Raw genomic sequence first — 57671 nt, 5'->3', positions numbered from 1 at the left:
TATCGCGGTATCTATAGCCTGCAACAAGCAGTCAATGGTTTTGGTAGCAATGGCTTTGGGCACGTGGTCGATATCAAACACGAGCGCGCCATCACGCTGGGTGGTAAAGCGAATGTCAATCGCGACCTGCGGCGTTTGGGTTAATCCACGCTCTAAACGCATTGGCGTATCTGCTGTAAGAACTGGCCAAGACAAACCATTGGTAATCACGATAGGCAACACAGGTGCGGCATTGAATTTTTCAAAGAGCAATCGCGCCAAATCTACTCCTGAAAATGACAAATGCTGCAAGCCTTCGAGCACATCGACTTGCAAACTTGAGGCTTGCTGAATGAAGTTTTCTGTACCAACTGTCCACTCAACCGCTATAAACGTGGAGTTATTGACTAGCGTCCCTGTGTATAAGGGTAAAACAGGCACCGCAACCACGATGGATTGCTGTACCTGCAATTGTGTCTGCACTTGTGAGAGCAGCTCTAGGATGAGTGCCATAATCACAGAGTTTTTAAACAGCCCTTGTTTTGCCCCAATTTTTTCCAATTGCCGAAACGTATCTGCTGGTACGACCAAACTTCGGCGCACAAAATGGGCAGCGCCCAGCTCATTTAGTGGTCTGATCCATGGCAATGCAGGCACATTGGTAACGGTAGACAGCTTTTGCACCCAATAAGCCATATCCACTGCACGAGACGCCGCTTTAGATTCAGCTTTAGCAGGCGTGTCTGTTGTCACAGTGGGTATCGTCATATATGTGGTTGTGGCAGACGGCGCTGCAAACAGCTCAAGCATTAAAGACGCGATCGCACGGCCATCAAGAATGAGTGCATCAAAACGTATAAAGAGGCGCAAAAAGCCACCTGTTAAATGAAAAGCCGTGATGTTCCAAGGCGCGCCCTGCAAATCAAACATTTGGTGCGTATACGTCTCTCGATAAGACTGTAGATAGGTAGTGGCTTCTTTGGCTGAGAGGTGGTGCAGATCAATCTCTTGTAGATTGATACAGAGATCATTACACACATACTGAGTCAATGTGGTCACATTGATATGAGTGCGTAGACTCTGATGCCGCTTAACAATATCCGTCAAGCGCTGCTTGAGCACAGCCATATCCATACGACCATAGTATTCACGGAACTCCTGCATGGCAACGCCGCCAAGCGGTAGCTGCGTCGTACGACCAAGTAGATAGGCTTCTTGTATCGCGGACAATGGCTGCTCGTCAGTCATTATGGTTTTGTGATCGGCTGGCTGCTCAGGTTGATAAATAATGCCTTTGGGCAGTTGATTAAACATCATATCCAGAACAGCAGGATTTTGACCGACTTCTCTCAATAAGCCGATAAATGAGTGAAACAGCGCAGTGACCCATGCCAGTGGTAATGTGTCTAGACGTATGTCCCAATTCACCAGTACGCCATTCTCCACACGTACCACCTGAGCATCCAAGGCAACCTGCGGACCTTGAGATGTTGTCCATGTCATTTCACCAAAAGCTTGTTTGACACTTTCAGAAAACAGCACCCCTTGTGGTAAATCCAAAGCGGCAGTAAACACCACAGGCGTCTGCTGGGCAGCACCATGATAGCGAGATAAATCTCTCATGATATTGACACCCGCATAATGGGTATGGTCTAGCAGCTCAATCATTTGATCAGCCACATCTTGACAAAGCGTACCCAAGGTTTTGGCTGCCGCTGTGTCTATATTGACAATGACAAAATTAGAAAAATCGCCAATACACTGGTCAATATTCTCTACCACAGGCGCGCGCCAAAAGGTTGGAACATTGAGCCTAAAGAAAGTATCTTGGGTGGCCTGACACAAGGCAAAAGCAAACAAACCAAGCATCATGCTAGAAAAAGTGATTTTTCGCTGACGTGCCAGCTGCCGTAACGCTTGGTATTCTACGCTTGTCAGCTGCTCACTGAGACAATGACTCTGCGCCGTTTTTGCTGCGTTATTACTCACTGGCAATGAGGGCATTGGGGCGATATCTGGAAGACGCGCCCGCCACCATGCTTTGTCTCTATGATGGCGCTGCTTGATGCTTGCATCTGCTTGCATGGCTTCATGCCAATCAAAAAAGCAGACAACAGGCGTAGCAGTGGTGACTATGCCTTGATAACACGCCGCCAACTCCTCTATCAACTGACAAAAGCTGGAGGGATCGACCGCGATCATATCTGTGTCAATATGCAAACGAAAGTTTGATTGATTGAGCAGACTGATGGAGTACCTTGCCGTTTGACCACTGGTCAGATCCAGCTGCTGGTGCGTCCATTGCTCACGTTTATCTTGCAAATACTGTATTTGTTTTTGGGGAGTTAGCACGCTTAAATCATCAATTTCAAGCAGGGTTTTTGGTGCAGATGCAGCAATAGTAGGAATGCCATCTGAGCTGAGGCGCATTCTCAAGATGGGATGCCTCAAATGCATATACTGTAAGGCCGACTCTAGCTTTTGTAAATCAATTGATTGCCCATCAAATTCAACATAAAGATGGGCAGCCACCCCACCTAAAAACTCAGATTCGCTGATACGACCAAACCAGCAGGCTGCTTGCATGGGAGTTAATTCACTCATGATGTGCTTACTCAGTTGACAAAATAATATATATGAGGCACTGTATCACAAATGATAATCATTAGCATTAACATTTACAAACAATAATTGATGATTGTTGTTTTATTGCCCTGATATTTTTTTCACTATGACGTAGCACCGTTTCGCTAAGGTTTTGACAATATGATTAAACCGCTTATTAAATTTTATCCTTGGCCAAAAAACAGAGCGCAGCACTATATAACCCAAGGCTATTGGATCAATGAACCACTGACACATATCCTGTCTCAGCGCTGTGCCAGCGACCCTAAAGCGACGGCGCTGATCTGCGGTGATCGTCAGCTCAGCTATCAAGCGTTAGATGACTTATCTACCCATCTAGCCCATCGCATCAGCGCTCAAGGTATTGGCAAAGGAGACACCGCCTTGGTGCAGCTGCCCAACACGGCTGAATTTTATATTGTTTTTTTTGCGCTATTAAAAATAGGTGTCGTTCCCTTAAATGCGCTTTATTCCCATCGGCAGCATGAGCTACGTAGCTTTTGTCAGCAAATTAAACCACAGTTACTTATCGTGTCAGCGACTCACGAGGTGTTTAAAGACGATGACTTTATTAATGAGCTTCATGCTACTGATCTGAGCCCGCAGCTTGTCTTAACCCTGAATGACGCTGCAAATACGGCAAGTAAATACAGACTGGAGACATGGATAGCAGCCAGCGATATGGTGGATGCTGACGATGCGCATCCTGTGCTCTACTCGCCTACCCCCGCCGATGAGGTGGCTTTTTTTCAGTTGTCCGGCGGTAGTACGGGCACGCCCAAGCTAATCCCGCGTACACACAACGACTATTACTATAGTGTCAGAGCGAGTGCTGATATTTGCAGACTGGATACTGATACGCGGCTGCTTTGCGCGCTACCGGCACCGCACAATTTTATGATGAGCTCTCCTGGCGCGCTTGGCGTGCTGTATGCAGGAGGCACAGTCGTTATGGCACCTGATCCTGAGCCCTTAAAATGCTTTTCAATCATTGCGCGTTATGGTGTCACTATGGCGTCACTAGTACCAAGTGCGGTCGTGGCGTGGATAGAGCAAGCGCCCAAACATGCAGCACAGCTGAAAACCTTGCAGCTGATACAGGTCGGCGGGGCAAATTTCTCTGAGACGCTCGCACGAAAAGTGCCTATAGTATTTGGCTGTGCTTTACAGCAGGTTTTTGGTATGGCTGAGGGACTGGTGAATTACACTCGCTTGGATGATGCTGATGAGCAAATATTCACTAGCCAAGGGCGACCGATAAGTCCAGATGATGAGGTGATGATTGTTGATGAGCAAGGCAATCCTGTCCCAGAGGGTGAGGTGGGCATGCTGACCACCCGCGGGCCTTACACTTTTTGCGGATATTACCAAAGCCCTGAGCACAATGCCAACGCATTTGATAAGAATGGCTACTATGCCTCTGGCGATTTGGTACAGCGCACCCCTGAGGGCAATTTGCGCGTTGTGGGGCGCGTCAAAGACCAGATCAATCGTGGCGGGGAAAAGATCGCTTCTGAGGAAATTGAAAACCTCATTCTTGCGCATCCTGATGTGTTAAACGCCGCGCTCATCGCCATCACCGACCCGCGACTTGGTGAAAAAAGCTGCCTCTACATCATCTCTCGTGACCCTAATATCAAAGCATCAACGCTACGGCGTTATTTACTAAACACAGGTATTGCTCAGTACAAAATCCCTGATCGTTTCAAGTTTATTGAGTCTATGCCCTTAACCTCCGTGGGCAAAACCGACAAAAAAGCCCTGCGTACTCTTCAATTACTTTAATGATTTTATGACCATCCCAATACTTTCAAATTCAATAGCGAGCCTTGTATGACCATCAAAACCCTCTCCGACTACCCCATGCCGCAGCCTGAAAGCTACCCCGCCAATAAAGTAAATTGGCAACTCGATGCCAAACGAGCCGTACTTCTAATCCATGATATGCAGCGTTATTTTATCAATTTTTATGAGACGGACAGTACACTTATCAATACCTTGATCCATCATTTGACCCGCCTGCGCCAATGGGCTTATGACAATGACGTCCCTGTGGTATATACCGCCCAGCCTTATGAGCAGCCAGAGGAGGACCGCGCCCTACTCAATACCATGTGGGGCGCAGGCTTGCCAGCATCGACAGCCGATCAGCAATCTATCGTCGATCCGCTCACGCCAGCTGACACAGATACCGTCTTGACCAAGTGGCGCTACAGCGCGTTTGCCCGCTCAGACTTGCAGGCGCGTATGCAAGGCTGGAACCGTGACCAGCTGATTGTAGGCGGGGTTTATGCCCATATTGGCTGTATGGTGACCGCTATAGATGCGTTTATGAGTGACATTCAATGCTTCTTAGTCGGCGATGCGGTTGCTGACTTCTCAGAAGCGGAGCATCGCATGGCACTACAGTATGTGTCTTCGCGTTGTGGTCACGTGCTAAATACCGAGGCGATCGTCGGGGCAAAAACAGATAAGATTACCAAACAGTGGCTTCATACCCGAGTTGAGCAGCTCATTGAGGAAGAAGAAGAGATAGACCCTGAGGAGAATTTAATTGTCTACGGGTTAGACTCGCTTAGAATCATGCAGCTTGCCGCCGAGTTTAAAGGGTATGGCGTTGATATTGGTTTTGAAGAGATTGCACGCAATCCAACCTTGTCTAATTGGTGGGATTTGATACAACAGCAGCAAAAGTCAGCCTAAATAGTCCTCCTAGGTAAAAGGATATGAAGAACGTGAGTGATGATCATCTAGAGGGTATTTATACGCCCAACTATACTCCCAATCAAGACGCTGCATTTGCAAACGTCGTATTGCATGACTATCTTGATGCGATTAGGACCAATGTATTGGTCACACCGCCAGAGAAGACCGCGCTTATTTTTGCCGACCAATCGATCAGCTATCATGAGGTGGGGCATCATGTTGCAGTAATAATGGCAATGTTTAGGCAGCAAGGCATTCGTGCTGGGTCTGTTGTAGCCATTTGCTTGCACAAAAGCCCTGAACATATCTATACCACGATTGCATGTGCTTTAATGGGTATCGTTTGGCTGCCTGTTGATATACAAGCACCGCGTTCAAGGATTGACTACTTACTGACCAACAGTCGTGCCGACTTTGCCGTCAGTCAGGGGGCATTATCGCCGCTGTCTGGTATTCAAATAACGACCATTGATATTGATGCCGCGCGCGGTCATAACGACCCGATAGATCTACTTGACTGCTCTTGCACCTATGATTTAAGCCGTCGCCCTGCTTACTATCTCTATACTTCAGGTAGCACAGGAAAGCCAAAATGTGTGGTCTTAAACAATCAGGCAACTGCCAATGTCTTGCAACAAACCATAGCATACTGGGATATCACTCATAACGATGTCTTTATGGCTATCACGCCTTTTCATCATGACATGTCTGTATTCGATATTTTTGCGCCCCTATCAGTGGCAGCAACGCTGGTCATCCCAACTACCGAGCAGCAAAAAGATGCAGCAGCATGGGCAACATTGATCGCCAAACATCACATCACACTGTGGTGTAGCGTGCCTGCCATTGTTGATATGTTACTGACGGTGAGTGGTCATGATCAAATCAAGACCCTACGCTTCATTGCCCAAGGTGGTGACTATATCAAGCCATCTATGGTTGCCCTGCTCAAACAGACCTTGCCTCAAGCGCGGCTGTTTTCTTTAGGCGGGCCGACAGAAACCACCATTTGGAGTATTTGGCATGAAATCCTTGACAACGATCAACACATCATTCCATATGGGAAGGCCTTAGCACACAACCAGTATCACATTCTAAATGAGCAGCACGCGCCTTGTGAGGTTGGTACTATCGGCACCATGTATATGTCTGGCATCAATTTATCAAATGGCTACTTATTGGATGGAGAGACACATCACAATGACTTTGTGCGCATTGAAACGATAAATGGCGGTGTGGTCATGGCCTTTAAGATGAGTGATTTGGGTTATTATCGAGATGATGGTGCAATCATATTTTCAGGACGCAAGGCAGGCTATCTCAAGGTCAAAGGCGTACGCATTGCAGCATCTGAAGTCGAAAATGCATTATCTAGCCATCCTGCCATTCATCATGCCGTAGTGATCAGTTGCACAAACCCTACCACCGATATCAATGAGCTGGTGGCGCTTTACACCGACAATACGCATTACATAAGCAATACCAACCGCGTGTCCAAGCAACAGCTGAGCGCTGTTGATCTAAGAGTCTATCTAAAAGATCAGCTACCAAGCTCGCACATTCCCTCTAAGTTTTTATTAATAGACGACATACCCCTGACAGCGAACAGCAAAATCGATCGCAACAAACTACTAAGCCTAGCGCAGGAACAATTATCTATAGCGCCAACGCCTGTTATAGCGAGCATACCCACTGATCCTAGCCTGTCAGCAGAAGTGATTGATACCATCTTGACCTTATTTAAAAGCCATCTATCCGAGCATCAAACACAAACACAAATACAAATACAAATACAAATGCTGGGGGGCGATACGCAACTGTTTGCTTTAAACATAAAACCCAAACAGCTGATGACCATTGCCACACAGCTGTCACAGCAGTTGAATATCTCGCTTGATTTTTATTCACTGGTGGCCTGTAAAACACTGGGTGAGTTAATGACAAAAGCACAGCTTGCTTTAGACCGTCCATAAAGCTGCGCTACACAAAAAGGATCTAAAAAGGGTTTACCGCAGTAAGCCCTTTTTTTGTATCTTTATCTTTTTTATGTCCTTTTTAAGTGCTCATACCACCGTGCTAGCACCCTAACGTCGCACCACCATCCACCACCAGATCCTGCATGGTGATGTGTGACGATTGATCGCTTATAAAAAACATGATCGCGTTGGTGATGTCTTTAACCTGCGCTATTTTTTGTAGCGGTATGCCAAGTTTATACTGTTGAAGATTGCCTGTAATGGTGGTTTGCTCGCCATTGTCATCTGTCCATAGCTGCGTTTGCATCGCCGTCCCCGTGGATCCTGGTGACACCACATTGGCTCTGACACCATATTCAGCCAGCTCTAATGCCACTGTCTTTGTGAAGTAAGTCAGCGCCGCTTTTGATGCTCCGTAGGCGGACATATTGATACGCGGCATTGCGGCGGCATTGGATGACACCACAACGATACTGCCACTGCGTTTTTCTTTAAAATAAGGCGTCAACTTTTGGCAGAAGTGAAAGCAAGAAAACACATTTACCGCAAAGGTATCCAGCCAATCTGTCGAGGACATATCATTGTGCTGTCCCAAATGCAGGACACCTGCAATATGAATAAAATAGTCAGGGGGACTGACCCTTAATAGTGTCTCGCATAAATGTACAATCTGCTGTTCATCTCGAATGTCACAAATGTGTACCTGCTGTTGTAGCGCTGCGGGCAGTTTGTCTTTGGTCTTATCGATACCGATAACCTCAACATCCTCATCTAACAGGCGCTGCATCACATCTGCGCCAATGCCTTGATTGACGCCCACCAGCCACGCGGTTTTTTTTATCACAGTGTGGTTTGTCATTATACTGATCCTTAAGTGGGTTTGAGTGGGTTACGCGCTGGTGTCACAGAGGCGTAGTATGGTTTTCATTTTGTCTTCTGTCTCACGCCACTCCGACTCTGGGTCAGACCCTTCGACGATACCAGCACCCGCATACAACCGTAATTTTTTATCATTGAGTAGCCCGCAACGAATTGTGACGACCCACTCGCCATTGCCTTCTGCATCCATCCAGCCCACCAAGCCTGTGTAATAACCGCGCTCATACCCTTCATGCTGCAATATAAAATCTTTGGCCAATTGCGTTGGTGTACCACACACTGCAGGGGTTGGGTGTAGCTTTAATGCCAAGCTCAAAGCATTGGGCGCGGCTTTTTTTAGTGTGCCTTGTAATGTTGAGGACAAATGAAACATGGTCGAGGTTTCGAGCACTTCTGGAAACTCAGACATACTCAGCGTCACACAGTCTGCCACCAGATTACGCGATATGTTTTCGACAACGATTTTATGCTCGTGCTGATCTTTGATTGACTCATGCAAGGCTCGTTGGTTTCTTTGATTGTGCTCTAAGCTATCACGCTTGGGTCTAGAACCCGCTAGAGGATTGCTCTTAACGAGTAGATCATTTTTAGACAATAGTAGCTCTGGGCTCGCCCCTAGTAGGTATTGCTGATTGTCTACGGGTATCACAAAGTTATAAGCGGTTGGGTTCTTATCCAGCAAGGCGTCTAAGTAAAAGGCGAGGTTCTGCGACTCATCAAAACGGACATCAACCGCTTGTGACAGCACTATTTTTGTTAGCTCTGTGTTTTTGAAAGTCTCTAACGCATAATTGACGGTTTTTTCAAACTTATCTTGATTCACCAGCAATGTCTTGTTCTTGATGTGCGTCTCATTTTTTATCAGATCAGCTTTTTTGGTTTTTTTGTCCGACTTATCGTAGTCACTATAAAAATTTAATACCGCGTCATTTTTGATATCAAAAGGAATAGCAGCAATTAAGATTGGATTTTTATCGCCATTATTTTTCATCTCTTTAAAACGATCAGCGATACGCTGATTAAAATGTACCGTATCTGCTGCAGGTGTCGTTAGCGTCTGCGAAAAACGCTTGCCGATCAGGTGATACTCTTTTGTAGAAAAGCAGGCAAAATGTGCTTCATGATTCGACGGTGTTTCTACATAATGTTGTAAAGACATAACTGATATCTCACTGTGGTTATTGATGCATCGATCGTTATTGTGACTTATATTATTAAATTTAAATGATAATTATAGTAATACTGATAATCATTATCACTTGAAAATTACAGATGGTACTTGTAATAAGTTTTTGATTCTTACGGACGGTGCTCTACAGGGTTGCCAAAACGCTGTTGCCAAGACGCTATGCTACCTACTATGGATATATAGCTACTGTAATAAGTGAAAGGTAAGTGACTCATAAATAGCCGCCTGTCATGGCATAAGCGCTTTGTAGTACAATTCTTGTCACTGCTTCATATAATCAGCGCCATCGTAAGACAGCTCGCTCAGCACATCTTATTCATTTTTTGATATCTCTATGATATAGAACAGATGGTGATAATATGCTGCCCTGTCATCCCCCACTGCACCTGCATCACTGTTTGGGTCAGTCCGTTTTCTTGTGCCTTTTGCGTGCCATCAATGATGGTAAACGTCATAACGTCACCAGACACACCTATATACTCAAACGCTAAAAAACTCAGTAATACATTATATTTGGCATATATCGCCTTAATGAGGCTCTCTTTAGCAGAAAATATCATTAAATAGATATAATGATTTGGATGTGTGCCACACAAATATTCTACCAGTGTCATAGTTTCTTGATGATTTAAAAAAGCATGATGATTTAAAGGAGCATAGTGCTGAGACTCATCACGATCAAAGCAAACATTATGCTCAAAACAGACATTGTTTATTTTGGCCTCAATATCCACCCCTATAGCACGGCAATCCTGCATAGATGGTTGCCGATAAGCGCAGCAGATCGCCGTACACGATGTTTTGCCACCTGTGTGGCTAATGCTCCCCGTCATGCCATCTGGCCATAGCGGCTCGCCATGCATCCCTTTTAAGACGGTAAAATGAGCCAAGCCGAACGCCCGTAAGGCAAGCTTTGCCGCTAAGCGTCCCGTCAAAAAATCCAGCTTTCGCTTTGTGGATACGCGGGTCAATGCTTTTGGTAAGTTAATATCAAAACAATCATACGCCGCCTCTACTGCAAAATTGGCGGTCAATATACTCACAGACAGCTGATGTATCTGGTGATGCGCGAGCACTATGGTGTGATACGTCAGCCGAATATGCTGGCGTATCACACTCAGCGCCCGCGCATCTTGTGCCAATAAAGCACTGCTGTCCGATACCTCACGCTTTATGGTGTGGTAACGCATACAGCAAACCCTCCTCTATTTTTTTTAGCATTTGCGCACGCGATGACGGGTTTAAAAAATAAAAATGATCACCTGCCAGTGCATGACACCCCAAAAAAACCTCAGAATGTGCCTGCCACGCTTGCATCATCGCCTCGTCTTTGATATCTGGATCATCGACACCATAAAATACAATTAAAGGCGCGGTTAAGGGCGCAGGTGTCTTGATTGTCTGCTGACAGATAAGCTGGTCACTGATAAAAAAATCATTACGAATAATGGTCAAGAAATAGTTGAGCGCTGCTGTATTTTGTAAAATCTCAGGTGGAAAATTATTGTAATGCGCCAGTTTTTCGATAATCTCATCATCCGTTAAGTGCTGCCTGCCACAGATATGTTGCAAATATTGCGGCTCTGGGCGACTGCTGACCACCACCAATGCCAGCAATTCAAGCGCATCCTGTGCGCGCAGATGATCGATCACTGTCCACAACAAAGCGCCACCGACACTATGTCCAAATAAAATATAAGGCATGTCTTTATAGGACATAATCGTCTGAGCAATGCCTGCCGCCAATACATTTGGATTATTAACCAAAGGTTGCCCGGATCTGCTGCCATGCCCCGGATACTCTATCGGTATCACTTTTATATGGCGACGTTTACAGGTCTCGGCCACTACTGGCTCCCATGCGCGATAGATCGCAGAGCTACTGCCGGCTGGTGGCAGACAAAACAGGTGATAACAGTTATTCATTGACGTCATATTTACTCAGCTTTATATCTCTATGTTTCATCATCTATAGTGTCTGTCTTCAAATACAGGAGCGAACCGCACAAAAGAAAAATAACTTTCAATCAGGCGGTTTTATAGCAGCGTATCTTTTTACTTAGATTCGACTATATCAGCCCTATAAAGCGATAGATTGTGTCGGCTGCCAGATCGTCGCATCACGATGGGTCACAAAAACCACCGTAGCAGCCAAGGCGCGAATGCTATCGGCAATGACCTTTTCGATCTCGTCCTCCAAAGCCGATGTCGCTTCATCTAATACCAAAATGGGCGCTTTTTTGAGTAATGCGCGTGCCAGTGCGACGCGTTGACGCTCTCCTCCTGATAACGCCGCGCCTTGCTGACCCACGGACTGATGTATCCCCTCAGGGGTACGATCAATCACAGACTCCAGCCTCATTTTTCGGGCAATGCTATCAACCTCAACGTCTGATGCTTGCGGATTGCCAATACGGATATTTTCAGCCAGAGTGCCTGTAAATACGATGGGATCTTGAGGAACATAGGCGATATGCGCCGCCAGATCTTCGTATACCATGTCATTGATCTTTACGCCGCCGAGCAAAATATGACCGTGTTCAGGGTCATCAAAGCGCATCAATAACTCAAGCAAGGTACTCTTACCGCTGCCGCTCACACCCGTAACCCACACTCGACTGCCTTCTGGGATATCAATATTAATGTCTTTTAAGACAGGTGCATGACTTACCTGACGTATACTGAGCTGGTAGTCAGCAGGAGCAGATTTGAAAAGGGCAGGCTCAGGCAGCGTTGGTGTATTGATCGCCTGCTGATAATTCTGTAAAGAGGCCTTTAAATCATTGATACCCAAACCTGCCACAGCCAGTTCATCAAGTGGGGCGGCTGCACGACCGACCAAAACCAGTACTGCCAAGATCATTACCGCACTACTGCCACCTGTGATAATGAGGTAAGCGGCCATACCAGCTATAGGTAACACGGTAGCTAGGTTTGAGACAAACACAGCCATGGCGGCAGCGTGGTTGGTGCTTTTTAAGGTCTCTTCTTGAATACGCCAGCGCTGCTCAATACGGGCGATGGCGCGTTTGGGCCCTGCCGCTGTTCTTAATAACTCAATATGATCTACCAATTCAAGCGTGGCTTCTGCGGTGCTGGCTTCTGCCTTATGCCGATTGTTATCAGCACGACTTAGCGCCCGCTGTGATAAAAATTGGACGATCAGAGACAATATCAATAGCGCCGCTGCCACCAATGCCAGCGTCAACCCTGCAACCACGCCGATCCCAACGACCAAAAATAAGGGAATACAGGGCGCATGTAAGAACTTTTGCAGCTGATGCGCGGGGATACTCATAAACCCTGGTATACCTTGACCAGCAATGGTCGCAACCTGAGCACGATGCTCATTGGTAAACCAAGACAGTTTGGTGCGCGAGAGTGCTTGACCCAGCGCCGCGTACAAGTCACCCGCCAGTCGCACACCAGTTAAGTAGCCTGAACGATTGACCAATACGGTAGCAAAAATGGCGGCACAAGCGGTGATTAAGACCCATTTGGGCGACCATTGATTGACAATACCTAGTGCCAGCGCGGTATAAGCAATGGCTTCTAAGAAAGCAACCGCTATCCAGCCTACCCCTACTGTCATCAATCGTCTACGCGCAATCGCTGGCAATGACGGTGTCGGCTTTTTGTGTGGTGTGTCTACGGTAATACTCATGACAAGCGCTCCAGATCAGTATTGGGTATCAGCTCTAGTCGAGCATCTGTTTGATCGGCCAATGCCTTATCATGCGTCACCATAATGATGGTCTTTTCTTTATTGTGTGCTTCATCTAGCAAGGCTGTTAGCACTTCTGTAACCATCGCGTGATCCAAAGCGCTGGTGGGTTCATCAAGCAAGATGATAGGTGCTGATGATAAAAACACGCTGGCAAGACCGATACGCTGACGTTCGCCGCCTGAGAGCAACTGAGCATCGGCGCTCAGATCCACGCTTAGCTGAGCGCACTCTAGTGCCGCATGAAGCGCGTGATCTGTGGCATGCGGGGCAAATAATAGTAGGTTGTCTTTAACGGTTGCAGGCAGTACATCACCCCCTTGCGGTACGAACAATACGGCATTATGTCTGGTGTGTTCATCCAGCTTGGCTATATCCGTATTTGCCAGCTGCACCTGTCCGGCGTGCAATGGCTCAAAGCCTGCCAGCATACGCAGCAGCGTCGTTTTACCCACGCCGCTAGGCCCTGTGATGGCAGTGACGGCATTTGTCTTAAATGTATGCGTCAGTCCGTCAATAATCTGGACATTATCGATCACCATCTTAGCGTCTGTAATGTTCAGCGTGAACGGTGCTGATAGTTGCGTTATGTGACCTTTGGGTAATATGGGTTGTTGTAATAATGCAATCAGCCGACTTGCCGCCGCTTTACCAGCCCCAACATAATCCAGTCCATGCCCTAAACGTAACGCGGGACTGACAACGGCGAGACTGAAAAACAAGATCGTGGCCATCACAGGAGTGTCGTAGTCATAAGCAATCAGATAAGCAATCGCAAATGTCGCTACTGCTTGTAACAGTGCCACGGCCATACCTGCGAGCGTCGCCACTTTACTCACCCACATGACCAAGCTGTCTGTAAAGCGCTTGGTGGCATCATGATAAGCAGCCAGTGCCCCTGACTGTTGACCATAGATACGATTGACGCGGATACCACGTGCATAGTCATCTACAGCGGAGATGACCTCGCCTACCACCTGCATGCGCGCAGCACCATCACGCGCCGTCACGCGCGGCACAATGACTAGATAATATAAAGACGCGATCACACCTGGCAGTAAAACCCACAGCGCCACAGGGCCTGCCACACTCACCAATATAACAATAGATACCAGCGGTAAAATCGCAAAGCTTGTCACCTCTGAGGGCAGATGCGCCACCATATGATGTAGCGTCGTAATATCTTCTGACACCAAGCGCCGCAAGGACTGATCCCCTTGTTTGGATAATGTGCTGGCAGGCAATCGGGTCGCGTGATTGGCCACTTGCCGCCGCAATCTTGCAGAAAACGCCGCTTCTGCATCATGAGCCAGCGCCGAGGCGGCGGCGGCAAACAAAGCGCCTAGCAACCACAGCCCCACAGCCGCAATCACCCACGGTAATGCGATATCATCGATTAATTTGACCAAGCACCACAGCGCCCCAAGCATGACCAGACCAGATAATGACGAGGACAGCACGCCAATAGAGAGCTTGGGGAGTGCAGGACGTAAAGCAGGCATGATTACAGGGTCAGCCATCAAGCTGCGCAATGTTAACTTGCTCATTGATTTCTCCGATGACTGTGGTTGGTTTGTTCCATAAATTAAATCCAGCGCGCTTATTTACCAATATGATTGGTTGTCAGCATGATTAGAAAAAGGTAGCGGCCAATAGGTTTGATCGCTTTGCATTCAAGGTTAGGTAGAGCAGTGATACTAAGATTAAGTGGTACTCAGATTAAGTAATACTAAGACCGCATTAGCTGAGCTGTAAACGCTCTTGTAAGCTTGCAACCACATCTTTAATCAAAGCATCAATCTTATGACTGTCTTTATGATGCGCGGTCGCAATCAGATGGGCATGATCCTCAGAGACAGCAAGGCCATGCTTTTTCCACACTTCCTCAGCGGGGCACGGAAACACCACAGTAATAGAGTTGGGGTTGCGCCATGCATCAATCCCCGCTGCTTGGAATTGATCAACCGCGTATTGAGCCATGTTCAGACAGCGTTGAATACGTTGCTGCCACTGCTGTGGTGAACGATTATGAATAGCCGCCCACATAAATAGTACGGAGTGACCATTTCGAGAGCCACTAATGGTTTGATCGCGTGCGCAGATATAGTCGATATCTACGGCGATAAGATCAACGTTTTTACGCTTTGCCACTACAATACCGCATGGCACAGGCGAGCCAATCATTTTATGTCCAGACACACTGATAGAGTCGATACCATCGCCAAATGAAAATGGCTGCGGACAGTCCACAAAAGGCAAAATCATACCGCTGAGCGCCGCATCTGCATGCAAATAGTAGTCCTGACGACGGATGCCAACGTGCTCTAATTGCTGTTGAATGATTTTTATGTTGTCTACCGCCCCTGACATGGTCGTACCAATATTAGCGAAGATGATAGGGTTTTTGTCCCCATTGCGCTGTACCTGATGAATCAAATCATCGTAATCCATTTCACCATTTTCTAAAGACGCAATAACACACGACTTCATACGCAGCAATTTGGCAATTTTTAAGACTGAATAATGTGTCTCTTTGGAGTAGTAAAGCGTGGCATGGGGAAACAGCTCTCTTGCTAAATAGCAGCAGAACATGTTCCCTTCTGTCCCACCATTAGTGACATAGCCCCAGCTGTCCTTAAAAGGTATCTGAAACAAATCGGCATAGTAATTCATCACCTCTTTTTCAAATGAAAATGAGTTCAGCGCATAGTTACTGGGTGCGTCCCAGTCACCGCAATTGTTGAGGGAAAAATTAAAAAATCGATACAAAGCAGAATAGTCGAAGTCTGCCGATTCAGGATAGCCAACATTAAAATACTGATTTTTTAGGCAATAATGCCAAAAATCATTAAGACGTTCTTGACAAGTAACAGATAACATCACATTCATTCCCACCACAGATTGAGTTACATATGGTTGTTTTTTATAACTAAAAAGTAAACTAAAGTAAGTTTTATTCTATTAGATACGTACTTACAGACCATTAGTCACCGCTACATTTTTTTGTCAATCAATTATGAGTAAAGGCTTTGGAGCCTTGTCATGAATAGGCTATTTGGGTATGGCTGAATTCACACTCTTGACAAGAGTTCTGATTATAATGATAATGATAATGATAATCAACATCATTTAAGAATTAAGATTCTGATTGACTTATCAGCACTTAGTCCGCTGGTATATTTTGGTAAGTTTTATTTGTGCATACCCTCTTTACATATATACCTCTTAACACAAATGAGGTTTTTATTAATTTTTATTCAATAGGACAGATCATGTTGGCACAGAATTCTACAGCACACGTACAGCCGCCTATGCCAGTCAGCGACTACGAAGAACATATTTGGATGCTACAATTACAACAACCTGAACAGGTTATTCGACATAGTGAGGCTTGGCGGTTGAGTAGTGATATCGATGAGGGAGTATTACGCCAAGCGATTAAAGACACTATCGAAGAGATACCTGATTTAAATGTCAGATATCGTTTTAGTGATGATGGAGACTTGTATAAATACCAATATGAACAATCTGAGTGCTGCTTACAGACGGCTAGCGTGGCTACTACCGATATCCCTACCTATATCTCCAAGCTCAAGGATATGCCATGGAATGCGGCGCTTAACCCACCTTTTGATTCATTTATTGTACATACTGAGTGCGATACTGTTCTTATATTGGCGCTGCATCCCATACTTGATGAGACTCATCAACTGGCAAATATTACTGGTATCATACAAAACCGCTATCATCAGCGGATGCCGCAGGATGCTACTCTGAGCTGGACAGCCATTGAAGCGCCAGTATCAACTCCCAACACACAAAAAAGCGCCTCAGAGCAGGCGCAAAATCAAGAAGTGCGTACTGCCATTATCCTTGGCGAATTTCGCGCTGCGCTGGCAGAGCCTGAGATGACGGCAGCAGATGATTTCTTTGATTATGGCGGTCACTCCTTATTGGCCACCCGTATTATTGGCAAGCTTGCCCAGTCTCATGGTATTGACATTGGTTTTAACGATTTTTTTAAATCACCCTCAGCTGCCGCTCTTGCCAAGCATGTGAGCGTCAATACAACGGATCACACGACCGAAACACCAACAGCAGCGACTGACGCTACCGTCTTTCAAGAACAAGCACCGCTGACATTGGCGCAGCAGTTTTTGTGGCATGCTTATACGGCCTATGAGTTTAGTCCGATATACAATCTACCCTTTGCTGTCGCTTTTTCTGAGGCGGTCGATGAAAAGATTCTCTATCAAGCTTTTAGCGACATCATCAAACGTCATGCCAGTTTGCGTACGACCTTTCACACACAGAACGATGTAACGATACAGCGCATTGTGCCTGTCTCAGAGCTGGATCAATATCAATGGTTTTGGTTTAGTGAAGACAGTAAAGGCGTCACCCTAACTGATGAAGCCGATTATCAATTTGACCTCGCCTCTGAGTTGCCATTAAGAATTCGCTTTTTGCAAAGCCCAGCATCTAAATCACAAGTATTGTCCTTACTGATACATCATATGGTTATTGATGAGTGGTCATTAAATACCATCATGGCAGACCTCTCTCAGGCTTATCTGTCTCGATCGCTGCATCAAGAGCCGCAGTGGGATACAAGCGCAGGCAATATCAATGATTTTTCCCTATTGCAACAGCTGCAAGGTATAAACCAACAACATGTCAATTATTGGACAGATAAGTTACGTGACGCTCCTAAGGGCTTTGCGCCGCCTGACCCAAGTGCCACTATCACGTCAAGTGAAGCATCAACCAACGCGCAATGCATAGAGCTGGATCTGGGTACAGCAGCCTATCAGACAATATCCACCTTTGCTCGGCAACATGGTTCGTCCTTATTTGGGGTGATATATACAGCTATCGCCCTGTCTTTGCACAAACAAAGTGGGTTAGATGATATCGTTATTGGTACGTCCGCCTCTGGCAGAACCGATGCCGAATTCTTCGATACGGTTGGTTATTTTACAACGATGGTCGCACATCGCATCCAATTCGATACTGAGCAATCAATTGAATCGCTACTCAACGATATTACGTTTACCATTAATGACTCTATGCGCTATGCAGACATTCCGATTGATATTATTCAAAAATCACTGGGAATGTCCCCTACCGATGGCTTACTCTTTGATGTCTATATACACATTCATTCAAATAATGCCTTAAATGGCGTGTTAACTGCTCCTAATAATAAAGCGCTAAACTATCAACAAATACCACCGAAAAAAGACATCTCGATGTTTGGGCTGCATTTTGAGATTATGGATGACGTATTTGAAGAAGATCAGCATGCTTTGCGCATAGTGACCACCTATCAACAAGACCGCTATTCTACGGCGCTGGTAGAGAGTATTTGTGATAAGGTCAGTCAGATATTAGAGATACTAAATACGACCAACGGCAGTGATTGTAAGCTCGGTCAAGTGCTACTCTGATGCGATTTAAGAGCGCAAATTTACACGCGATTTTTGATATATTGGTATATGCAAACTTCGTCATAATGGTGCTGTGTTTTTCAATGCGATTGGCGATAAATCATACCAATCGCCCAGCTAAGGTCATTTGATTCTTTCTCATTCATTAAAGACGCAATACTCACTGTCCTTACAAGATCACCCCAAAATTTCTGAATTTAGAAGAACAGTGGCTAATATCGTAGAAGGCAAAGATTCTCGCTTGTTTGTGATATATGGCCTCTGCTCTATTCATCACTGTGATGCGGCCATTGAGTATACACAGCGCCTAAAATAGCTATCTGATAAAGTAAAACAAAAAATACTCATAGTCATGAGAAGCTACTTTGAAAAGCCGTGTACGATTTTTGGCTGGTTCATGAACTAATCTGCAATATACCTGTGCTATTCTTTTATTTTAATATGCTTCCTCGTGAACCTCATTTCAGGTAGCCATAAGTTAAATAGACAGCACCCAATGACAAGTTCATGAGATTATAATTATAATGTATCGATTGAAACCGGTATCGATAAAAGCGCCTCTCATACAAATATAAGGCGATGATTTTTCAAACCATGAATAGAGAATGTTTAGCATGCCCTATTCTTTCTATCTACTAATGCGCCAACCTCTGAATTTGGCAAAGAAACCTTTCAATCTTTCAGAAAAATTAAAAGCCTCTGACTCCGGTACTTCTTCGACATGATGGCGAGCCGCCAGTATTGGCTGCTGCACCAATCTCTCGTGATGATCAAAAGCACGATCAAGACTGATACTCATGATAGATAAATTAGTCGGACGTGGTAGACAGCGATACACCTGACCCTTGTTAATTAAATCAATGACCATATGAGCGTCTTTGAACTCAGTCAGCATCAGAACCATTAGATCTGGCTGGATGTTTTTTAAGGCATAAACAATAGGTGTAATATTTTCTTTATTGAGCGTCGAATCCGTAATCGTGACGCCAAAGCGTTTTTTTTGTAATAACTTTGCGGCCTGTTCAAGGTTGCTGGCCCAGCTCACGGTATAAGCACTCTTAAAGTGACTTTTTATTTGCTGATAGACGCTCTCATCGTCATCTAATACCAATATATTGCGATTGCTACCAGTGCCACCACTAGCTTTTTGAGTATCATTACCTTGCATAGTGTTTTGGGTGATTTCTTGAGTTTGCTGAGCAATTTCTGTGGCTTTATTAACGATTTTTTTAAGTTCATCATTTTGCCATGGCTTAGTGATATAGCGATAAATTTCGCCCTCATTCACAGAATCCATCACGGCATTTAGATCCGCATAACCGGTTAGCAAGATACGAATAGTATTTGGCGAAGCCGCTCTGATGTCACTCAATACTTCCGTACCTTGCTTATCTGGCATGCGTTGGTCGCTGATGACCACTTGCACTTCATTCTGGCTGACATATTCCATCAGCTCAGTAGCATCGGTAGTAATAAATACGTCATGTGACTGGCGAAAATGCATTTTTAAGCTGCGCAAGATACGTGGCTCGTCATCAATAAAAGCGATTTTTGGTTTTTGCATGACGCTCTCTTTAAATAAGTGGCTGGAAGTCTCTTAACTTTCAAATAAGGCTTGCGAAGGTTTCTTTTCATGAGCGATAGACTGTATCGGTAGCATGAGGGTAAACGTCGTGCCCTCCCCAACTATTGAGCTAACCTCAATGCGTCCATCATGTTGCTCCATAATTTGTGCCGTAATGGCCAATCCTAACCCTGTGCCATCGCCTGCTTTTTTGGTGGTAAAAAACGGCTCAAAGATATGATTTAAAACATCCTCTTTGATACCAGATCCATTGTCTATAATGCGTACCACAACATGTTGCTGCGCCTTATCCACAGACGAGCTGACTTGTAATGTCCCTTTATGATCACTCGGTATGGCTTGGGCGGCATTATTGAATAGGTTTAATAGTACTTGGTTGATTTGTGAAGGATTACATTGAATCAGCGGCAGCTCGGCTAAGTTGGTTTTGACGTCTAGAGTTTTTAAGTTATTGCGAGCCATAATCAATGAGGTATTGATACACTCATTGATATCGATATCTTTTACCTTAGATTCGTCAATTCGAGAAAAATCGCGCAAGCTGACGACCAGTTCAGCAATTTGATCAACACCATACAGTCCATCCTTAATCAGATTGGTCAAATCTTCACTGATTTCATCTTCTTTAATCTCGTCACAGCATTGTAGAGTATGCTCTATTAGCTGCTTGACTTGATCTTGGTTGATAATTGGCGCCTTTAAAGCCTGCAATAATTGATCGGTATGTTGTAGCAGCTCATCAAAACGAACAAGATTATCGCCGACCAGCTCCATGTTACTACGCACATAGCCCAGCGGCGTGTTGACCTCATGTGCCACGCCTGCCACCATTTGACCTAATGTAGCCATTTTTTCAGAGCGCACCAGATGCACTTGTGAGGCTTTTAACTCATTCATGGCTTGCTGCAAGTCTTGCGTACGGGCGGCGACTTGTTTTTCTAGATGGACATTGATTTCGGCAAGTGCACCTTCATTTTCGACGACGCGGTCGATCAATTGATTGGTCTGCTCACTGATGATTTGAATTTCGCTGACATTTGAGTGTGGTAGTTTAAGCGCGCTTAATTGTTGATATTTTTTTTGCTCAATCAATGCGCCCATATCAGCCACTGCTAGTGCCATGTACTTTAGCGGTCGCGTAAAGTAGCGACGGAACACCCATGCGGTCAACAACAGGATAGGAATGAAACCCAGTAGCATGGTTTGAATCAGCTGGTTTGACAATGCATTTGCCACGCTCATCATGTCATTATTGGGCTTGACGATGACCATCTTCCAATAGGTAAACGGCATACGAAACACAAAGGCGGTGGCGGGCTGCTGCAACACAAAGTCATTGGGCACAGCGATGGTCTCAATCAAGTGACTGTCTACCAAATTAAATGTTTGGTCAATATTTAATAGCAGTAATGCTGACAGTAACTTGGATTCTTGTTCGCCGATTTTATTCAGGTTAGTCGTACTCAAAATACTACGTGCCGCGAGCGTATAACGACCTTCATCTTTGGCAACGGCCTCATCGATGAGTGTTTGGTTAATATCATCTAGGCTGTCCGCAATAGGTGCAAAGGTAGGGTTTTTCTCGGCCAATTGATGTGCAGTTACCATCTCGCCTTGGGGGTTATCCTCAGTCACTTGCGTGACTATAGATTGATCAGGAAAGGTCAAAAATCGATTGTCCAAGTCTACCAAAAAGACATAACCACCCAGCTTATCTTGCCACTTTTTCATGGCGTCATCGAGGTTATCTAATAGCAGATTAAAACTCACTACTCCATCAAAAGCCTGATTGCGACTGTCATACAATGCCTTGGCGCAAGTCATCATCGGCTGATTGCTTTGCGGATCGACATACGCACGGCTCCAGACACAGTGGTCGTGACGTGCGTACATCGCAGGAATGTACCACCACTCTCGATAATAGGGACTCGGCGTTTGGCGCACTTGATTATAATACTCTAACGGCTGCATGTTGCCTGAGTCATCACGCGCCCACACAAACGACTGGCGCTCTCGGTTTTGAGCGTACATATTTGGATCAAACCACACGCCGCCGCCCACAATCCGTTGATCGGTTTGTTGCATGAGATTGCCAAAGGTTTCTTTATAAAGGCGGTCTTCTTTTGGCAACCCGCCAGCCATCGCACTGGCTGCCTTTGCCAGTCCGTCGACGTGGCTGATATTCGCCATAATGCTATTAATGGCTTCGTTACCCGTTTCAACCACCGTCTCTGAGGTCATCTCCAGTATGCGCGGCTTAGCTTGAGTTTCGATGACCCAGTACACCATCAGGATAATTAGTAAAAAAGCAAATGCTAAAATAATCAGCATACGTGTGGAAATACTACCAAGCCGACCAGCAACACTCATAGATAAACCTTATATTGATGCGTCTACCAACATCAATGAATCACTTAATGAATAAAGACATCAGTGATACGCAACCACCATTTATAGTGGGCTTAAGGATACGATGCCGTCATGACAATATGATGACAAAAGTTTTGTTTTATCAGGTGTTGACCAGTAGCTTTTAGTTTTAGCGACAACTGTGTTGATGGTAGGAGATATAATCCTGCCAGCGTTTGTCTTTGCTAGTTGCTTAGTATAAATAATGATATACAGCTTATTGATGACATAGCCGATGAGCACTTTAATATATAAATTCTATACCTCCTTATTAGGAAAATGGTGTCAAAATTCTGATAGGGTGTTTATATAGACAAGTTTGTTAGGGTCTGAATCGAATGCAGAATTTGCTACGGTTATAAATACTGAGGACTTGTTGCAAGCGCTTTAAGAAAAACCTTTAAAAACATCATCCTCTAGCTCTAGTGATTCCTGCCCCGTCTGTGTGGCTACGATAATACCTTCGCCAAATACAAATAGAGTGTCAGATTTCTGCTTAGCGTTTTCCAAACTTATCTGTTCAAACTTATCAAACAGCCATTGCCTAACCTTAGTCTTATGCTGTTTAGCTATTTGATGCGGCGAAGACCCAGTATCTGAATACTCTGCGCAAGCATTAATAAACATACAACCATAAAAATCCTCTGATAATGTCCAGTTTTTTATGAATGCTAAATAGCACCTTGCAATATCTGCTACATCTTTGATCTCAGAATTGTCGAAGTAATCTTTTAATTGATTCATAAACATATGATGACGATATTCAAGCACTGCTTCGATTAAGCCCTCTTTATTACCAAAGTGAGCATACAAAGTCCGCTTGGTAGTCCCTGCTTGCCTTGCTAAAAGCTCCACTCCACTGTCGTGAAAGCCTTGCTTGTAAAAAATCTCATAACTTTTTCGTAGAATGGTATCTCGTAATTCCATTAGTTGGTTCTCCTGTTTTTTCGTTCCTATTATTTTATTCAATAAAAAACTATGATTTACATATACCGTTCGGTATACTTGGCTGATATACTGATCAGTATATCAGCAGTGACGTCTTCTCATTGTTTAATTGTTATAGGAATAAGTATGCAGTCATTTTTTAATTGGCATAAGTTGAGCGGTCAAGGCGGTCAAGGCGGTCAATGCCCAAAAATATTACCTTTATCGATGATAGTAATCGCTTGGTTAGGCGGCACCATTGCCACAGCAACGCTTGCTATTATGGGAAGTTCTATAGAACTCATTATGATTTTAGGCTCGTTCGGCGCGAGCTGTTTACTGATATTTGCCTATCCCGCCAGCCCTTTTGCCCAACCAAGAAACGTCATAGGTGGGCATTTCATTGCTACCTTTACGGGACTGGTATTTATGACATTATTTGGTATTCACTGGTGGAGTATGGCAACCGCTGTAGGCACTGCCATTGCGCTCATGCTAGTGTTTAGAATGCCGCATCCGCCTGCAGGTTCCAACCCTTTGATAGTCATGCTTGGAGCGGTAAATTGGAATTTCTTGATAACACCTACCCTACTCGGTTCAATCGTTTTGGTCATGGTAGCGCTGATTTATAACAATTTAGGTAAGGGTAGACAGTATCCAACGTATTGGTGGTGAACTGTCTTTAGCAAATATAGAGTATGTAGATTTAATTGTTTAAATACTTCCTTAACCACGCCAAAAAATCATCGCCCGTTGTTGATACATTGAGTCGCAGATGGGTTGAGGCGCTCGCATCTGGATAAAACAACTGCCCCGGTGCGACCAGCCAGTCTTCTTTGTAGGCATCTAGTGCCAGCTGGCTCGTATCCTGCCCAGTATCTACCCAAACAAAGAGACCTGCTTGTGTATGCTCAGGGTAGATAAGTCCTATCTTTGGTAATGCTTGGCGCATTCTTTCATGAGCGCCATATAAATGCTGCTGCACTTTTTTAATCTGTCGACGATACTCACCATGCGTCCATAAATGATGACAAACTCGTTCCCCAAACTCTGGCGTGTTTGAATTGCTTAAGGTTTTCATACGTAATACATCATCAATATACTTATCAGGACAGACCAACATGCCGACGCGCCAGCCAGACGCCATCGACTTTGAAAACCCTGTCGCATAAAACACCCGTTCAAACTGATCAAGACTGGCATAACGCAATACTTGACCACCCGGTACGAATGCAGCGTATAAATCATCTTCAAAAATATAAGCGTCGTACTCATGAATAAGATTGAGCACTTGGTGCGCGCGCGCAGGATGTAGATTATAGGAGGTCGGGTTATGTAGCACACTGTTGGTCAAATAGAGCTTAGGGCGATGCGTGGCAAACAGTTTTTGCATGTGCTCGATATTAGGCCCTTGATGGTCACGTTCTACAGAGACGACGTTTAAGCCCTGCTGTTGCAGGCAGCTCGATAGCCAATACCAGCCCGGCCCATCAACCACCACCGTATCCCCAGCTTGAGTAAGCAGCCGCGCAACCATGGTCACGGCTTGCGACACTCCTGCTGTAGTAATCACATGGTCGGTATTAGTTTGCATTCCCAGCGTATGCAGGTGTTGAACCAGCTGCTGACGTAGCGGTAGATAGCCGTGAACATTGCCATAATCATAGATAAAGCTATCGGCTTGCTGGGTGACCTCCCGTATGGCCCATTCCATCTTATCATTACGTATCCAGTCTCTCGGTAATGTTCCCACCCCTGGCGAGCGATGATGCGGAATATCACTAAAGACCTGCTGTACCAGCCAGCGCGTATCTATTACTGGGTGCTTAACGACCACTCTTTTATCATCATTGGGCTGGACTACTTGTGCTTGCGTATTGACATAATAGCCCGAGCTGGGTTTGGCGATTAATACGTTGGTAGCGACCAGCTGTTCGTAAGCTTGTACCACCGTAAAGGTTGATATATTTAATAGTTTCGCTAACTTTCGCACCGATGGTACGCGTTGGTTGGGCAAGTAAATCTGCCAGTCAATACGCTGCTGTAGCCATTCAGCGACGGCGGCAGTCTTGGTTAAATTTGGATTGAGTGTATAGGTTTCGACCATAATGAAGGACGCCTATTTTTATATGAGGTTTATGAATAAAAGAAGTGTCATGCTGGGAATAACTATACACTTTGTTCACCATAAGTGGAACTGTATCGGGTCTGTTATGGACATTTAAACTATAGTTGAGTATGTCGACAATGAATAATTATTTAGGATGATCCTATGATCCCAATCCACATTGCCTTAGCCGTCTTGGTTACCTTTATATGGGGCGTGAACTTTACCTTTATTGCATGGGCGCTTGAAAGCTTTCCACCATTAATGCTCACTGCCCTACGCTTTTTCTTTACCGCTGTGCCCCTTGTTCTTTTTCTCAAGCCGCCTAAATTCAACCGTACGCTATTTATTTATGCGATCGGCACCTTTGTCATGCAGTATGCTTTTGTATTCACCGCCATGCATTTGGGTGCATCGGCAGGATTAACAGCGCTGTTGTTGCAAGTTCAGATCTTTATTACCGTATTACTGGCTTTTGTCATACTGGGTGAAGCAGTGAGTCGCATGCAGATCATCGGTATGGTAGTCGGTGTGCTAGGACTGGGTGTGATTGCGCTTAACCTAGGTGGTGATATGCCCTTGGTTGGCTTCATCTGCATATTGATTGCGGCCATAGGCTGGAGCTTTGGCAATATTGCTTCAAAACAAGCCTCAACGCAGCAGAGTACCAGTAATATTTCTACTGCCTTGCCTGTCAATAGCAACAAAAAAGCTTCAAATAAGACATCGGCACTGTCGGCGCTAGCACTGGTGGTATGGGGCGGTCTGATCGCCTGTGTGATTTTGACGTTATCTTCTCTACTATTCGAAACCGAAGCATGGCAGTTAGCGACGTTCACGCAAGCATCGCTCAAGTCTTGGCTATCGCTTGGGTTTATAGTCTATGTCTCAACCCTGATTGGCTTTGGACTGTGGGCATATCTGCTGGCGCAAAATACCGCCTCCAAGGTTATGCCTTTTGCTCTACTGGTGCCCATATTCGGTATGGCGACCTCAGTGCTGTTCACAGGAGAGGTGGTGACATGGTGGAAAATGCTGGCGATGATGCTCATTTTATCTGGATTGATATTGGCAAATGTGAAGATAGGACTGGGAAGGAAGGCTGTTCTTACTTAGTAGCGGATGCGGATAACGCAGCGCATTTATTGATAACGACTGAATTGAAGACGCGCCCTAGTAAAAGGCAATAAATAGACATCTAAACACTATATTTTAGCTGTATTTTAACTGTCTCTTTTGACCACACGCTTTAATGATGCCGGGTACTGCTTAAGTAGAGATGCAGGACGTATAGGACGGTAGGTTAAATTACCACCACAATTAGGACAATAGTTATTTAAAACATTAGCCGCACAAGAGGTGCAAAACGTACATTCAAAGCTACAGATCATCGCATTTGTAGCATTAGGCGGCAGGTCTTTATCACAGCATTCACAATTGGGTCTTAGCTCAAGCATATTGTCCTTCCATTTTCAGTAGTAGTATTAAATAATATCAAATAGAGAGACTTTATTTCATTTTTATCACCATTTTTAAAATGAGGATACGCCCTAAATAAACAAGCCTTTCATACTATCCAACAATTAGTATGAAAGGCTTGTTTTAGTACTTATTATTCAATAATCAACGGTATAGCTTAAGCCATAGGTGGTGCCTGATGCCGGTAAACGGTTCAGGTCGCCATATGTGGTTTGATGATAGACCGTTAGATAGTCTTTATTGAGTAAGTTATAAACCCCATAATCTACTCGGCCTACTGGCATTTTTACTTGTCCCAACACATCAAGTGTCATATAGCCAGTGACAGGCAAGGCACTAGAGTCAGGGTCTTTTTGTTGGTCTTTAAAGGCTTCATCATCACCGCCTATCGCTAATGCTTGCAAGCGGACATTGCTGCCTTCATCAAAGTTGTATTGTGCAAATGCAGTACCTTTGAGCGGTGTTAGACGTACTGCATCTAGCTCTAACCAATCACCATCTTTGTCATACTGACCGCGGGTATAGGCAACACTACCGCCCACTTGCCATTTATCACTAATGTCATGGCTGAGCGACCCCTCTACGCCGTAGACGCGCTCATCGGTATCGACAACTTCTACGGTATAGCTGTCAGTAAAACGTACGACTTTGTCTGATTCGTTATAAAAACCGCTCAAGCGTGCTGCGGTGTCACCATGCTTGCCTTGCCAGCCAAATTCATAGTTGTTAATCGCAATCGGCTGTACGTTGTCTGAGTTGACCACAAAACCTGCACGCACATCACGCAGCGCACGCTGGATATCTGCTGTAGTGAATCCTTGTGAAAAATTGGCAAATACTTGATCATTTGGGGTTAACTGATAGCTAGTACCGACGTTAAATAAAGTTTTGTCATGGTCTGTGTTGCCCTTTTCGACAGTACCTGCTTGATAGTCAATGCCGTAAGCATCGCTTATGCTACTGATATCAGGGTTATTAAAATACTCTTCAAGCAGCTGCTCATAGATGGGCGTAAAAGCATCGGTTTCTGACTTAAGCTTTTGATAGCGCACGCCAGCACTGGTATGCCATTTGTCGGTTAAGTCTACATCTGCATTAACAAAAGCGCCCCATTTATCGATGGTAGTACCTGGCCCACCGTTATAGCTAAGGCCATTTGGCTGAGCGCTTAGACCGTTGCTAGCCTTAAATTTATTTAAGTCTTGTCCGTCGTAAGTTTGCTCGCTTTTTTCGCGCTCAATATCCACACCATAGCTAAACAGTGTCTTTTTACCCGCGATTTCACTATCCGTTTGCATGGCTGCTCGCAGGCCCATGACTTCGATATCAGCTTCTGACTGGGTTACAAATACTGCAGCACTGGTAAGCTTGTTCACGGTTTTTTTATCAGTTAGACCATTGGCTTGCCATACTTCAGCAGCTTGTTTATCTGCTGTCTTAGCAGAAGGGTAAAAGCGACCTTTTTCGTCTCTATAGTAACCAGTCAAGCTTAAGCTAGAACCTGAGCCCACAAAATCATCATCACTGTAACTTAAATTTACCGAGCTTTTTTCAGTATAAGGCTCATTTTTTACATTGGCGCCATCAATAGCTTTTAGAGAGGGTATCTCGCCAAATAATACACCTAAACCCTTACCATAGTCTGGGCCATAGTCGGTGTCCTGCTCATCTTTATAATAAGTCACGGCGAGATCAAGACGTTGGCTATCAGTGAGCTCCATACCTAAGCTACCATTAACACTCAGCGATTCGGTATCTTGTTGGTCCGTTTGGTTCACATCTGGGCTGATACGATTGCCTTTGCTATCAAACTTGCCGCCTTTGCTATCGTAATCAACATCTAGACGACCATAAACTCGCTCTCCGCCATACCCCAAGGTCTGGCCCACATGATAACCCAATGAGTCTGACTCAAAGCCACGACTGCTACTGACGCCGACTCTGGTTTGTCTGATGGGACCATAACCGACCAAAGATTTGGTCACAAGGTTGATAAGACCACCTGCCGCGCCAGCACCATAGATACTGGTGGCACCTGAGAGTACCTCTACCCGCTCAAGCTGTGACGTATCAATACTATTTAGCTCACGTGAAAGACTGCGTGAACCGCTTAATGGTACGCCATTCAGCAAAAACTGTACTGGACGGCCATGCATGGTGGTGCCGTAGTTACTGGTTGAACCGCTACTGGCACCTAGGCTTGGAATCAGCTGCGCCAATATATCACCAGTGGTACGGTCACCCGTTGCCTGCATCTGAATCTCATTTTCAGTAATCACTTGCGTGACGGCTGGCATCTCGCTGATTTTTTGCGCCAGCGCAGTACCTGTTCTGGCCTTAGCAGTGACATTGATAGTGTCTAAGGTTACATTAGGCGTCTCAGTTGATGCCGAACTTGAAGTTGAATTTGAGGCCAACGCTTCTGACGTAGCCGCATTGACAGCAACGCCCGTAGTACTGACATCGGTTTGTGCATATAATTGCTGACTAATGCAAAGGGTAAGAACGGATAGAGCAACTTGATGATGGCTTTTCATATTTACTTCACTTAGTTGGATAGTCAAATAGTGGTATCAGTTATATTTAGCTAACAATACTGTGTGTACTAACTTTGTGAATAATATTGTAAATGATAATTGTTTTTATTTCTATATGTATTTATGCTTTGTTAGTAAGTGCTTATTTATGATGATTCTGGGTTAGCTAAATATCTAATTTTTGATAACGTCACTAGGACACGCCCTAGTCATTAAACAACTTATCTAACTGATTATTACGATACGCCTCAAAAAACATCTGAAACTTTACCTCGTCTTCTTTATGCTTCTTTTGACAATCTGATAATAGTTGCTGTGCTACATCAACAGACAATATGAATACTCCGTCACTATCCATAATGGCAATATCGCCTGAACGAATAATCGTTGTCTGCTCAGCAAAGCGATAGGCAATATCGGACGCCAGCGTGCCTTTTGTTTGGTCACTTTTGAACGTGGTTATAGCACTGATACCTTGTGCAAATACCGGAAAGTCCAGCTGCTGAATTTGTGCCGAGTCAGTCGCCTGTCCAATAATAATGACCGCTGATAGCTTCTCATAGATAGCTGCGCAAGTGCGCAGTGCTCCCCAACACGCCTTGATGCCTAATATTTGAGCATCAATACATAACACATCATTTGGCGCTGCTTGAATCAATGCCTGATTGATCACATCCGTGTTGTCCGAGGTTAGTTGCACCGTCAACACTCGGCCGACTATGGTAGCCGTGCAGGGATTGAGTGCTTTGATATCTGGTAAATACCCTACTCCCGTTAGATGACCAATGGTAGAAGTGCCTATCTCTTTATAACTGTCTATAAGGTCGTGAATATCGATGTCATTCATTATGTCCTCACTATCGCACTTTTTAGCTTTTGTTTATTTCTCGATAACTTTTATCGCATTATTAAGTAGCTACTAGTTAAATGGATTAATTGGCTAGCGGCTTTTCTTGACACGCTTGAACGGATTAATCGTTTTACTTTCTCCTGCTGGCATACTGCCATGAGGGTCAGAGCCACGTGCAATCACAGGCAATAGCAATGTTTTATGTGGATAATGTGAATTGCTTAATAGCTCATCACGTATGACCTGATGTTGGTCGTCATCAAAATCGATAGTCACTAAGGATTCCTCGATGCTGGCCATTGCCTCGTGCCACAGAGTCTCTTCATTGATATGATAGTGCTCAACCAATGACTCAATAATCGCCCGAAGATTAACCAGTAACCCTAGCGACTGTAGATAAAATATCAGCGCTTGCGGCGTCTCTCGATATAAGCGGTTTTTAAAATCTGGCGGGCTTAAATACTCAGGATCTGCTATTTGATGACGTGCCAGCCATGGTAGATGGATGCGTACGGAATCATGATCACGCAATAACAGACTGGTAAAACGATTATCCTTTAATACGATGACTATATTCTGTCCATGCATCTCAGGTGCGAACCCTAGGCGTAAGCAGCGCAGCATCGTCCCCAAAAATACGTCACAAAGATTTTTAAAACATGCTATGACAGCAAGTTCTTTATTCTGTGGCTCGCCTTCGATGCTGTCTTGAGCACTGTTTTGGCTAGTACTATGAATGCCCTCCTGAGCAATCCCGTCAAAAATGTGATGGCTGACACCTTGCTTATAGACCAACATGCCCAAGCTTGCCATGGGTAACAGTTGAATCGTATCGTCACAAAGATCTGCTGGCAGTTGACGTAGCATCGCGCCTAAATGCGTGGGTTTTTCTTGATAAAAATAAGGATTGATAGCGCTTTTATCATGCAAATGAGAGGGCAACATATAACCCCACCACAGACGTTCATCCCATAACCGTAGCTGTGCTGATAGCTCAGGGTCTAACGTTCTTGCCTGCATCAATATGGCTTGGTTTTTTTCACCATTGATCAGCTTGAGGGCTGGCAAGTAACGCTTTGAGTTCAGTGCATACACACCTATAGGCAGCTTAATGCTATTTGGTGTATCAGCATCAATTAACATACTGCGCATGGATGAGCTGGCATAAGTGATGAGCACTTCAAAAGTCAGGGCGACAACTGTGCCATTGGCAAGATCGTCGGCATACATCTCATCAATTACATGAGTCATTTGCCAAGGGTGTACGGGCATCGCAATGTGCGTATCTGCAATACCTTTGTCATCTAGCTCTCGCATCAAAATCTGCTGCTGTGTAGTGTCCAAAAGGTAGGCCGCTGGATTTTGCGTTGTCATGTCTTGAACATGCTCTGCCACCATGACATGGCTTTTGGCAATAGCAACCCATACTAGCGTGATAGACTGATTAAACTCTGCCATATAACGTTGGTATTCTATTGCCGTAAATCCCAATTTACCTTTTGCCAGTGGATGAAACGGACGATCCATCAGTGAAGCCCACTGCTCCACTGCAATCAAGGTTTGATGCCAATGCGGATACTGACAAACTGCCGTTGTGATGTTTGCCAGCGATGACTGTTGCTGAGCTATAAAAGAAGCCTCTAAGCTCTCTTTTAGCTTTAAGACACCGATATCAGATAAGCTGGCACTATCCATCATTGATAAAAAGATGTCTAACAATTGCTGTGCTGAGCTTACTGGCTCTAGCCAAGCATTTTCTACATAATGGTTGTTATTGAGATTGCTATCAACAGTGTTATTGATATTGTCCTTAAGGTTATGTATGACAGGCAGACAAGATTTAGACAATCGCCACGGTAACGCATAAGCAGGCTCTACCAATAGTAATAACTGCCTCTCTTGGTCAACCTGCATCACCATTAACGTGTTGTCTTGGTCAAAAAAATATTGATACTGCTGTGGCAGTAACTCTAAAAGTAGCGACGCTAAAAATTGATGCGCATCTTGAGCTTGTGACGTTTGATGATTTGCCAAGTACTCAGTGGTAGTTGTCACTTGAATAAGGTGCTCATCCACCCACTGCTCTAATAGAAAGCACTCTACTAAATGACTAATCAGCGACCATTGAATGGCCTCGATATCTGGCTCAGGATTTGCATCAAGGGAGCTTTTTTTCACAGGGGTTTGCACAGGGAATAATGTATGCATCGTTTTACCCCTGACTCTTAAACAATGGGTTATTGATATATTTAATCGGGAATGCTTTGTCTCCGAATAATCGGCGCTTCGCCAATGACTCAATGCGCGTTTGTTCGGCGAAGACATCAAACAAGTCAAACCGTATTTGATGCTCTGGATGAGAGGTTTGATAGTCGGTCACGCAGTCAGCAACCTGTTGCCAAAATGCCACTTCAGAGTAGTTATAATGCGTCTGCATAAAAATCGCAATGTCTGACAACGCCACAAAAAACAAGCAAGCAACCGTCATATCACGAATGCCATCGGTATCTTCGGTCTCGATAAATGAGCCTCTATTTAAGGCGGCATGTGCAGGTGGTAAGCTATAAAAGTCTGGACGCAAGTGTTGTTGGGTCAAATGATTAGGTGAATAGCGAACCCCGTCATGCAAGTCTTTTAATAAGACTTTTATGGGATAACCATTTTCATGTACTAAGACGATGTTTTGCGCATGGCATTCTAGTGCCACACCATAACCAAATAAAATATGTAGTAAAGGGGTGACAGTGACCTTAATTAACTGCGCAATCCATGTATCTACACCATATTTATCAAGCCAAGGTGCTATCAGATGCGAGCCGTCAGCATTGATATAACTGACACCATTGAGCGGAAATGCTGTTTGATCTTTAGATAGATACTGGTTTACGTTTTCTCGCCAAATCGCAGCCAGCCCGCCATACATATTTGGATGCTGGTAGCCGCGTGTGCGCAACGTCTCATGGTCTAAACTGACGCCAACGGTCTCACCTAAAAACGCAATGGGTAATGCTTGGGCAGTCTTGTCTTCTGCAATCAGTTGATTTAACCAAGTGGTGACAACAGCCGCATTCATCACGGTATGCTTTGCCAATATTCGCGTGCTTGAGGTATTAATCAGATGCATACTCAGCTTTAAGTAGGATTTATTATTACTGACGTCATTATTAACACTGTCATCAGCATTACCAAGCATCGTCAGTGAGCGAATAGACTGCTGAGCGCGGTACTGATGACCTGCACTACCCAAGTAGATAACCTCTTGCGTGGCAATTAATGGTTGTAATGCTTGAATTAATGTATTTTGCCATTGCCAAGGATGTGCAGGTATTAGGCAATAGTCATTAGCTGTCTCATTTGTGGTTATAAATACTTCTGTGAGTTTGGCATTGAGTGCATCAAATTCATCAGCACCCACATAATCTTTCACCCATTCATTTATATCGATACCAGTAGTGGTATTGCTCACCAGTAGCTCTTTTTTGACCGCCAACCACACTACGTCGATGTTTTGATCAAACTCTGGGCCATAGTCATAGTTATCTTGCAAATCAAAACCAATACGAGACTTAAAACACGGATGATAAGGATGCCCTGCCGTCAAATAGCCTTCGAGTTGCTCATAAGTGAGCGTATTAATAGGCACAGGTATATTAGAAGCCAGTATCTGAGATTGTGTTTCATTCACTAAGGTATGACGCAGCTCTTTGATAAAGCTGTCTTTGAGTTCTGCACCTTCAATATTGAGCAAGATATCACTGATTACATGCTCAAGAATGGCGTCTTGAGCAACACCATTAATCACTCGCTGTACATTTAGATCATTCAAGCGAATAATGTCAAAACTATAATGAATATAGCCTTGTGCGGTATAACTGACATCAGTACTTGCTTTGATAACAAAATTTAGCAGTGCCTCATCATCAGTACTATCATGAGTGTTGTTCGCACTTTCAGATTCAAAATCAATGATATTTTCATATAATAATGCTTGTAGTAATTGCTTGATCACTCGTTGCTCAGCGCGTGCCATAATTTTAGAATCGACAGGCGCTTGCCACGGCTTGGTCGCATAAGTGATATCAGCACGATGATTGCTATTATTGTTTTTGGTAGAGTTTGCTAGATTATTGGACATAGATATAAGCTTCCTGTCTGAAAATTAAATCAAATAAAAGTATGAATTTAAATACATTTAAAGCGAATGATAATTATTTACGTTAATAGTTCAAAGTAAGCCCCGATACGGGGTATTTGTTTATGGGGATCGTGGTAATTTGCACGCTGAAGGGATTGTGAATAATAAAATCACCGCGATTACTACCAGTATTTCTTGGATCGCGCTCGCCATACCTTGGCTGCTACCTGCTGCTAATAACTGCGCACCTCGACTGTCTATGTAAATGGTGGACAGCGTGATAAATATGGTAGAGATGATGCGGCGACTGATATTATTAAGTGCGGCGCCTTCAGTGACTGAGTCTTTGGGTAAGCTGCTAAACCCAACGGTAGTGGTTGGTAGGTATGCTAATCCCACTCCGATACCGCGCATACTCATAATCAGAATGAGCAACCAAAGCGTTGGCTGATACAAGCACCATGCCAGCATCAAGGTAGACAGCGCGCTAATCCCAATGCCTACGATGCCAATCCCTCTGGCACCTTGCTTATCTACCATCTTGCCAGCGTAATGTGTGGTGATACTGGCTATGAGGGTCGCGACCATTAGGACAACCCCTGTCCATAAAGCACTCTCGCCCATCACGTCTTGTATCAACACGGGTAATAACAAGAGACACAGCATCAAACCGACTGTTTGGCTAATGCTAATGATATTACTGTGCAAATAGGTCTTATTATTGAACAAGCGCACGTTCAATAACGGATAACGCTGACGCCGCTCGTATGCCCACCAAGCCATCGCGGACAGTAAAAATCCGACAGATAATAAACCCAACGTGGCTATCTTTAATAAGCCGTCACTGCTGAATAATCCACTAGTAAAATCTATTTTCAGCGTGCTCAGCCAAACCATCATCGCAAGCAGCCAAATGAGCAAACTGACAAACCCGATGGTATCGAAAGGGCTCTTTTTGTCATGTGAGCGTATATCGGGTATTAGCCGCCATACCATCGCCATGACCGCCACACTGAGTGGCAAGGTAATGGCAAACAGTGTCCACCACGCAAACTGCTCAACCAAATAAGCCCCCACCAAAGGGCCAAACGCCAACGACATCATAATAACAATGCCCCATAGCGCCATTACTCTGCCGTGCTGCTGCTGCGGATAAATCTGATACAGCATACCAATAGACAGTGGGATAATCAGACCGCCACTCAGTCCTTGTATGGCTCTGGCAATGATGACAAAGCTCATACTAGAGGCCAGAATGCCAATGATAGAACCTAGCATAAACCCAAAAATTGCCGCCAAATAAACATGCTTAAACGGGAACTTTTTGTTTAAGTAGCCACTCAGCATCAGCCCCACACTCATGGCCAATACATAGGCATTTAGCACCCAGCCGCCCATCACGATATCGACATCAAACACCGACATAAAGACAGGAATCGCTGGATTGAGCGCACTATTACTAAAGCTGACCACCGTACCGCCGAGCAGTAGTGTTAGTAATACCTGCTGTACTTGTCTGTCGCTCAAGCCATTACTACTACTCTGAGAGGCTTCGTTTATAGGAGACTCATTGGTAGATACCTTATTTATAAGGGCTTTATTTATAGGAGCGTTGCTCATTAAGCAGTGGTGCCATAGAAATTCAGATACCCTCTAGATTCGAGAAATTCATCGCGATTGCAAAAATATAATGAGGCGGTTTTTTCTGGCATCTCAATCAGACGTTGTACGCGATAAGCGAAGCTATCAGCAATCCATTGATACACCTCAACCTTACTATCCGGCTCGACCACGATTTTTTTGGCTTCAGTATGCTCAAATATAAACTTGCTGATCATCATGCCTGTTGGCTTTAGATAGCCCTTACCAACCACCGCTGGATCGCCAAGCAAAATATGCCAGCCCATGTCCGTCTCCTTGGCTTTGTAATACTGAGATAACCGGTCGCGAGCCGTCTCATAAATCTCTGTATAGCCAATCGGCTTATCATCACAAAGTATGAGGTAGAGACGCTGATGATCATCGGCCAGCATTTTTTCAAAATGGGTTTTTAGCTGCGGCATTGGAAGATGGAGCTGCCACTGATCGACCACATGCTCGGCATGCATCCATTTATACAGCAATGGCATATCATCTGGGTATCTGACAGGTCGCAATGCAAACGTCTTTTGATAAGCTTCAATACTAAAAGTGTCAGGTAGGTTTTGGGTAATGGTCGGCATGACTTGCTCCTAGTTATTATTTTGTTAGATGATTAATATTCTCTAATATCGTTTCTGTTAAATATCAGTCTTATAAAGCACTACGCGCCAAAATTTTGAAATACTTTTAAGGCCTCGGTGTCGTAGGTTTGTTCACCCGTTAATTGATTGATGATGCATCCTGCTCGATAAGCACCCAGCCCCAAGTCTGGTGCCCCAACGCCATGAGTATGGACCTCTTGGTTTTGTACAAAAATCTTGCCATCGGTCGCGATGTCTTTTTGATGCGTCAGTACATATTTCAGTGCATAGTCTCTATCAATGACTGGCTGCTCAAACTCATCATGTGCGATGCTAGGCAGTAGCGTATTTAAGCACTCAGGCAGACCGTAACGATAGCCTGTACCAGCAATCACACAGTCATACTCAGCAGTAAAATCTTGATTCTGTTCACGCTGTCTACCTACCAGTTTTATGGTGTCTGTCGGCTCTGGCTCTTCTAGCATTGTTGTCAGCGTTGCCTCAACCACTTCACAGTTAGAGAGCAACGTCGAATACAAATCTTGATTGGTAATACTGCGCTCATAGAGACGATGATAAATACCATTTATGGTCTCAAAGCCCATGCCTTTATAGAGCAGATCTTGCTTGGCAGTGACTTGTGGCTTGGTTGCTGAGTCTAAATGATAAAAGTAATCTGTATAAGCTGGGCTAAAATGCTCTAAGCCTAATGGGGAGTATTCCATAGGAAAAAACCCTGCCGAGCGAGTCATCCAATCTAACTGAAACTTAGGATTGTCATCAGTGCTATCATCGCCATCAAACTGTTGATCGAATAAGGTCCGATATACCTCTGCTGAAGACTGCCCAGATCCCAACACCAATATTTTGGTCAGCTTGTCTTCTGTCTTAGTGCTATTCAGATCAAGGCTGTTCGACTTAAGACTATCTAAGTCAAAATTGTCTGCAAAATGGGCGGTGTGCATACAGCGGTTAGGCGCTTGTTTGGCAATGTCTTGCAACGATGGTGGTAGCGTGGCCTGTGTACCAGTGCCTATGACTAAGTTTTTAGCATGATAGGTGTTTTGAATGCCCTGCTCACAGACGGTCACCACAAACCCATCATTACTGTCGTTAAACGCCACATCAATCACTGCCGCATCAAAGCTCAAACTATCCAGCTGCTCTGCTACCCATTGGCAATAGTGGTTATACTCTTTACGATAAATTTTAAACTCTTCTAGAAAGTAAAACTTAAGCAATCGCTGCTGGGTATGCAAATAATTCAAAAAAGAATACGGACTGGTTGGGTCTATCATCGTCACCAAGTCTGCCATAAAAGGCACTTGCAGCGTAGTGTTTGGCAATATCATGCCTTTATGCCAATTAAACTCAGCCTTTTGCTCAAAAAACTTGGCGGTTACGTCGGTCTTTGTCAGTAATGCCGCCAAACTTAAGTTAAACGGCCCTACGCCAATCCCAATAATATCTAACACGGTCGCCCCTTAGTGATTTGGTAGTTACGTTAATTCTGCTGCTAGTTCTTGTCAAACCCCAACTTCTATTGTGTGCTTATCTTTGCCGTCACAATATGATTTGCTACATCACCATGGGGTTTGGGATATCGACATAAATAGACTGGGTCTCAACAGGTGCGGTCAGCTCATCGAGCGCATAGAGTCTGGTGAGTAGATTGCCCTTGAACGGCAATGTAGGGCTACGCAATAACAAGTCAAATAACGAACGATGCGGGTATTGTTGCTCTAAGGCCATTAAACACTCTTTAAACGTCGTGATTAATGTCTCCTCACTCACAAGCTGAGTACGAGCAATGGCAGTGATAAGACCAAATATACTGTTACCAACTAAATAATAGGCAAATCTTGAGTCGGCAAAGTCTTCTGGAATGACGCACTCTCCTTCGCTAATCAGCTCGGGGTAAGCATCAATGAGCGGCGTGGCATACTCTGCAATATAGCCAAATCCTTGATTGTCTCTGGCCCAAAATTTAGTAGGATAGCCGTCTTTTAGCTCGATGAGACTGTTCTGCTGATGTACCTCAAACCCAATACCATGCTGATAATACATATGAACCAGCGGTATAAAACCAACTTGTAAATAGGTATCAAACCACTGGATAGCCACCTGCTCTAAAGGTTCATCTGTCCGTTTATGGATAGACTTAAACAAGGTCTCTAAGCGATTGGTGAGACGGGTTGGATGGTCTTGGCTTAAGCTGGCAAGATTGGTGACTTGCGTATCCTCTGTGAAAGGATTGTCACGTAAGATACAGATGGTTTCATCAATGATTTTGCCGTCGACACGTAAGGCAATCCAAGCAGGGTCATTCAATACGGCAATCGTAGGATACTGAGTTTTGAGCTGAGTACCATAGTCGCTACGCCATATTCGGCAGGCATGCATACCGCGTTTGCATTCTTTGGGCAGGTTAATCCGCACAGAATTGGTAATCGCCACAGACAACGACAGTTTAAACATCCAAGGCGCATCAAAGGCAGACAGTGTGCGTACTGATGTCGTTGGATGCAGATGCCAACCAAGATCACCCAAATCAAACAATTGGCCTTGTTCTAGCAGCTTTTGATACCACGGCTGCTGCTGCAAAAACCTTGCTTGCCAAGGGTGCAATGGCAACAGCTTATAGTCGGGATGCTCATCCACAAGTTGCTGCTGATAGCCACTCATATCAGCTTGTATCTTTGATTTGATCGCTGTGGTAATACTATCGCCATCTACGAATTCTTCTGTAATACAGCTGGGATGCACTAACCAATAATGCAGCTGGGTTTTGCTACTGGTCTCGGGCGCATACTTCGCCCACTCGTCGCCATAAAATCCGGCACGACCTTTGGGTGTAGGGTGCATGGCATGACCGTAAATAAGGTTTTGCTCGGTTTGAATAAAGTCTTGCTGATAGTCAACGATGTCATCAATCTCATCATTGCGATGCTCTAAAATAATCTGTAGCCCTTCATAACTCTCAATCCAGCGTTTTAATACGCCATTGGCATCTAGCGTCGCTTTGTCTTTATAACGATGCACGATGTCTTCAATAATCAAAGATGCTAGGCTCATAGCAGAGGATTTTATCCATCGGCTGTTTTGCAAAGGGTCGTCCAGTTGCGTGTCTAATTTTGATTCTGATCGTATGCTTACCTGCTTATTCAATATAAGCGGCGTGCCCGAAAAACGATGTTGACCCAATTGGCTCACTCTGTCGACAGGTACGACCATTACCGTGTTCGAAGGCAATAGCATTAGCACTAATAGAGGCTTATTTTGTGAGGCCTGCTTCTGTATATCATCCTGCTGCTCTACGGCAATAATATCGCCGTGCCCAGTCTCAAAACAGTAAGCATTGATTAGATTTTGTAGTGTGAGACGATCAAGCGTTTTATGCTGCATCATGTTATTTCTTCCCATCAACGTGCAGGTTGTCAGAATTGAGTCGGTTAAAACCAGCAATAGCCATCTGCTCAATGATGTCGGAAATATCATTGATTTGGGTATTGGGATTTAGAATGGTGAATTTAAGGCAAAGGCGCTGTTCAAACTGGGTGGTGGCCACATTGGCGATGTTATTGACCAATAACGCTTGCGCAATGTGGCGATTGAGCTGTGCGAGTTGCTCATCAGATAACGCGGTATCTTTGGGTGTAAAGTAAAACAAAACACTGCTGATAATGGGCTCATGTACCAGTACAAAATTTTCATTTGCATCAATCAGCTGTGCCGCTTGCTTGGCGGTATCTAGACAGTTATCAATCAAGGCTGCATAGTCATCTGTTCCTAGTAAGTCCAGCGCCATCCACAGCTTTAAGGCATCGAAACGGCGTGTGGTCTGCAAAGAGTACGTGACTAAATTTAAGATATTGTCTTGTTCGTCATCAGCAGAGTTTAGATACTCACTATGATGGCGAATACTCTCAAAATTTCGATTGTCTCGTAAGAGAAAAGCGCCGCAGCTAATCGGTAAGAAGAAATGTTTGTGAAAATCTAAGGTAATAGAGTCAGCTTGATTCAACCCCTCAATCAAGTGTCGATAGCGCCGTGACAATAGCAACGCCCCGCCCCATGCTGCATCGACATGTAGCCATATCTGTTCATCACGGCAAATTTTGCCGATAGCCATTAGAGGATCAATCGCACCCAAATCCGTTGTGCCAGCGGTTGCGATGATGGCCATCACATTGTCAGCACCCAGCTTATCTATCTGATGTTGCAAGTCAGACATCAGCATGGCACCTGATGCATCGGTCGCTACTTTAATGACAGATTTTTGACCCAAACCTAGTAGCGCGGCGTTTTTTTCGATAGAAAAGTGCGCTTGATCTGAGCACAGGATTTTGCCGCTAGGCTGACCCAGCAGGCCGTCCTTTTGCACATCAACGCCCTTAGCCCTATAGAATTGATTGCGTGCCAGCAGTAGACCCATCAAATTACTTTGCGTACCACCACTGGTAAAGACACCACCAGCGTTACTGCCTGTTTGATTGTTAGCGCTGTCATTAAACTGACAACGTTGACACAGCCAATGGATTAAGTCTTTTTCGATATAGGTCGCTGCTGGGCTTTGGTTCCACGAGTCCATACTTTGGTTGGTGGCCGCGATAATCATCTCAGCAATCTGACCGATGACCAGTGTGGGTGGATGTAAGTGGGCTAAGCAATTCGCATTGGCCGTCGACACACAACTGGGTAAAAACTTGTTTTGAATATCAGCGAGTATCGTGTCGATGTCTCGGCCTTGCTCACGGATGCTAAAGGCGTTGGTCGCTTGCACTTGTTGCGGTGTGCCGCCCAAATAGACGTTATTGTCGTCTAGCCACTGTTTGATGACAGCGCTGGTTTTTTGCATATGCGTGACATATTGCTCACTGCTTTGCTGGTTTAATAAATGCAAAATGTCCTCACTTGTTTATTCTACGATGGTATAAATCGCAAATAAGTGACTTATTATTAGAGTCGTTATCAGAGTTTTTTATAAATGTGTGAATCATGCTAAAGCGCTGGCAAGACTATTGATTGTCTTCTAGCGCCATATCAAGCCTCTGCAAGACTTGCTGCAGCTCATCTTTGGTTATATTAAGGGGTGGTAATAGTCGGAGTACTGTGCCACCGCGCCCGCCTTTTTCAATCACCAATCCATGTTTAAAACACGCTTGTTGAATTTTGGCAGCCACATCACTGTCTGCTGGATAGCTACCGTCATTTTGTTTAGGTAAGCTGGGATTGACGATTTCTATGCCAATCATGAGACCACGCCCTCTGACTTGACCTATTTTCGGATAGCGCTGTTGGCGTAGCTTTAACTGCGCCATAAACCACGTGCCTATTTCTAAAACATAATCAGCAACGTCGTTGTCTTTTAAATAATTGAGAGTGGCAAGGCCAGTCGCCATGGCTAATTGGTTGCCTCTAAACGTGCCAGAATGATTGCCCGCCTGCCATACATCGTATTGTTTTTTGATACCCAATACCGCAAGTGGCAGACCACCACCGATTGCTTTTGACATCACAATCATATCGGGATCAATATCAGCGTATTGATAGGCGAACCAACGTCCTGTGCGGCAAAACCCTGTTTGCACTTCATCGATGATCAGCATAATGCCAAGCTCTTTTGTCACTCGGCGCACATGCTTCAGCCACTCTATTGGCGCAGGGTTGACACCGCCTTCTCCTTGTATGACTTCTAAAATGACCGCGGCCGGTTTTACCACACCGCTCTCTACATCTTTTAAGAAATTTTCAAAATAGCGCATATGGGCGTGGATACTTTGCTCAAAAGGCAAGCCAAACGCGCAGCGGTACATATTGGGATAAGGCAAGAATTGCACCGAGCTCATCAGACCTTCGATACCTTGTTTAGGTGCCAAGTTTCCCGTAACAGCCAGCGCGCCATGCGTCATGCCATGATAACCACCGCTGAAGCTAACTACACCTGAACGACCAGTGACTTGCTTTGCCAGTTTAATAGCCGCTTCTACCGCATCAGCACCCGTCGGGCCACAAAACTGCAAGCAATACTCATCGCTATTGGTAGCGAGCAGTTTGTACATGAACTCGCTGAATTTGTCTTTTAACGGGGTGGTAATGTCCAATGTATGCATCGGTAAATTACTGTCTAATAGCGCTTTAATGCTTTCTATGACTACGGGATGGTTGTGTCCAAGTGCCAGCGTGCCAGCACCTGATAGGCAGTCGATATACTCATTACCTTCAACATCGGTAATCCACGCCCCTTTAGCAGATTGAATCGCAAAGGGTAGCTTACGTGGATAACTACGAACCTTTGATTCAAATTTTTCTTGACGGTGTAAGTAGCATTCGTTATCAAGTGGTTTGTCTAAAAGGATCGTGTCCATAGCTTCAGCCTTGTTATTGTCAGTCGTCTTGGGTAAAAATTCAAAAGTAAATTTTGACACTTACTTCTTAAAATACTGTTTTCTTATATTGAATGATAATATAAATGATAATCATTATCTTTAATGCGGTGTAGTATCTACTACCTATGATTTGCTGTCAACCCAATTTATTGGTTTTTCGAGAGGTAAAAATAATAAAGAAAAGTGTTTGGGTGACCATCACAGACCGTCGACCGCTCAGTGACACACAGCCAATGAGCACAGACAGTTCTAAAACCATCTATGCTCGCTTGAATTATTTGCTAGTAGCTATTTAAAGGCTGGGCTACCTATTTACTGAGGCTGGCACCTTACGAATGAGCCATAAGAAGTAGCCACCACCGATAATGGCCGCAATCGTGCCCGCAGGCAGCTCATAAGGGAAAATAACATAACGGCCAGTCCAATCCGCTATCACCATCACGCCTGCCCCTAACAGTGCAGCTAATGGCAATTGCCGTTCAAGCTTTACAGCGCCTAGCGAAGTAGCCAAATGTGGCACCATCAAACCAATAAAACTCAATGGACCGACAGCAAGCGTGCTAGCCGTACTAAGCGCTGCCACCAATGCCAACAACGACAAAGTCACTGGCGTAACTGCCACACCTAGATTACGCGCCACACCTGTACCTAAGCCAAGGACACGTAAAGGCTTAATCAGTAGTAGACTGAGCACAAATAAGATAGCGGCAATGCCAATGAGATACCATACTGTACTGGGCTGGGCGCTATAAGTTGTCCCTGATAACCAACTGAGCATCGCTTCTAGACGCGGGTCTCCCGAGAGCTTGACCATATGCATCACCCCATCCATCATGGCGGCAATACCTATGCCTACTAACAGTAAATAACCTGAGCTGACCCTGCGCGCCAGCCAAATAATCAATAGCAGCACGGCCATCGCCCCTGACAGTCCTGAAACCAGCAACGTCCCTGCTCCCGCAGATAGCCCTAAACTTGGTAATAATAAAAACCCTAAAATCACCCCCAATGCGGCACCCGAGCTGACACCCAATACTTCAGGACTGGCCATGGGGTTACGCGTTAAAGTTTGCAGTAGCACGCCTGCAACTGCCAACATCAAGCCTGTGGCCGCAGCGCTCAAACTACGAGGCAAGCGGTACTGCTGCGTGAGCGCCCAGTCCGTACTGAGCCCCCAACCATTGATATCTTGCACAAACAGACAAGCCAGCAAGATAAGGGCGAGCACACCAGCGCCCCATCGCCAAAATGCAATGGAGGTATGCTTACCTGTAAGCATCGGCGTCACTGTCTCTATCCGCGCGCGGCGCTGACGTAAAATTAGCCAAATAATCAACGGTGCGCCTAAAATGCCTGTCATGGCACCAGCTGGAATCTGCATATCAAGTATCGGCTCAAGCAGTAATGCGACATTGCTGGTCAATAATAACAGCAGTGCTCCTAATCCAAAGGCAGTGGCCAAACGCTTACCAATAGCAGAGATGCCCAGCGCATTGACCAAACTTGCCGCACCAAGACCAATAAAACCAATTAAACCAACTTCACTAATCACTAAGGCGGTCACAACGGCGACAACAAGGACAACAAGTGCACGAATCCCATTAATAGGCACACCCAGACGTTTTGCCTGCGTGTCATCTAGGCTCATCAGCGTTAATGGCTTTAGTAATGGCAGACATGCGACCGCCATCAAAATAGCAGTGATGACTAGCGCGATACTGGTATGCCAGCTGTTTTGTGCCAAAAACCCAGCCGCCCACGACAGCATGCCATTGCTACGCTCAGCAAAAAACAACACCAGTACATTGGCCACTGCGGCCAGCAGAATATTGACCACCAAGCCGGCCAATATCAAAATCAATGGATTAAATCGACTGGGTGCTGATAAGGCAAATACCAGACCCATACTGATGATAGCCCCTACAAAGGCCACATAGAGTCCGCCATAGATAGCCAAGCTTGGCAAAAATAACGTGACGATAAGCATGGCCAACTGTGCACCCACGCCCACACCTAGCGTCGTATCGGATGCTAAGGGATTTTTTACCAATTGCTGTAGTAAAATACTGACCACGCCTAATAGCCCGCCAGCCAACAACGCCACTACGCTGGTCGCCACGATATGCAGCTGTACCGCCATACTGGCAATATCCAACTGCGAGCTTGGTATGAGCAAATCACTAATTGGGCGTGTCCACTGCTGATCTAGCAGTACCCAACTGCTCCATAATGACAAGGCCGCTAGTCCGATGAGCATGGCCCATAGTCGCCAAGACATACTGGCAAACAAAGAAGTCTGGGAATTGGGTTGATTGGGTGGCTGACTCAATGGTAATGATGACTGTTTTGACGACGTCAATGAAGATGACGGCAATAATGGTTTTGGAGTCGTTACGGTTTCAGAAGCTGATGTCATCGTATGAGCACTATCGGTGTTATTGTTGTGGTTGTTGTGAGTATTTGCATTGGCGCTCATAGTACATCCCCGCCTTTTAATGAAACGTCTGACAAGTTATTTGCTAGGCTTACCAATGACGACATACCGCCATAAATCCATACTGGTGGTAGCTCACCCACACAGCGGGTATTGCCATAACCTAAACGCTGCCAAATCAAGCTGTCATCAATTTCAGCTCTAGTGATTGGACTGAGTGGATCGATAATTAATAAACAAGTCTCATCATCTAATTGCGCCAAATCTCCCATTCGTATCGGCACAAATCCCCAATTATTGCCTTTGCCCAATACCACAAGCTCTTTACCCATCTGCTCTAACGCAGGTTGAAACAAGCTGTTTGCCACATACATACGCATATTGTTAGCATCCGAAAACTGCACCACCGCAAACTTTTTGACTCTTGGATAACGCTGCTGCAATTGCTGACTGGCCAGCTGTATGTCTTTCTGACTTTGTGCAATATAGTCTTCAGCCATCTTTGGGTTATCAATGAGTGCACCTAGCTCTCGAGTCGGTTCGGTATAGTCAGCCCACGTTGCCGTCTCTCCTTTTGCCGCAGACATCACAGATTCAGCAGGTACATCACCATATAAGTTACGTGCATGCTCATAAAAGTAATTGTCTATAACCATATCAACAGGCAGTTGGGCGATTAGCTCAGCGTTGGGCTGATAGCGGATACCCAAATCTACGGTTGATGATGGCAGTTTGGGACTACCAACCCATCTGTCCCAAACCCTTATATCACCTGTCGCAATTGGTGCATGCCCCATCGCTGTCAAAGTCGCCGCATTGCCCCAGTCAGGAGAGGCGATATTCATCCTATCTCTATCACTGTTTTCTGCTGCTGAGGTAGTGCTTGATGGTAATTCATCGAGCTGCTCGGTACTGTTTTGTGTGGACGTCTGGTTATTACAGGCCGTCAATACCAAGCACAATGAGAGCGCGAACCATTTCAGTGTTGTCAATGACGTCGATGATTGTTCTGTATAAAAAATGGGAGGCATAGAAGCATATCTTTGTAGGCGAGTTGAAAAAGGGAGCAAAAATAAGACGTTAAGCGACTGCCACAGGCTGTCCAGTAATGGGATGACTGAGCAGCTGCATATCGACATTAAAGATATCGCGTAGCACGGTAGGTTGCATGGTACTGGCGATATCGCCGTTGTGACATACTTGACCATTTTTCAGTGCGATGATTCGATCGGCATACTGCGCGGCCAAATTGATATCATGGATAATAATCACCACGCTCAAGCCTTGCTCATCGACCAAACGACGAATAAGCTGAATGACCTCGATTTGATAATGCATATCAAGGGCAGCAAGTGGCTCATCGAGCAATAGGTAACGGGTATCTTGTGCCAGACACATCGCAAGCCAAGCACGAGCGCGCTCACCGCCTGATAGTGTGGCAGTAATTCGATCAGCAAACGCTTCGGTTTGAGTCAATTTTAATGCTTGCGCGACTTTTTCTTTATCTATTTGGGTGGGCTTTTGTAGCCATTTTTGATGTGGGTAGCGTCCTAGCATGACCAGCTCACGCACCGTGAAGCCAGCCGCTTCTGGCAATTGCTGCGGTAGATATGCCATCTGCCGCGCCAACTCCTTGCTGCCATAGTCACTGATGCTGCGCTCGTCTAATGTGACATCACCACTACTACTTGCCATCTCGCCTGCCAATGCTTTAATCAAGGTTGATTTGCCAGACCCATTATGCCCAACCAAAGCCACTAATTGATTGGTATCAATATCACAGCTTACATTGTCTAATAGAGTATTTCCTTGACGGCTGATGGTCAGCTGGTTTGCACGTAGCATATAAGCACTCATTGTTGATAAAAGTAATATGTCATAAGAATGATGGTGTATCGATCATTGGTTATAGACCAATTTTTTGGAGACCAAAACACAATAAGAATTGATTTTACTCGTAAATGATAACAAAAACAATTATCATTAACTAAAAACTCATTCACTTTAATTTCAACGCTCTGTTGATTGCGAGTATTTATATGACTAACCAGCTTTTAGCTACTACAGAAAACGCCAACAACCAAAACAGCCAATACACCTCATTAAATGACCCTGAAATAGCCAATGTCGTCGCTCACATCAATGAAGAGCATCTCGATGAATTACTCGGATTTTTGAGTGTATTTACCTCACTATCTACAGCTGAATTGGATCACGTAGATGCACAGATAACTGATATTTATGCTGAAGGCATTACAATACAAACTCGCCAAAAAAATTCAAAGTATCAACCGGCGAACGCTCAAGATAACTCCCTCCATGACCAGAGTTTTTTTATTAATTTTGCCACACCTATCTCGCAGCTTGATGATTTACAAGCCCAATATATCTTGCTTAAACAAAGAGCAGATAAAAAACTGGGCAAAAAAACGATCAAACTGACCAAGCAAGTATTTGATGTGCACAACAGTTATAACGTCAGCAAAAACATGCTACGCCTTGAATTGAGCATGCCGTCATTAAATAGTGATACGCCATTAAATAATACCGCCAAATTAAGTAATACTAAGGGCGCAACAATCTCGACCTCAGTACCTACTAACGAAGCAGGTTACGCGTACTTGTTTGATTTAGAGCACAATGCAATGACGAATGCATTGATGACTGACAGCATTGATGCCAATAAAGCTGATGACAATGCGGTTAATGACAGTGAAAAAAATAACGTACGCCCTGCTCGTCCTCACTGTTATTACACCTTAAGAAAAGCATGGCATACCGATGATGGTATACGAGCATGGGTCGATGTTTTTTTACATGGGGATACGCCGGGCGGTAACTGGGCAGCAGCACTAAAAACAGGCGAGACCGTCGTTACAAAGCGAGAGTTTCCAGAAAAGGTGGAGCACTTGCGAGATGGTCAAGCGGTATTGATTGTTGATGAAACATCGATGCCAACGGCAGCACGACTGCTGGAGTTATGGAGCAACCCTACGCCACCATTAGTTATTTGTGTGACGCAAGATGCAGACGATCAAAGTTATTTTGATACGGTAAAAATGCGCAGTAGCCTTGATAGCATTAGTTATGACAACAGTAACATTGATTGCGATACCGAAACCCACGGCAATGACCACTTTACCATATTGCCTATAGTGACCAATCAAGCAAACTCAGGAGCAGAGTTAGCCGCATTGATTGACAGTACACTAGGTGATTATTTAACTGACAACCCTCTACAGATTGATAAAGTTTGGGGCGCACTAGAAGCAAATACTGCCAAAGCACTGCGCCCATTGTTGAGAGAGCGACTGGAACTCAGTCGTACCGATGTTGTGGTAAAAGTATATTGGCGTCACGATTAGTTTGCATAAATGACGTTATGTCTCTGACAATACCAGAGCGCTTTATTTTGATAGAAGAAGTCATAATAACTTTGCGCTAGTACTCTGCGCTTTGCACCATCAAAAAGTGTTTCAGATTAGAGAATCATTTATTAGAGAGTCACTTATTAGAGAAGCAGTTAGTGGTCTTTTAAATGGCTCTTGTTCCCACTGAGCTATTTAAATCTAACGCATTGAATTTGATGCCGTCCAAATTTGCACAGAACAGTACTATGACCCTGATTAAGTGATTCTGTGCAAGTACAGGAGCATGCGTTTTTACCTAAAGGCGCTCAAATCCTCTTTTATAGAATGCAAACCTTGATAAGCTTCTCCATATTTATGATGCTCACCAATCATTAATCGCCCGCACGCCAATTGAGATATAGCTTAGTCACTCTATCTCCACTATACTAGATTTATCCCCAAGGTTCACTTGGGGATAATTAAGACCTAAGTTGCTATAATAAATAGTTTTATTCAAATATCTGGTGATAATTAGTGTCCATACCAGTGTCCAATGATCTTTTTAGTTTATACAAAATATGACTTTTACCAGTCACCCTACTTTTCGAAAGTATATAGTCAGAGCACTTTTAAACCGCTAAGGTGTTACCCGTCCTAGATGTACTCAGTGTACTATCTGCGGTCGGTCGCCTTGTAGCGATTCTAAAATTCCTTGACTATATTATCAAACGAATTTATAAATATTTTGGACACATTCCACCTGCAACATTTACGGATATACATAATGGCTGTCAACACTATAAACGATATTAATAAACTTGAATGCCGAGATAAAGATTATTCAATCAGTATTTCAGGCACTTCTGGTCTAAGTGTTCGTATTTACCCAAATGGCAAAAAAGAATACTACCTTCGTTATTCGCATCCACATATCGACGGCAAACGACCTAGAATGATGCTTGGTAAGGTTGATGATATTAGCTTGTATGAGGTTAAGCATAAAGCCGAGTCCATACTCACTCTAGTCTCAAAAGGCTCTGACCCCAAAGCCATACAGCAACAAGAACAAGTTAATAAGTATGCTCACCTAAAAAATGCCACGTTTGCTGAGGTTGCACAGGCTTGGAGAGACCACAAGATAGGGAGTCGTCATCATAGTAAGGCTAAAAAGCCCTCGTTTAGTGAGTCGACCCTCAAATTTTGGGATTTGTGTCTAGGATATATGTGTCGTGAAATTGGTGACTTAAAAATGAATGATATCACCAGCGAGATTATTTTGGGTGTATGCGAGGCCATCCAAAACAATGAAAATCAAGCAACCTTTGTGGGCGCAAGTACCCGACTTTATACTGAAAAAGTATTTTCGTTCGCAGTAGCGCGAGGATTATGTGACAAAAATGTGGCGATGGACACGCGTGGTGAGCTTGCCCCAGCTAATTCAGGCAATCATTTGCCAGCCATCACTAAGCCTGATAAGTTTGCAATATTGTTACGAGACATGGACTCATTTAAAGGCGCAAGCGCCATTACGATAGAGGCAATGAATCTGCTGCCTTATGTGTTTGTGCGTAGTATCGATTTGCGATCTATGCGCTGGCAGGATATAGACTGGGACAATAAGCTATGGGCGTTCTCCCCTACCAAGGGCGAAGGTCGTGAGGACATGGTGTCGCACTTAGTCGTACCATTAGCGACACAAGTAATTGCACGTTTAAGAAACATACAGTCCATCACAGGTCATAAAGAGTACGTATTTGCATCGATGCGCGCCTCAAGCAATTCATATATTAGTAAAGCAACCCTAGTACAGATATTTCATCGGCTTGGATATAAGGATGTGCAATGCGCTCATGGGTTTCGGGCATCAGCCAAAACCTTGCTGATGGAGCAACCCGAACTGCGCTATTCGGACATCGTGACAGAGTTGCAGCTGGGCCATAGAATCAAAGACACGCATGGCGGTGCTTATAACCGGCTTGATGAGATCGATACCAGAGTGCAAATGATGCAGGATTGGGCCAATTATATAGATGGGCTACGGAATCATAAATCAGGTATAAACTTTAGCAAAACATGACAGAACGTACCTGTACGACCTATATGCACACTTAAAATGCATCGAATAACCTCGAATAACTTCGATAATCTCCGCATAATATGAATCGAATAGCATTGTTAATCACCGCATCCTCCTAAATACCTTACTAATGAATTTTTATGGCAAACTGACCACCAAAAAATGGGCAACGATAACTAAGTGTTCGGCTGATACGGCATTAAGAGACATTAATGACTTGGTAGAAAAAGGCATGTTAAAAAAATCTGATGCCTCAGGACGTAGTACGAGTTATGAGGTGATGCTGTGAATTTAGAATATTAATAAACAATTTTCTAAGGACGCTTCACAATTTGAGAAACGTTCAATTAGGGAGGATCTAGAGTATCAAGGCTCGCGGTCTATTATTAGTGGTTCTATTATACCAGTCTGTTTTAAGTAGTCTGTTAATAGGTTTGAAGGACGAAATCACTGGTTCCGCTAGGATATACTCTAATTAAAACCTCTTATCAGTTTTACTAAGTTATTTGATCAAGGTCTATGACCCAATTCTTTTTGAAATTTAAGCCAAGGTTCAATTTGCCCTTCAACGATACCTTCATAAGTTTCCCAATCATTTTTTAGAAAGTCGTAGAGTATAGGATGCATGCTATCATTCAGACCTGCTGATAAATCACCCGTTGTTAAGTCTAAATAACTGTCTTCTAACACCTCTATGTTATAGACCTCATTTTCCCTATATACTATTAAGCCTTGGTAAGTACTACAGCTTGCTAAATAATAAGTTTCAACTTTATTCTCACTATAGTTTTTACCTTCATAAACACTATATATGTATATGAAGTCACTATCATTCTTACTCAATGCTCTAATCATAATTTAAAATTCTACCCATCTGTTGAATTGAGCTATGCTTTCAATTTTTTAGTCACTAAGTTCATATCTAGAACTAGCAGTTCGATGCCTGTATAGGGAACCAAATTAGTTTAATAAGAGTTACTGTTATTGAATTGGTACATTGGGATAATCACAATGTACCCTTTGACGTACATACCGTGTCTATTAAGTTTTCAATATTCCTTTGTCATAGCCACTCTAACTGACGTTATCATAAGACACTATCTTTTTCTTAATTACTCTTTGATACTAGCCATAATGCAATCACATACTGTTTCTCAAAGCTAGATCTTTATTTTTCTAAAGACTTATTTAAGCAGAAATAAAATGACAGATATTATAGAAAAAATACAGTTTCTTAAAGAGACTTGGAGTCAACCGAAGAGGGCTAGCTACGACAACGAAAGCTACTCATTTGATCTAATTTGTATATTTAACAAAGGTTCTTTAGAGTCTGAAATTGTCAGCACCTTTAATTTAATAGGTATTGAAGAATTACCTTTCGAATATAAGCAGTTTTTATTAGCCAGTAATGGCGCTTTCTTATTTTTGGATAAAAAGTATAATCAGGCTGGATTAGATTTCTATAGTTTGGAAGATTTTGAAGCCAAAATAGGCTTTTGGTTATCGAGCTATAGGGCACATAGTCTAATTAAAGGCGATTTAATTATTGGTGAATTTCTTGGAGATAGTGATTTTGTAGTTTTGAGATGTGATAAGAAAGCTGATGATTATGGCGCTATTATTATTTCTCATCCATTTGATGAACGTAAAGATTGGTTCTACATAGAGGATGGTTTCTCAAAATTTTTATCAGATTTTATGAAAGCTGAAGGATACAAATATTGGGAATCAATTTAGCTTAGGTGCATTCCCTCTAAGTAAGTACACCACCATGTACACTGTGGGCATCTAAATAATTAATACCATTGGTATCATTAGCCCACAGCCGAAGATTCAAGTCCTCACTAGGATGCCGCCCTTGTTTCCATGAGATAAGTTATCTACAACTCCTCTCATTTTAACCTTCCGCACCTTTACTTCGTCATCACAGCAAGGCTTAGGAGTAATTTCTTGAAAGTATTATAGAAATACGCTTGACCTTACCATGATGTCAACCTATATGCTGTCACCATAGATTAAAAACAGAATTAAAAACGACAGAGGTTGTTATGAAAACAAAAAATACCAAAGCCCCTATCTATCAAGAAATACTGAGCATTGAAGGCATGAGTTGCGCCTCTTGTGTTGGGCGTATCGAAAAACAATTAAAAAATATTGAGCATGTTGAAAATGCTGAGGTAAACCTTGCCACTGAACAGGCGACTGTTTATTCATCTCAGCCTTTAGATGTTGCCCAATTAAACAAAGCAGTAGAGCGCGCAGGTTATAAGGTGACGGAAACCAAACCCATTGAGCTATCTATAGAAGGCATGAGCTGTGCCTCTTGCGTTGGACGAGTAGAAAAATCCTTGGCCAAAGTCGCTGGCGTGCAACAAGCTACTGTAAACCTTGCTACTGAACGCGCTTGGATTAAAGGCGACGCTCAAATACAAACGAGTGAATTGATTGAGGCCGTCAAAAAAGCGGGCTACGAGGCCAAACTGGTAGAACAAGACCAAAGTGATCGACAAGATAAGAAAGCCTCAGAGCAAAATAAGCTTAAACGAGACTTAGGGCTTTCTGCGCTGTTGTCACTGCCCGTATTCATTCTAGCAATGGGCTCACATATGATTCCCGCCTTTCATATGTGGGTGATGAATAACCTCGGCACTCAGCAAAGTTGGCTGATACAGTTTGTTTTGACCACATTGGTATTACTCTTTCCAGGTCGACGCTTTTATCAAAAAGGCGTGCCAGCCTTATTGCGTTTTGCGCCAGATATGAATTCGCTAGTGGCGATTGGTACTATCGCAGCGTATGGCTTTTCCCTCATAGCGACCTTTATCCCGCAAACGTTACCTGAAGGCACGGTGCACGTCTATTACGAAGCCGCTGCCATGATTGTGAGCTTGATATTATTAGGTCGTTATTTTGAAGCAAAGGCCAAAGGGCGTACTTCTCAAGCCATCCAGCATTTAGTGGGCATGCAGGCAAAAACGGCCCGTGTACAGCAAGATGGCAAAGTTATTGAAGTCCCTGTAGAAAACGTCACTGCAAAAATGATAGTTGAAATCCGCCCAGGCGAGCGTGTGCCTATCGATGGTGAAGTCGTGGACGGTCACAGTTATATTGATGAATCTATGATTACTGGTGAACCTGTCCCTGTGAAAAAACAAGGAGGCGATCAAGTGGTCGGCGGTACTATCAATCAAAATGGCACCGTGAATATTCGAGCAACGGCCATCGGTGAAGATTCTGTATTAGCACAAATCATTCGTATGGTAGAACAAGCCCAAGGCTCTAAATTACCGATTCAAGCATTGGTGGATAAAGTCACCATGTGGTTTGTACCAGCGGTGATGTTTTTATCAGCATTGACCTTTATAGTTTGGTTAATTTTTGGCCCTGACCCTGCCTTGACCTTTGGTTTAATCAATGCGGTTGCCGTACTCATTGTGGCCTGCCCTTGTGCAATGGGATTGGCCACCCCGACTTCAATTATGGTCGGTACGGGTCGTGGTGCAGAATTGGGTGTATTATTCCGTAAAGGTGAAGCGCTACAGATGCTTCAGGACGTGAGCGTGGTTGCCGTTGATAAAACAGGCACATTGACTGAAGGCAAACCTACGTTAACGGATTTCCAAGTCCAACAAGGGTTTGAGAAAGAACAAGTCTTACGTGTGGTGGCATCGGTTGAAGCAAAGTCTGAGCATCCAATTGCCTTAGCCATTGTTCAAGCCGCAGAACAACAGAATATTCAACTGCTTCCTATCACTGATTTTGAGGCGATGACTGGTCTAGGCATTCAAGCAAACGTGGCAGGACAAGTGATTCATATTGGCGCGGATCGTTATATGCAACAATTGGGGCTTGATGTTGCGCCTTTTGAACAAGATGCGCTACGTTTGGGTCAAGAAGGTAAAACCCCACTCTATGTATCGATTGATCAGAAATTGGCCGCTATCATCGCCGTTGCAGATCCTATTAAGGAGACGACTCATGCCGCCATTGCCGCACTACATCAGTTAGGCTTAAAAGTGGCCATGGTTACAGGCGATAATCGCCATACAGCCCAAGCGATTGCCGCAAAATTGAATATTGATCAGGTAGTGGCAGAAGTGTTGCCTGAAGGAAAAGTGGATGCAATACGCCAGTTGCAAGAACAATATGGTCGAGTGGCATTTGTTGGTGACGGTATCAATGATGCTCCTGCATTGGCTCAATCCGATGTTGGATTGGCCATTGGCACAGGCACAGACGTGGCGATTGAGGCGGCTGAAGTTGTGTTGATGTCAGGTAGCTTGCAAGGTGTGCCTACTGCGATTGCCTTGAGTAAGGCTACCATCAGCAATATCAGACAAAATCTAGCTTGGGCATTTATTTATAATGTCGCCTTGATTCCGATTGCCGCAGGTGTCTTGTATCCAGCCTTTGGTATCCTGCTCTCACCCATTTTTGCGGCAGGGGCCATGGCACTGTCTTCTGTGTTCGTATTGGGTAATGCGTTACGCCTCAAGTACTTTAGAGCATAGTCAGCGAACTACTAAACCGCTACAGAGTGAATGTAGAATCGTAAAGGATATCCATATAGGGTTTAAATACACAGGTTATTTAAACCCTTTTGTTATTTAAGTCCATTTTTAGCCCAGTTAGATGACTATCGATTGAATTGAGGACATGCCCTAGGAGGATAAATATGAATATTGGTCAAGCATCAAAGCAATCAGGTATCTCTACCAAAATGATTCGCTACTATGAGCAGATTGGCTTGCTAGAAACAGTGAATCGGTCGAATTCGGGTTATCGCCTGTATTCTAAAGACGATATAGACGACTTATGCTTTTTGAGACATTCTCGTGACTTGGGGTTCTCCTCCAAGCAAATGAAAGAGTTACTATATCTGCGCAAAAATGCCAACCGTCAGAGTGCAGATGTTAAGCAACTGACACGAGAGCATATCGAAACGTTGAACCAAAAAATCGCGCAATTGCAGGAGATGGTCAATTCGCTACAGAATTCTTTTGATCATTGCGCAGGCGATGATAATGCAGAGTGCGCTATTTTAGAAGATCTGCAACAGGGTCAATAAACCACGTTATATTTAAACCCTTCCGTGCCTTTTATTAATGTGATTTATCATATCGTCAACATGCCAGCCTAAAAAAGCAGACCGCTTGAAGCTGGGACATTATGGTCTTACCACACATTTTTCACTTTTATTCTTTCAACCAAAAAGTCCACAGCAGCTTTTACTTTTGGTACTAAGTAGCGCTGTTTTTGGTACAACAAATACACCGCCATATCAGCATGTTGGGTAATCGTTAATCTATGCTCAAAGTTTAGTTCTATCAGTTGTCCTGACTCAAGATATGACGCTAACGCCCATCGAGTTGACATTAAAACACCGTCACCATCACAAGCTTTTTTTGCCAGCCACGGCCCGTTATTTGAAATCGCTACCGCAGGCCCTGAGACATCATGCCACTGATCGTTCACATGACATAGCCAAGGCGTTGGCCCTGTTGGTGCTTTAAAATAAAGGCCTTTATGATCCGTTAATTCCATCACATGGCTAGGTATACCGCATTTTTTCAGATAACTAGGGGACGCAACCGGAATAAAGCCATTGTCCATCAGTCTTATTGCGAGTACTCGCTCATTTGGTGCGTAGCCACCGCGAATCGCAATATCGACATCATCACGCCCAAGCGTTGACAGCTCATCACTTAAACTGACATCCAATACAATCTCTGGGTACAACAGACTAAATTCATCTAATAAAGGTAGCAGTATTTTTTCACCAAAACCCACCATCGAGCTGATGCGCAAACGCCCCATTGGCGTTGTTTGGTAGCTGCGAACGGTTTCTTTGCTTTGTTCTAATTGGTTCAATATGTGCTGCATATCGTTGTAATACACTTGCCCGACTTCAGTCAGTTTAACCAGACGCGTCGAACGCTTCAGTAAAGTGGCGCCGAGGCTTTTCTCCAAATCGGACACTCGCCTCGATAGTGAGGATGGCGGCACATCGAACGCTTTTGCTGCTTGGGTGAAACTGCCGGTTTCGACGACTTTGCTGAAATAGCGTATTGCTCGTAATTGATCCAATTAACCTCTCCATCTCATCGCTATTTGACTATTCATTGATCGCTGCTTTTAAGTATTTTGGTCTTATTGTTGCTTAAAAAGCAATAGTGATTCATGTTTTCCCTTATATATAACCACATTAAAACCAGTAATAATGTGTTTAACTTAAAAATTACAATCCTTAGGGTCTGTTGAACATTCAAATGTGGAACTGGCAGTGGCTGTTTTTTAGACAATGCGCAGTGAAATTTTTGACGCCTAGTCATTCTAGGTTAGACAATTTCGCCATGTATTGGCAAAAAGTAGCCCTGCCCTGAAAGGCTGATACTAAAATCACCCCAAACGTTGTTGTAAACCTAGCTAAGGTCTCGACATTATCGTCGGTTTACGCCTAGTTTGTGGTAATTTTAGCAATCAGCAGTCCTAATATTTGGATGTTCAACAGACCCTACTTAGCATTGATATCTATTTGACGTTAATGCTGGGTTTTGCAGGGCATTATTAATATTGCTCAGAGTATAGTAAAATATCTTATTGATTCATTATAAACATAGAGCTGATGCATGAGTAATAGCC

At 44.2% G+C, this 57671-nt stretch carries 40 protein-coding genes and 1 pseudogene (1 of these 41 running past the window's edge); 13 read left to right on the top strand and 28 right to left on the bottom strand.

Translation table 11 applies throughout. The features are described from left to right. Positions 1–2657 (bottom strand): annotated as a pseudogene (locus tag RH96_RS03620) (condensation domain-containing protein) (it extends 315 nt beyond the left edge of the window). Positions 2658–2745: 88 nt separating this feature from the next. On the opposite strand from RH96_RS03620, the gene RH96_RS03615 reads away from it, so the two are divergent. Genes RH96_RS03615 through RH96_RS03605 form a run of 3 tightly spaced genes read left to right on the top strand, consistent with a single transcriptional unit; the run spans position 2746 to position 7283 of the window. After that, positions 2746–4389 carry a (2,3-dihydroxybenzoyl)adenylate synthase gene (locus tag RH96_RS03615; protein WP_010197420.1) on the top strand — a complete coding sequence of 548 codons (1644 nt, stop codon included), beginning with the start codon at positions 2746–2748 and terminating at the stop codon, positions 4387–4389. A 48-nt stretch (positions 4390–4437) separates the two neighbouring features. Next, positions 4438–5307, top strand: a complete 870-nt coding sequence (locus tag RH96_RS03610) for an isochorismatase family protein (RefSeq protein WP_010197419.1) — start codon at positions 4438–4440, stop codon at positions 5305–5307. Between the two features lie 23 nt (positions 5308–5330). Further along, on the top strand, positions 5331–7283 hold the full coding sequence (locus RH96_RS03605; protein ID WP_010197417.1) for an AMP-binding protein: 1953 nt from the start codon (positions 5331–5333) through the stop codon (positions 7281–7283). A gap of 103 nt (positions 7284–7386) precedes the next feature. Here the strand turns inward: RH96_RS03605 and dhbA are convergent, their stop codons facing one another. The 7 genes from dhbA to RH96_RS03570 form a co-directional block, all read right to left on the bottom strand. After that, positions 7387–8145: a 2,3-dihydro-2,3-dihydroxybenzoate dehydrogenase gene (gene dhbA / locus RH96_RS03600; protein WP_010197415.1), complete on the bottom strand. Its 759-nt coding sequence runs from the start codon at positions 8143–8145 to the stop codon at positions 7387–7389. Positions 8146–8175: 30 nt separating this feature from the next. Beyond that, positions 8176–9324 (bottom strand): isochorismate synthase MenF, encoded by a 1149-nt coding sequence (locus RH96_RS03595; protein WP_010197413.1) that lies wholly within the window; start codon positions 9322–9324, stop codon positions 8176–8178. A gap of 362 nt (positions 9325–9686) precedes the next feature. Continuing rightward, a complete protein-coding gene (locus RH96_RS03590) occupies positions 9687–10544 on the bottom strand; it encodes a 4'-phosphopantetheinyl transferase family protein (RefSeq protein ID WP_010197411.1) in 858 nt (285 codons plus the stop codon). Beyond that, a complete protein-coding gene (locus RH96_RS03585; RefSeq protein WP_010197409.1) occupies positions 10519–11289 on the bottom strand; it encodes an alpha/beta fold hydrolase in 771 nt (256 codons plus the stop codon). The genes RH96_RS03590 and RH96_RS03585 overlap by 26 nt, the downstream gene beginning before the upstream one ends. A gap of 145 nt (positions 11290–11434) precedes the next feature. After that, complete coding sequence (locus RH96_RS03580; RefSeq protein WP_010197406.1) at positions 11435–13018, bottom strand: ATP-binding cassette domain-containing protein; 1584 nt, start codon at positions 13016–13018, stop codon at positions 11435–11437. Beyond that, positions 13015–14625 (bottom strand): ATP-binding cassette domain-containing protein, encoded by a 1611-nt coding sequence (locus tag RH96_RS03575; protein WP_010197405.1) that lies wholly within the window; start codon positions 14623–14625, stop codon positions 13015–13017. Before RH96_RS03575 ends, RH96_RS03580 begins: the two co-directional genes overlap by 4 nt. Positions 14626–14818: 193 nt before the next feature. After that, positions 14819–15958 carry a histidine decarboxylase gene (locus RH96_RS03570; protein WP_010197404.1) on the bottom strand — a complete coding sequence of 380 codons (1140 nt, stop codon included), beginning with the start codon at positions 15956–15958 and terminating at the stop codon, positions 14819–14821. Positions 15959–16422: 464 nt separating this feature from the next. Here RH96_RS03570 and RH96_RS03565 point away from each other — a divergent pair, with 464 nt between their 5' ends. Beyond that, positions 16423–18528 (top strand): condensation domain-containing protein, encoded by a 2106-nt coding sequence (locus RH96_RS03565; RefSeq protein WP_141629689.1) that lies wholly within the window; start codon positions 16423–16425, stop codon positions 18526–18528. A gap of 208 nt (positions 18529–18736) precedes the next feature. Then, positions 18737–18844 (top strand): hypothetical protein, encoded by a 108-nt coding sequence (locus tag RH96_RS15350; RefSeq protein ID WP_157999878.1) that lies wholly within the window; start codon positions 18737–18739, stop codon positions 18842–18844. Positions 18845–19156: 312 nt separating this feature from the next. On the opposite strand, the gene RH96_RS03560 is transcribed toward RH96_RS15350, so the two are convergent. From RH96_RS03560 to RH96_RS03550, 3 genes are all read right to left on the bottom strand, one after another. Beyond that, positions 19157–20092, bottom strand: a complete 936-nt coding sequence (locus RH96_RS03560) for a response regulator (RefSeq protein WP_010197401.1) — start codon at positions 20090–20092, stop codon at positions 19157–19159. 33 nt (positions 20093–20125) lie between these two features. Continuing rightward, positions 20126–22483 (bottom strand): PAS domain-containing sensor histidine kinase, encoded by a 2358-nt coding sequence (locus RH96_RS03555; RefSeq protein ID WP_010197398.1) that lies wholly within the window; start codon positions 22481–22483, stop codon positions 20126–20128. Positions 22484–22909: 426 nt separating this feature from the next. Then, positions 22910–23449 carry a TetR family transcriptional regulator gene (locus RH96_RS03550; protein ID WP_010197397.1) on the bottom strand — a complete coding sequence of 180 codons (540 nt, stop codon included), beginning with the start codon at positions 23447–23449 and terminating at the stop codon, positions 22910–22912. 147 nt (positions 23450–23596) lie between these two features. Between RH96_RS03550 and RH96_RS03545 the strand changes: the two genes are divergently transcribed. Then, positions 23597–24124, top strand: a complete 528-nt coding sequence (locus RH96_RS03545; protein ID WP_010197395.1) for an HPP family protein — start codon at positions 23597–23599, stop codon at positions 24122–24124. A gap of 31 nt (positions 24125–24155) precedes the next feature. Here the strand turns inward: RH96_RS03545 and RH96_RS03540 are convergent, their stop codons facing one another. Further along, positions 24156–25556: a PLP-dependent aminotransferase family protein gene (locus RH96_RS03540; protein ID WP_010197393.1), complete on the bottom strand. Its 1401-nt coding sequence runs from the start codon at positions 25554–25556 to the stop codon at positions 24156–24158. Positions 25557–25721: 165 nt separating this feature from the next. Between RH96_RS03540 and RH96_RS03535 the strand changes: the two genes are divergently transcribed. Continuing rightward, positions 25722–26672 carry an EamA family transporter gene (locus RH96_RS03535; RefSeq protein ID WP_010197390.1) on the top strand — a complete coding sequence of 317 codons (951 nt, stop codon included), beginning with the start codon at positions 25722–25724 and terminating at the stop codon, positions 26670–26672. 107 nt (positions 26673–26779) lie between these two features. Here the strand turns inward: RH96_RS03535 and RH96_RS14735 are convergent, their stop codons facing one another. From RH96_RS14735 to RH96_RS03470, 14 genes are all read right to left on the bottom strand, one after another. After that, complete coding sequence (locus RH96_RS14735; RefSeq protein WP_010197388.1) at positions 26780–27013, bottom strand: DUF1272 domain-containing protein; 234 nt, start codon at positions 27011–27013, stop codon at positions 26780–26782. Between the two features lie 159 nt (positions 27014–27172). After that, the gene (locus tag RH96_RS03530) at positions 27173–29572 is read right to left on the bottom strand and encodes a TonB-dependent receptor (RefSeq protein WP_010197386.1); all 2400 of its coding nucleotides are present in this window, start codon (positions 29570–29572) and stop codon (positions 27173–27175) included. 205 nt (positions 29573–29777) lie between these two features. Next, positions 29778–30419 (bottom strand): RraA family protein, encoded by a 642-nt coding sequence (locus RH96_RS03525; RefSeq protein WP_010197383.1) that lies wholly within the window; start codon positions 30417–30419, stop codon positions 29778–29780. A 93-nt stretch (positions 30420–30512) separates the two neighbouring features. Beyond that, the gene (locus RH96_RS03520; protein WP_010197382.1) at positions 30513–32630 is read right to left on the bottom strand and encodes an IucA/IucC family protein; all 2118 of its coding nucleotides are present in this window, start codon (positions 32628–32630) and stop codon (positions 30513–30515) included. Between the two features lie 4 nt (positions 32631–32634). Next, the gene (locus tag RH96_RS03515; protein ID WP_010197381.1) at positions 32635–34557 is read right to left on the bottom strand and encodes an IucA/IucC family protein; all 1923 of its coding nucleotides are present in this window, start codon (positions 34555–34557) and stop codon (positions 32635–32637) included. A 120-nt stretch (positions 34558–34677) separates the two neighbouring features. Then, positions 34678–36177, bottom strand: a complete 1500-nt coding sequence (locus RH96_RS03510) for an MFS transporter (RefSeq protein ID WP_010197380.1) — start codon at positions 36175–36177, stop codon at positions 34678–34680. Then, positions 36177–36779, bottom strand: a complete 603-nt coding sequence (locus RH96_RS03505) for a GNAT family N-acetyltransferase (RefSeq protein WP_010197379.1) — start codon at positions 36777–36779, stop codon at positions 36177–36179. Before RH96_RS03505 ends, RH96_RS03510 begins: the two co-directional genes overlap by 1 nt. Positions 36780–36859: 80 nt before the next feature. Next, complete coding sequence (locus tag RH96_RS03500; protein ID WP_010197378.1) at positions 36860–38254, bottom strand: lysine N(6)-hydroxylase/L-ornithine N(5)-oxygenase family protein; 1395 nt, start codon at positions 38252–38254, stop codon at positions 36860–36862. A 103-nt stretch (positions 38255–38357) separates the two neighbouring features. Further along, positions 38358–40187 carry an IucA/IucC family protein gene (locus tag RH96_RS03495; protein ID WP_010197376.1) on the bottom strand — a complete coding sequence of 610 codons (1830 nt, stop codon included), beginning with the start codon at positions 40185–40187 and terminating at the stop codon, positions 38358–38360. Between the two features lies 1 nt (position 40188). Then, complete coding sequence (locus tag RH96_RS03490) at positions 40189–41682, bottom strand: pyridoxal phosphate-dependent decarboxylase family protein (protein WP_010197374.1); 1494 nt, start codon at positions 41680–41682, stop codon at positions 40189–40191. Positions 41683–41797: 115 nt separating this feature from the next. Then, positions 41798–43147 carry a diaminobutyrate--2-oxoglutarate transaminase family protein gene (locus RH96_RS03485; protein WP_010197372.1) on the bottom strand — a complete coding sequence of 450 codons (1350 nt, stop codon included), beginning with the start codon at positions 43145–43147 and terminating at the stop codon, positions 41798–41800. 325 nt (positions 43148–43472) lie between these two features. Continuing rightward, positions 43473–45644: a Fe(3+)-hydroxamate ABC transporter permease FhuB gene (fhuB, locus tag RH96_RS03480; protein ID WP_010197371.1), complete on the bottom strand. Its 2172-nt coding sequence runs from the start codon at positions 45642–45644 to the stop codon at positions 43473–43475. Next, positions 45641–46633: an ABC transporter substrate-binding protein gene (locus RH96_RS03475; protein ID WP_010197369.1), complete on the bottom strand. Its 993-nt coding sequence runs from the start codon at positions 46631–46633 to the stop codon at positions 45641–45643. Before RH96_RS03475 ends, fhuB begins: the two co-directional genes overlap by 4 nt. Positions 46634–46682: 49 nt before the next feature. Further along, positions 46683–47447 (bottom strand): ABC transporter ATP-binding protein, encoded by a 765-nt coding sequence (locus tag RH96_RS03470; protein WP_010197366.1) that lies wholly within the window; start codon positions 47445–47447, stop codon positions 46683–46685. Positions 47448–47641: 194 nt separating this feature from the next. Between RH96_RS03470 and RH96_RS03465 the strand changes: the two genes are divergently transcribed. From RH96_RS03465 to RH96_RS14730, 3 genes are all read left to right on the top strand, one after another. Beyond that, complete coding sequence (locus RH96_RS03465) at positions 47642–48967, top strand: siderophore-interacting protein (protein ID WP_010197358.1); 1326 nt, start codon at positions 47642–47644, stop codon at positions 48965–48967. A 769-nt stretch (positions 48968–49736) separates the two neighbouring features. Further along, positions 49737–51029, top strand: a complete 1293-nt coding sequence (locus RH96_RS03460) for a tyrosine-type recombinase/integrase (RefSeq protein WP_010197356.1) — start codon at positions 49737–49739, stop codon at positions 51027–51029. A 130-nt stretch (positions 51030–51159) separates the two neighbouring features. Beyond that, positions 51160–51318, top strand: coding sequence for a hypothetical protein (locus tag RH96_RS14730; protein WP_010197354.1), 159 nt, complete (start codon positions 51160–51162; stop codon positions 51316–51318). A gap of 221 nt (positions 51319–51539) precedes the next feature. On the opposite strand, the gene RH96_RS03455 is transcribed toward RH96_RS14730, so the two are convergent. After that, the gene (locus tag RH96_RS03455) at positions 51540–51872 is read right to left on the bottom strand and encodes a hypothetical protein (protein ID WP_141629685.1); all 333 of its coding nucleotides are present in this window, start codon (positions 51870–51872) and stop codon (positions 51540–51542) included. 360 nt (positions 51873–52232) lie between these two features. Here RH96_RS03455 and RH96_RS03450 point away from each other — a divergent pair, with 360 nt between their 5' ends. The 3 genes from RH96_RS03450 (at position 52233) to cueR (ending at position 56097) form a co-directional block, all read left to right on the top strand. Further along, a complete protein-coding gene (locus RH96_RS03450) occupies positions 52233–52766 on the top strand; it encodes an SMI1/KNR4 family protein (protein WP_010197349.1) in 534 nt (177 codons plus the stop codon). 311 nt (positions 52767–53077) lie between these two features. Next, positions 53078–55540, top strand: a complete 2463-nt coding sequence (locus tag RH96_RS03445) for a heavy metal translocating P-type ATPase (protein WP_010197346.1) — start codon at positions 53078–53080, stop codon at positions 55538–55540. 164 nt (positions 55541–55704) lie between these two features. Next, positions 55705–56097, top strand: coding sequence for a Cu(I)-responsive transcriptional regulator (gene cueR, locus RH96_RS03440; RefSeq protein WP_010197345.1), 393 nt, complete (start codon positions 55705–55707; stop codon positions 56095–56097). A gap of 107 nt (positions 56098–56204) precedes the next feature. Here the strand turns inward: cueR and RH96_RS03435 are convergent, their stop codons facing one another. Beyond that, entirely contained in the window at positions 56205–57116 is a 912-nt protein-coding gene (locus RH96_RS03435) for a LysR family transcriptional regulator (RefSeq protein ID WP_010197343.1), read from the bottom strand. Positions 57117–57671 lie beyond the last annotated feature (555 nt).

Origin of the sequence: Psychrobacter sp. PAMC 21119 (assembly GCF_000247495.1) — a bacterium.
GTDB lineage: Bacteria > Pseudomonadota > Gammaproteobacteria > Pseudomonadales > Moraxellaceae > Psychrobacter > Psychrobacter glaciei.
Note: the sequence above shows the minus strand (reverse complement) of the source record. Positions and strands in the feature narration are given on the sequence as shown.

What these genes read in the sequence shown, in the direction of transcription:
- RH96_RS03615 (WP_010197420.1), top strand. Translation starts at nt 2,746, where the DNA reads ATGATTAAACCGCTTATTAAATTTTATCCTTGGCCAAAAAACAGAGCG.
- RH96_RS03610 (WP_010197419.1), top strand. Translation starts at nt 4,438, where the DNA reads ATGACCATCAAAACCCTCTCCGACTACCCCATGCCGCAGCCTGAAAGC.
- RH96_RS03605 (WP_010197417.1), top strand. Translation starts at nt 5,331, where the DNA reads ATGAAGAACGTGAGTGATGATCATCTAGAGGGTATTTATACGCCCAAC.
- dhbA (WP_010197415.1), bottom strand. Translation starts at nt 8,145, where the DNA reads ATGACAAACCACACTGTGATAAAAAAAACCGCGTGGCTGGTGGGCGTC.
- RH96_RS03595 (WP_010197413.1), bottom strand. Translation starts at nt 9,324, where the DNA reads ATGTCTTTACAACATTATGTAGAAACACCGTCGAATCATGAAGCACAT.
- RH96_RS03590 (WP_010197411.1), bottom strand. Translation starts at nt 10,544, where the DNA reads ATGCGTTACCACACCATAAAGCGTGAGGTATCGGACAGCAGTGCTTTA.
- RH96_RS03585 (WP_010197409.1), bottom strand. Translation starts at nt 11,289, where the DNA reads ATGACGTCAATGAATAACTGTTATCACCTGTTTTGTCTGCCACCAGCC.
- RH96_RS03580 (WP_010197406.1), bottom strand. Translation starts at nt 13,018, where the DNA reads ATGAGTATTACCGTAGACACACCACACAAAAAGCCGACACCGTCATTG.
- RH96_RS03575 (WP_010197405.1), bottom strand. Translation starts at nt 14,625, where the DNA reads ATGAGCAAGTTAACATTGCGCAGCTTGATGGCTGACCCTGTAATCATG.
- RH96_RS03570 (WP_010197404.1), bottom strand. Translation starts at nt 15,958, where the DNA reads ATGTTATCTGTTACTTGTCAAGAACGTCTTAATGATTTTTGGCATTAT.
- RH96_RS03565 (WP_141629689.1), top strand. Translation starts at nt 16,423, where the DNA reads ATGCTACAATTACAACAACCTGAACAGGTTATTCGACATAGTGAGGCT.
- RH96_RS03560 (WP_010197401.1), bottom strand. Translation starts at nt 20,092, where the DNA reads ATGCAAAAACCAAAAATCGCTTTTATTGATGACGAGCCACGTATCTTG.
- RH96_RS03555 (WP_010197398.1), bottom strand. Translation starts at nt 22,483, where the DNA reads ATGAGTGTTGCTGGTCGGCTTGGTAGTATTTCCACACGTATGCTGATT.
- RH96_RS03550 (WP_010197397.1), bottom strand. Translation starts at nt 23,449, where the DNA reads ATGGAATTACGAGATACCATTCTACGAAAAAGTTATGAGATTTTTTAC.
- RH96_RS03545 (WP_010197395.1), top strand. Translation starts at nt 23,597, where the DNA reads ATGCAGTCATTTTTTAATTGGCATAAGTTGAGCGGTCAAGGCGGTCAA.
- RH96_RS03540 (WP_010197393.1), bottom strand. Translation starts at nt 25,556, where the DNA reads ATGGTCGAAACCTATACACTCAATCCAAATTTAACCAAGACTGCCGCC.
- RH96_RS03535 (WP_010197390.1), top strand. Translation starts at nt 25,722, where the DNA reads ATGATCCCAATCCACATTGCCTTAGCCGTCTTGGTTACCTTTATATGG.
- RH96_RS14735 (WP_010197388.1), bottom strand. Translation starts at nt 27,013, where the DNA reads ATGCTTGAGCTAAGACCCAATTGTGAATGCTGTGATAAAGACCTGCCG.
- RH96_RS03530 (WP_010197386.1), bottom strand. Translation starts at nt 29,572, where the DNA reads ATGAAAAGCCATCATCAAGTTGCTCTATCCGTTCTTACCCTTTGCATT.
- RH96_RS03525 (WP_010197383.1), bottom strand. Translation starts at nt 30,419, where the DNA reads ATGAATGACATCGATATTCACGACCTTATAGACAGTTATAAAGAGATA.
- RH96_RS03520 (WP_010197382.1), bottom strand. Translation starts at nt 32,630, where the DNA reads ATGCATACATTATTCCCTGTGCAAACCCCTGTGAAAAAAAGCTCCCTT.
- RH96_RS03515 (WP_010197381.1), bottom strand. Translation starts at nt 34,557, where the DNA reads ATGTCCAATAATCTAGCAAACTCTACCAAAAACAATAATAGCAATCAT.
- RH96_RS03510 (WP_010197380.1), bottom strand. Translation starts at nt 36,177, where the DNA reads ATGAGCAACGCTCCTATAAATAAAGCCCTTATAAATAAGGTATCTACC.
- RH96_RS03505 (WP_010197379.1), bottom strand. Translation starts at nt 36,779, where the DNA reads ATGCCGACCATTACCCAAAACCTACCTGACACTTTTAGTATTGAAGCT.
- RH96_RS03495 (WP_010197376.1), bottom strand. Translation starts at nt 40,187, where the DNA reads ATGATGCAGCATAAAACGCTTGATCGTCTCACACTACAAAATCTAATC.
- RH96_RS03485 (WP_010197372.1), bottom strand. Translation starts at nt 43,147, where the DNA reads ATGGACACGATCCTTTTAGACAAACCACTTGATAACGAATGCTACTTA.
- fhuB (WP_010197371.1), bottom strand. Translation starts at nt 45,644, where the DNA reads ATGAGCGCCAATGCAAATACTCACAACAACCACAACAATAACACCGAT.
- RH96_RS03475 (WP_010197369.1), bottom strand. Translation starts at nt 46,633, where the DNA reads ATGCCTCCCATTTTTTATACAGAACAATCATCGACGTCATTGACAACA.
- RH96_RS03470 (WP_010197366.1), bottom strand. Translation starts at nt 47,447, where the DNA reads ATGCTACGTGCAAACCAGCTGACCATCAGCCGTCAAGGAAATACTCTA.
- RH96_RS03465 (WP_010197358.1), top strand. Translation starts at nt 47,642, where the DNA reads ATGACTAACCAGCTTTTAGCTACTACAGAAAACGCCAACAACCAAAAC.
- RH96_RS03460 (WP_010197356.1), top strand. Translation starts at nt 49,737, where the DNA reads ATGGCTGTCAACACTATAAACGATATTAATAAACTTGAATGCCGAGAT.
- RH96_RS14730 (WP_010197354.1), top strand. Translation starts at nt 51,160, where the DNA reads ATGAATTTTTATGGCAAACTGACCACCAAAAAATGGGCAACGATAACT.
- RH96_RS03450 (WP_010197349.1), top strand. Translation starts at nt 52,233, where the DNA reads ATGACAGATATTATAGAAAAAATACAGTTTCTTAAAGAGACTTGGAGT.
- RH96_RS03445 (WP_010197346.1), top strand. Translation starts at nt 53,078, where the DNA reads ATGAAAACAAAAAATACCAAAGCCCCTATCTATCAAGAAATACTGAGC.
- cueR (WP_010197345.1), top strand. Translation starts at nt 55,705, where the DNA reads ATGAATATTGGTCAAGCATCAAAGCAATCAGGTATCTCTACCAAAATG.